We start from the raw sequence: 57,671 nt of genomic DNA on the forward strand, positions 1-57,671 counted from the left end.
ATTGGCAGCACTGGATGTTAATAACATATTGTTAGGGCCGGGTGTCACCGCCGCAATGAATAAAAACGTAAAAAGAGAAAAAATAAGCCCCAGTGTCATTTATAATCTAATCCTCAACTTAAACTTGCACACTTGCATCACAAAAAAATAACAGTATGTTATGTGCCTCACAAGAGTTCTAAGAAATTAAATAAGGCTATGTCAGAAAATTTCCGTCCTATCAATTGGGCTAAAAATCCACATCTCCAAACCTTATTGCCAAGGATTTTTCGTCGAACGCCGAAAATCAAACCGACTTGGCAACGACTAGAATTGCCCGATGGCGATTTTATCGATCTCGCTTGGAGTGAAAAACCTGAGCTGGCAAGCCATAAGCCCCGCTTAGTTATTTTTCACGGCCTAGAAGGGAATTTTAAAAGCCCTTATGCACACGGAATGCTTGAAAGTGCGCAAAAACAAGGCTGGCTTGGTGTTGTTATGCACTTTCGAGGTTGTAGTGGTGAACCTAATCGTCAAAGCCGAATTTATCATTCAGGTGAAACCAGTGATGCACGCTATTTCTTACATTGGTTAAAACAAACTTGGGGCAATGTGCCAACAGCGGCGGTCGGTTACTCGCTTGGGGGCAACATGCTAGCCTGTTATCTCGCTGAAAATGGTGAGAATGCTGACCTTGACGCCGCGGTAGTTGTCTCCGCACCATTAATGCTAGAAGCCTGCTCTTTACGTATGGAAAAAGGTCTCTCACAGTTTTATCAGCGCTATTTATTGAATGGTTTGAAACGCAATGCAACGCGTAAATTGGTGCGCTATCCGGGGTCTTTACCATTGAATTTATTGCAACTGAAACAACTCAAACGCATTCGTGAGTTCGATGATGTCATTACTGCACGCATTCATGGATTTGATGATGCAACGGATTACTATCAAAAATGCAGCGCATTACCAAAATTGTCGCAAATCACCAAACCAACGCTGATTATTCATGCTAAAGACGACCCATTTATGGCTCCCGAAGTTGTGCCTGACTTAAGTCATTTACCCCATAACATTGAATACCAAATGACAGAACACGGTGGCCATGTTGGTTTTGTTGGTGGTAGTTTTAGAAAGCCACAAATGTGGTTAGAAACACGAATTCCTCAGTGGTTAGCACCCTATTTAAATGAGCAAAAACAATGTTAATCCCTTGGCAAGAGTTAGCCCCCGAAACACTTGATAACCTAATAGAAAGCTATGTGTTACGCGAAGGCACTGATTACGGAAGCCATGAAAAAAGCTTGCAAGATAAGGTTGATGATGTGAAACGCCAGTTAGTTTCTGGCGAAATTGTGCTAGTCTGGTCTGAACTGCATGAATCAATTAACTTCATGCCTAACAACCAATTCCGCCCGTAAACCCGCTTCGTTCGCTGTTTATTAAAATAGTGGCCAAAAGCGCAACGCAGGGAGACCACTATGTCGAAAAAGCATCCAATTATTGCAGTTACCGGTTCAAGTGGTGCTGGAACAACATCAACCAGCCAAGCTTTTCGTAAAATCTTCCATCAATTAAACATTCAGCCCGCAACACTTGAAGGCGATAGCTTTCATCGCTATACCCGGCCTGAAATGGATATGGCAATCCGCAAGGCCAGAGAGCAAGGGCGTCACATTAGCTACTTTGGTCCAGAAGCCAATGACTTCGCACTCTTAGAGCAAACTTTAGTCGATTATAGTCAGACAGGACACGGACAATCGCGTAAATATCTCCACACTTACGATGAGGCGGTTCCTTATGGCCTACAACCGGGTATATTCACACCTTGGGAGCCTTTCACTGAGAATACAGATGTTTTATTCTACGAGGGATTACATGGTGGAATAGTCACGCCAGAGCACGATGTCGCCCAGCACGTCGATTTGCTTGTCGGTGTTGTGCCTATTGTGAATTTGGAATGGATTCAAAAATTAATCCGCGATACAACAGAACGTGGGCATTCTCGAGAAGCGGTCATGGACTCGGTTGTTCGCTCGATGGGAGACTATATTAATTATATTACGCCTCAATTTTCACGCACTCATATCAATTTCCAACGAGTCCCTACCGTCGATACCTCTAACCCATTTTCAGCCAAAGCGATTCCGTCACAAGATGAAAGTTTTATTGTGATCCGTTTTCGCGGACTCAAACAGATTGATTTCCCCTATTTATTATCAATGATAAGCGGCTCATTTATTTCGGCAATAAATACCATTGTCGTGCCCGGTGGCAAACTTGGGTTAGCCATGGAACTAATTATGACCCCATTAGTTGAAAAGTTAATTACACAAAAACAAGATTAACTTATCACTGTTCTAAATAACTGATGCTTACCAATAAATAAAACAAGCATCAGTTATTAAAATAAATAGGCAAAAATTAAACTTATTATTAGTTTTTAATTTCAAAGCTGTGTGTCACTTCAACCGCTTTTTCTAACATCAACGCCACTGAACAATATTTTTCCGCCGAAAGTTGAACTGCGCGCTCAACCGCTTTTTCTGTTAATTCATGACCTGTTACAATAAAGTGCAAGTTAATGTGAGTAAAATAACGAGGTGCTTCATCGCGGCGCTGCGAAGTTAATTTCACCTCACAATCCGTAATATCATTACGGCCTTTTTGTAAGATAGAAACGACATCAATTGCACTACAGCCTCCAGCGGCCATTAATACCATTTCCATTGGGCTAGGCGCTTTGTCACCTGCATTTCCATCCATCATCACTTGATGCCCAGATGCTGACTCACCTAAAAAAGAGAGTCCTTCAACCCATTTAACTCTTGCTTCCATTGTTATTCCCCTTGAAAAAATAATCTTCAGAAACACATTGTTCCATAGATATAGCCAATATTACATCAGCTTTATTTAGCTGAAGCGATACAGGCGAGACTTTCTGGATTGAATGTGCTACAAACAATACTTAGTTGATAGGATTAAGATCAAGACTCAACGTTTTAATTGATCATATTATAGTGTCGATATTAACTTACTTCATATCTGCTGCATGTATTAATTAGAGTAGATAAGGTAAACTAATATGCTAAGCTAGTGACTTTAAAGACAGCCCTTCTAGCACGCTTTTTTGAATGGCTGCAATAACATACAGAGGATAACGCTAATGGTTCTCGGCAAGCCACAAACAGACCCTACTCTTGAATGGTTTTTGTCACACTGCCATATTCATAAGTATCCATCAAAAAGCACACTGATCCATCAAGGTGAAAAAGCAGAAACCCTTTACTATATCGTGAAAGGTTCAGTGGCTGTTTTAATCAAAGATGAAGAAGGCAAAGAAATGATTCTCTCCTACCTAAATCAAGGAGATTTCATTGGTGAGCTTGGGTTATTCGAAGAAGGTCAAGAGCGTACAGCGTGGGTTCGTGCAAAAGTAGCCTGCGAAGTCGCTGAAATATCTTATAAAAAATTCCGCCAACTGATTCAGGTTAACCCTGATATTCTTATGCGCCTTTCTGCGCAAATGGCAAGTCGCCTACAAACGACTTCTGAAAAAGTGGGTAACCTCGCTTTTCTAGATGTCACCGGACGTATTGCTCAAACACTGTTAAATTTAGCCAAACAACCAGATGCTATGACTCACCCGGACGGAATGCAAATCAAAATTACACGTCAGGAAATTGGTCAAATAGTAGGTTGTTCACGTGAAACTGTCGGTCGTATCCTAAAAATGCTAGAAGATCAAAATCTGATATCTGCACATGGTAAAACGATAGTCGTCTACGGCACACGGTAATTAACCTTCCAGCCTCACTCTCTTCCTGAGGCATGCACTTTAAAATAGCTTTATATCAATGATATAAAGCTATTTAATTTAATCAGAACTAATTTATATACTTTCATTATTGAGTAGCGTTTCCTTATATTATTTCCGCCTATTGTCCCTATAGAATAATAAACATAAGATTATTAATTAGGGAAATATTTATGGGCATTACATTAAGCAATTTATCTAAGTATTCCAACATTTTTACCGAAATCATTGATTCAGATGATTTTGTAGAAAAGATTTTCACAGTAACCTCTTCTATTAAAAATAATCCACTTCACACAGATAACCTATCAAAACAAGTACATACTAATAGCCTAGAAAGTATTGATTCAGGTTATGAAAATGATTTCGAAGATATAAATCAAGCGAAGAGCTTAAGCCCTGATGAATTTAAAGATAGAGTAAATAAATTAAAAGGTCGTTTATATAAATACTATGCATCATTTTTCAGTAATGAACAAAGCACTGATGCTATAATAAAAAAAAATAGACCTGTACTTGAAAAATTTAAAGAGATGAATGAAGAACTATATGGATATGCAAATTTTTCATATCGATATGTTAAAATACCTGGATTAGATATTAATAATCAGCAAAAAAGGAATGAAATTATAGAAAATTTCACATTACCAAAATCGCTGACAAATACAAATAACTCTAAAATCCCCTTAAAAACTCAGCCAATTAAAGCGCCGCTTAATAAAAAAACATTTCCTTCAGAGTCAGTTAGATATAAAAAAAAGACTAATTTTCATAAAGAGTTAGTCTATATAAATTATAAAACTTCTGAAAAGAATCAAAAAGCAATACCTCTACCAAAAAGTAATTTTGAATTCAAGGGTAATGTTCAGCAAACAAAAGCCTCATTATTAAGGACACAACGTATCAAAGAACAGTATCATTTATCTAATCAATCTGATTCATTTGGGTATAACGTACAAAAGCATCCACCAAGAAAAAATAGAGTCTCAATTAAAAAAAATCATTTAATAAGTTTGAATAACAATATCAAAAAAGAACAAAAGCTGACTAAAAAAATGAATGAGTATTTAGATAGCATTAAAGCAATACAGTCTCAAATCGATAATAACAATCAACTTTTGACCATTCTAAAATCATGAACTAACTGACTACACTGACACGAATTAACGCCATTGTTATTCAACTTTAACTTATTAAATCAATCTACCTCGTAAAAAAATGAAACTAAAAAATTATTTTTTATACTGAAAAATTGATAATAAATTTAAATAGCATCTATACAATACATCGAATCTGGAGCACATATGAATATAAACACTCAAACTTTAATGAAAAACATAGATAATACGCTATCCAAAAAAAATATTTTTATAGCGATAATTAGAGAAAACTTCCCTATTATTAAAGCAATAAATAACGTTAATTTGAACAATTTCTTTTATATTTTTCATTCAAATAACAAAAAAACACATTTAGAAACCGTAAAAAAAAGCGAACAAACTTTAAACACCGAAGTAACTTTAAATATTACAAAAATAAAATCATTAAAGAATGAATCAACCAAAAGATCATTTGAAATTTCATCAACCGTAGAAAATTTAAAAGATGAAAAAAATAAAAATATCAATAATGCATTAAAAATAGACAAGCCTTATGCCAGAGATTTAGTTATAAATAAAACTTCAAAAAATCAAAATGATACAATAAACTGTTATGAATCAAGTTCAAACGAATTAGAAAAAAATGAAAGCTTAACAAATGAATCTGAAAAATTAAAAAATGAGATTATTGAATTAAAATCATCTATAAAGTGTGAATCAAAAATAAAAGGAATTTTATATTTAGAAAAAAAAAGCACATATTTATCTACATTAGAAAATGATGTTTCAGAAACAGATAATACAAATAAAAAAAACAAAAAACTCAATGAATTAATTAATATGCAAAAATCAGTAAAAAATTTACTAAGTATAGAACTAGATGATATAAAAAATAAAGTTCACAATATAACATCTAAAAATAATAACATAGAGAGAGAATCTCTAATGACCTATGATGAAGATAATAACCCTATTTATCATGATGAATCTCATGATTTTAATTATGATGATTTCTTTGAAAAGAAATCTGAATTTGAAAATATAAACAATAATGTTATCTTTAAAGAATTAACCAATGAAAATCTTCAACTACGTTGTTTACTTGTTGACTTAAAAAAAGATCTTCAAAATTATAAAACCATAGTACAAGACCTCAGAATAGTAAATAATGATAATAATAAAAAAATCAATGTATTAAATAAAGAACGAATCAATAACAAAAAATCGATGAATACCATTAGCTCAACCTCATTATCTTCAGGTAATCATTCAAGTAATGAAAAAATTAACCTTATAAAAAACATTAAGATTCACGAGAAAAAAATAGAAGTGATACACAAAAAGCCAAAGGTTAATTTACCTTTAGCTAAGAAAAAAATAACCAATAGTTATTCATATACACATAAAAACAACTGCCTGGCAGCCGGGATACCAACATCCAGCACACCAGAGCAACTACATAAAAAACAAGAAGAAATGAGAACAAGGAGAAGAAATACCCCCTTAAAATCATAATAAAAAATAATATTATTAGACAAGTTGCAGAGTGATTCTCTCTGCAACTTGTCAATAAATAACTAACTCAATAATTTTCCAATCGCTGCTTCTAGCTTTATCATACCGCTATTAATTTCTTCTTCTGAAATAATCAATGATGGGGTGAAACGTAATACGTTTGGCCCTGCATTTAACATCATCAAGCCTTCTACTGCACAAGCCTGCATGACATCTTTCGAACGATTGAACAATTGACCTTTAAGTTCAGCACCAATTAATAGCCCCATTCCTCTTATTTCAGCAAAAATATTATATTTGTCATTCAACTTATTTAGATGAGAAACAAACAAATCATGACGTTGTTGCACGCCATTTAACACTTCATCAGTATTAATAATATCAAAAGCTGCATTACCCACCGCACAGGCGAGCGGATTACCACCATAAGTTGTACCATGGGCACCGACTTCCATGGTTTGAGCAATGTCTTTCGTGGTGATCATCGCACTAATAGGGAAGCCACCACCCAGTGCTTTTGCAGTAGTTAAAATATCGGGAACTACATCATAGTGCATATAAGAAAATAACTTACCTGTACGCCCCATACCACTTTGCACTTCATCAAAAATAAGCAAAGCGTTATTTTCATCGCACAGTTTACGCACTCCTTGCATAAATTCCATTGTCGCCGCAGTAATGCCCCCCTCTCCTTGTATCGGTTCTAAAACCACAGCACAGGTATTTTCATCAATAACTGCTTTCACTGCCGCTAAGTCATTAAAAGGGACGTGAATAATATCAGCCGGCTTTGGACCAAAGCCATCTGCGTATTTAGCCTGTCCCCCTACGGAAACAGTAAATAACGTTCGACCATGAAAAGCCTGCTTAAAAGCAATAATTTTTGTTTTATACGGATTATATTGAGTAATTGCGTAACGACGCGCTAATTTGAAGGCAGCTTCATTGGCTTCAGAGCCAGAGTTAACAAAAAATGCACGATCGGCAAATGTCGCATTAATTAATTTTTGCGCCAATCTCAGAGTTTGTTCATTGGTGAAAATATTACTGACATGCCAAAGTTTTTCACTTTGTTCGCGAACCGCAGACACCAACGCAGGATGGCAATGGCCTAGTGCTAAGACTGCAATTCCACCTGCAAAATCAATGTATTCTTTGCCTTGCTGATCCCAAACGCGACTGCCCTCACCCTTTACAGGGATAAACTCAGCCGGAGAAAATATAGGCAATATGACTTGGTCGAAAGTCTGCCGATTCACTGCTTGTGGTTGTGTCATATTCCTCACCTGCTCTTTACCTAATGCCTAAATGAAAATATAAGCATTAAATATGAATAAAAAATCAAAAAAGAGCAATAGCAATAGGTGAAATATGCATAATTAATTTCTAAACGATAGCGGCAGCAGAGGTTAATACTTTAAAAAATTATTTAACAGCTCATGCCCTTGTTCACTAAGGATACTTTCAGGATGGAATTGAACGCCTTCAATTGGTAGCGTTTTATGGCGTATTCCCATAATTTCATCCACATCACCGTTATTTAGCGACCATGCGGAAACATCAAAAGAAACAGGTAATGTTTCAGCCGCAATCACTAAAGAATGGTAGCGAGTCACTGTTAAAGGACGATTTAACCCTTTAAATACACCTTGATGGTTATGGTGAATAGCAGAAGTTTTACCATGCATAATTTCTCGCGCCTTAACCACAGACGCACCAAATGCTTGGCCAATCGCTTGGTGTCCAAGGCAAATGCCCAAAATAGGCAGTTTACCCGCAAAATATTTGATGGCCTCAAGAGAGATCCCTGCTTCATCAGGCGTGCAAGGGCCTGGCGATATCACAAGATGTGTAGGTGAAAGCTGTTCAATTTCATCAATGGTAATTTCATCATTACGTTTCACTACAACTTCAGTACCCAATTCACGAAAATATTGGTATAGGTTGTAAGTAAATGAATCGTAATTATCAATAAGTAGAAGCATAGTAGCCTATCCGACTGATTTTTATCATTATATATTATATCCCAATGCATGAATCATCCATCTTAGCAATCAGAATGATGCTTAAAAAGCCATAATTTTTTGCAAGGGGCGGCTATCATAGCACAGCCTTAGCAAGAAAATAGCCCATTTTGGTCAACTAATTATTTTTAACTACAGAAATTTCCATATAAAAATCATGGAATTGTATTTACATAATGATAACAAATAATCATTATCAAAGGGGTGAGTTGGAAATTAATCAATAGAAAAGAGATATTCGTTTTAAAATATCGACCTTTATATTAGGTGAAATAAACATGAGGAGTAAAACAATAGTGGATAAATAAAAATGTAATTTATCCACTACTCTAAATTTATTTATGGTTTTTTAATGACTTCAGCTGAGAGGATCGTAATAGGTTCAACTGGAACATTTTGATAAGGACCGACATTCTCTGTTTTTACTTTAGAGATTTTATCTACAACGTCCATTCCTTTGACCACTTTACCAAAAACGGCATATCCAAAATCACGTTGACCATGATCTAAAAAGGCGTTATCTGCAATATTAATAAAGAACTGGCTTGTTGCACTATCTTTATTCGCTGTTCGTGCCATTGAGATAGTCCCACGTAAATTACGCAAGCCATTATCTGCTTCATTTTTAACCGGGGCACGAGTTTGCTTTTGCTGTAAATCTTTATCAAAACCGCCACCTTGGATCATAAACCCAGGAATTACACGGTGGAAGGTCGTTCCATTGTAATAACCTTCATTGATATATTGAACGAAATTTTCTGTCGTTGCAGGGGCTTTTTTACTATTCAGTTCTAACTCGATATTCCCTGCTGATGTCACTAATTTAACATAAGTTTCACCCGCAGATAATGCAAGAGTCGATGCGCTCATTGCACAGATAGCCAATAAAGGCACAAAAATTCGTTTTAACATTCAAGGTCCCTTTCTTTATTGCTCAATAACATATTAATAGCCCAATTCTAGAGCGAACCTAAAGAGATTGCTAAAGATTTACCTTTATTTACGCCAAATTATTGGAAATCACCAAATAAGTTAAACTGTAGACCAGTTTTAATAAAATACATATCGAATAATGTGTATTTAACGAAAATGAGCTGATCGACATAGTTGAGCGATACCATTCCCTTATAAGTTAGTAAAATATCCGCATCCCCCTAAATAATTCGGGCTGTAGTTCGGGTTGTAGTTAGGCGGCGAATGAAGATATATCGAGGAGCATACAATAGTACGTGACTCGAATAGCTGAATAATGCCAACATCTCCCTATAAGTTCTGAGCAAATATCAACATTCCCCCTAAATAATTCGGACTGTAGTTTCGGTTGTAGGTAGGCGGCGAATGAAGGTATATCGAGGAGCATACAATAGTACGTGACTCGAATAGCTGAATAATGCCAACATCTCCCTATAAGTTCTGAGCAAATATCAACATTCCCCCTAAGTAATTCGGACTGTAGTTCGGGTTGTAGTTAGGCGGCGAATGAAGATATATCGAGGAGCATACAATAGTATGTGACTCGAATAGCTGAATAATGCCAACATCTCCCTATAAGTTCTGAGCAAATATCAACATTCCCCCTAAATAATTCGGACTGTAGGTAGGCGGCGAATAAAGATATATCGAGGAGCATACAATAGTATGTGACTCGAATAGCTGAATGATGCCAACACCCCTACAGTTCGAAGTATGACGAAGAGATAGTTTGCGCTATAATCCTCCAGCCTTTTGAGGCTAACTCAGGGAGAATGACACATGGTCATTAAAAACCATAACTACCACATGGCAAAATTTGTCATCAGCGCACCCGATATTCGCCATCTTCCGAAAGATACGGGTATTGAAGTTGCCTTTGCAGGCCGCTCAAATGCGGGAAAATCGAGCGCTTTAAATGCGCTAACACAACAAAAAGGCTTGGCTCGTACCAGTAAAACGCCAGGAAGAACTCAGCTAATCAACCTTTTTGAGGTTGAGGAAGGTATTCGCCTTGTTGACCTTCCAGGCTATGGCTATGCCGAAGTTCCTGAAGAAATGAAACGCAAATGGCAGCATGCACTGGGTGAATATCTTCAAAAAAGAGAGTGTATTAAAGGATTAGTTGTATTGATGGATATCCGTCATCCACTTAAAGACCTTGATATGCAAATGATTCAATGGTCTGTCACGATGGAAGTGCCTGTTTTAGTATTATTAACTAAAGCGGATAAGCTGGCTTCTGGCGCAAGAAAAAAACAATTGATCGATGTTCGTCAAGCATTAGCGCCATTAGGTGGCGATATTGAAATCGAATATTTTTCTGCGTTGAAAAAAATTGGTATCGATAAACTTCGTATCAAACTTGATAGCTGGTATAGCACCCCCGTTTAATACTGACACCTACCTTGTGCGTCAATTTGGCGTGCAACGGTCAAATTAGCGAATCTACTGAATTTTAGATAAAAAAATGCTCCAGTCAAAAACTTTGACTGGAGCAGCTAATATTCAGCTAAATCCGATTACGTGAAGTAAAAGGTCTGAAAGATAGAACATCTTACCTCTGTACCCTACGTCAATTACTCTACTTTATTTTCAGCTCGAAAAAAAGCCTTTTTGTAATTTTTTTTCAATGCTGATTACGATTCAGCAAGAATTTAAACGAAAAAACATCGAAAAAATGTATTTTTATTACATATTTATGAGATTTACGTCGCATAAATATGTAATGTGATATTTTGATATTCATTGAAAAATCAAGTGTTTTATCTAAGCATTAAGACGAATAAGAAAGGAAAATACAGTGGAGAAAAAATAATTACATTCACTGGGATGAGAACTAAAAATTGAATAATTGAATAATTGTAAACATAACTTCCATTTACTCTAAATAATTCGAGTTGTATCAAGGCGGCAAACAAGGACAACTCGGGGAGCATACACAAGTATGTGACCCGAGTAGCCGCGCCGCTACAGCTCGAAATATGACGAGTAAATATCGAAGTATAACGAGCAAATAAAAACTAGTGAGCTTCGTCCCAATTATCGCCGACACCCACATCCACTCTTAACGGGACATCAAGCGTCATACTTGCTTCCATTAATGCCTTCACCTTCGCTTGTACTTGCTCAAGTTCAGATTCTTTCACCTCAAATACCAATTCATCGTGAACTTGCATTAGCATATCTACATCAGGTTTCTCTGTTTGCAACCAGGTATCAACCGCAATCATCGCTTTTTTGATGATATCTGCGGCAGTCCCTTGCATCGGAGCGTTAATCGCTTCGCGCTCTGCGGCCTTACGGCGCATACCGTTACTTGATTTAATATCTGCCAAATAGAGTCTACGGCCTTCAAGTGTTTCAACGTAGCCTTGCTCTGAAGCCTGCAAGCGGGTGTTTTCCATATAACGCAATACGCCTGGGTAACGTTCAAAGTAGAGATCCATATAGCGCTGCGCTTCACCACGAGCAATACCGAGTTGGCGAGCAAGGCCAAAAGCACTCATGCCGTAAATCAGGCCAAAGTTAATCGCTTTTGCACTACGACGTTGGTCACTGGTAACCTCGTCAAGAGGAACACCAAATACCTCAGCAGCAGTCGCCTTATGGATATCTTTACCCTCTGCAAATGCCGTTAACAACCCTTTATCTTGAGATAAATGCGCCATAATCCGTAATTCGATTTGCGAATAGTCCGCCGCCATCACTTTATAACCTTTACGAGCTATAAATGCTTGGCGAATACGACGACCTTCTTCGGTTCTAACGGGGATATTTTGCAAGTTAGGATCACGAGAAGATAAACGTCCCGTGGCCGTTACCGCTTGATGATAAGAAGTGTGAACACGCTGCGTTCTTGGGTTTATCATCAATGGTAGTTTATCTGTATACGTTGATTTCAGCTTCGCTAAGCTGCGATGCTCAAGTAACAATTTAGGTAATGCATGATTGACCGCTAACTCTTCAAGTACCTCTTCATTAGTTGAAGCGGCACCGCTTGGCGTTTTTTTAACTACTGGTAATTGCAGCTTTTCAAACAAAATAACTTGTAATTGCTTTGGTGATGCAAGGTTGAACTCTTCCCCTGCTAATTCGAATGCCTCTTTTTCTAATTCCGCTAAACGTGCGGTGATCACCTTCGATTGTGCCGCTAATACGTTAGCATCAATCAAAACACCTTTACGTTCCATTCTGACTAATACAGGTACAAGCGGCATTTCGATATTGTGAAATATATGAGAAAGCTTCGGCTCTGCTTCTAATTGAGGATACAGCGCTTGATGCAAAAGTAATGTCACATCAGCATCTTCCGCCGCATAATTTGCCGCTTCCTCTAATGCAATCTGATTAAATGTCAGTTGTTTTTTACCTTTACCGGCTATTTCTTCAAAACTCACCGTTTTGTGATTAAGATGACGATCTGCAAGGCTGTCCATATCATGACGTCCCATGCCAGCCACACTATTAAGCACATAAGATTCCAACATGGTATCAAAAGCTATTCCTTTGAGCTCAATACCATAGTTTTCCAACACTTCAGCGTCATATTTTAGGTTCTGACCCACTTTAAGAATAGTTTCACTCTCAAGAAGTGGTTTCATTGCCGCAAGCACATCTTCAAGTGGCAATTGCACTGGTGCATCAAGATAGTCATGACTTAACGGTAAATAGGCTGCATGTCCCACTTCAATTGCAAAAGACATCCCCACAAGGCGCGCCTCTTGGGTATCAAGGCTGTCAGTTTCGGTATCAAAAGCAAATAATGACGCGGAACTTAATTTTTCAATCCAACGGTCAAAATCGGCTTTTTCAAGAATAGTTTGATAATTTTCTGCACTGAGCGTTGGCATAACCGGCGTCGGCGTTGTGGTAGTTTTAATATCAGCCGGACTGCGAGCAGGCGGTTTCCCTCCCCCCCCTTTGCCATCCATCCAAGTGCCATTTTCTACATCTACTAACCAGCGTTTGAATTCATAGCGACCAAATAATTGGTGAAGTTTGTCTACATCAGGCGGGGTGACTTGTAATTCTTCACAACATTTATCCAGCTCAACATCTGTTTTGATAGTTGCCAATTGGTAAGATAAAAAAGCTAATTCACGATTTTCAGCCATTTTTGGCGCTAACGTCTTCGATCCTCTGAAACCCAAAGGCGCAATAGCATCAAGATCGTTATAAATAGATTCTAAATTGCCGATCCCTTGAAGGAGTGCGAGCGCTGTTTTCTCACCCACACCGGGAACGCCAGGAATGTTATCTGATGAATCCCCCATTAGCGCAAGGAAATCAATAATTAGCTCTGGTGGTACACCATATTTCTCTTTGACCTCATCAGGTCCTAAAATGGTGTTATTCATCGTATTGATAAGTGTGATGTTAGGCTCTACTAACTGCGCCATATCTTTATCGCCTGTACTTATCAGAACAGACATACCTTTTCGACTAGCTTCACGCGCTAAAGTACCGATCACATCATCCGCTTCAACCCCAGAAACAACTAATAGCGGCAATCCCATCGCTTCCACCATTTCATGAAGTGGTGCGATTTGCTCACGTAAATCATCGGGCATTGGAGGACGGTGTGATTTATAACTTTCAAACAACTCATCACGAAATGTTTTTCCCTTCGCATCAAAGACAACCGCAACATGGCTTGGTTTATATTGCATGATTAGGCTACGAAGCATATTGAGCACGCCATACATTGCGCCGGTAGGCTCGCCAGCACTATTTGTTAGTGGTGGAAATGCATGATAAGCACGGTATAGGTAAGAGGAGCCATCTACCAAAATAAGGGGATTTTCTGCAATCTGAGCCATAGTCTGTCATCATCTTTTTATCGGGAACGAATGACAATAGGATGCCACAATGTGGCTTCAGATACACTCAGAGAGTCAAAAAGAAACGCGAATTAGCGAATAAAAGTAAACTATCGAAACGACTAGTTGCCCCATTAGTCACTCTGCGTCACCTTTTCAGATGTGTATTAATCTGTGGATAAGTATGTGGGTAAATTTATGTTATTGATTAAATTCAACAACTAAAGAGTTTACAACAAGTTAAACAAGAAAATAAAATCAATGACTTAGATAAAGATTAATTGATTTAGCGCATATAAATGGGATCAGCGTTATTGTGGATATTGATATTGAATAGCAGAATAATGAAACGATGGCGGTATAAGCACCGCCATCTAAATTTAACTTACCACACTATTTTTGCACTATTTTTTATTCACTAAGAAGTTCACAACGCTTGAAAACTCTTTGCCATAATTAGCCGCGTCATCTACAGCAATACCGTTATTACGAACTTGGTATTTGCCATCAACAAAAATTGCAGGCACGCCGCGCAATTTTAAATCTTGTGCTGCATTTTGTTGCTTAGCAACAACAGATTTAACCACAAAGCTATTGAGTGCTGCGTCATACTCTTCACCAGAAATACCTGCTTTAATAAATGCATTACGAATATCCGCAGGACTGTTGATTGATTGTGTTTTTTGAATACCTTCAAACAGAATTGGAGTCACTTTATCTTCAGCTTTTAAAACAATAGCGACTGCCCATGCTTGAGTCAGCTCTGCACCTAGAGGACCTAGAAAATCAACGTGATAACGTTCCATTTTCACGCCTTCAGGTAAATTTTTTGCAACAGTTTGTGGCACTTTATAAACGCTTTCAAACTGGTAGCAATGTGGGCAATAGAAAGAGAAAAACTCAAGAACTTGAGGTAAATTTTGCACTGATGCTTTTACATCTGTGTATTCTTTACCTTCCGTGTAATTTGCAGCAGATACACCAAAAGACATGGCAATACCAATCAAAGCCAACATAATTTTTTTCATATACTACGCTCTCCAAAAATAAAACTTTTTAATTAAAATTGAGGGGTCAACTGCAAAGGGGCTTCCTGCAATCGCGCAATTTGCTGAACAAATTCGTTTGATTGCTTTTGCCAAAAATCATCAGCTTGTAGCCATGAAAACGCTCTTGGAAAGGCAGGATCTTGCCAACGACGAATGATCCATCCGAGATAATGCACCATGCGCATGGCTCTTAGCGGTTCAATAAGCTTTAGTTCTTTGACATCAAAATCACAAAACTCATTATAAGTTTCTAATAACGTATCTAACTGCATAATTTGATCTTGGCGTGAGCCATTTAACAACATCCATAAGTCCTGAACTGCTGGACCATTACGTGCATCATCAAAATCCACCAGCCAAGCTTCATCACGCCATAAAATATTACCCGGATGACAATCACCCTGTAAGCGCATAAATGAATGCGAGTTTGGCCATTGCAGTTTTACTTGTGCAATCAGCGCATCTAGCGATTCGATAAATTTATCCTTCCAGCGAGCTGTAATCAGCGGGCTAGCAACAATAATATCCCGAGGTTGGGAAAGATATTCATCAACACCCATAGTAGGTCGAAATGCAAAGTTTCTTTTCTTACCGATTTGATGAACTCGGCCTAACAGATGTCCAACACTTTCTAACTGATATAAATTATCCGTTTCATATTGGCGTCCTCCGATGCTCGGAAAAACAGCAAACATAAATCCACCAAATTCTAAAACGGTTTGTCCTGCAAATTCGAGAGGCGCCGCAACCGATAAATCCTCATCCCGTAATTCAAGCGTAAAATCATGTTCCTCTTGAATTTGAGAACGATTCCAACGTTCTGGGCGATAAAATTTCACCACAAATCGTTGTCGATTTTCGTCCTGAAACTGATAAACCCTATTTTCATAGCTATTGAGTTCTGTTAGCCCTGACTCTGGGTAAATCCCGACTTCCATTAGCGCATCTAAGATCAAGTCTGGTGATATTCCACTAAAGTGGAAGCTTGAATGTTCTACTGTCTCTTTCATGACTTAATCTTTAATAATGCCGCGAGCTCGTAACAGCGCAGTTTTAAAATCATCTTCATAATCTTTTTTCAGACCAGGGATCGCTTCGTTGCTATCTGTTCCACGCATTTTTAGATGATAAATTAATACATCATCGGTAAGATCAGATAAATCGCCTTTAAAACCTGCTTCATCCGCAAGTTTCTGCAATAATTCAACTAAGTTAAGATCCGAATTATCTTTCCAAACGGGTTGCAGAAGCTCAATCACTTCATTTAAGCGATGGCATTTCATGTTTATTCCTTTATCACGAATATTGGGTACAAGTTATCAATAATCATACAAGAGAAAAAGCGAACTGTTGTCAATCTAAGTAAAGTTTAGCTTTAATTCATGTGAATATTCATTGATTTTATAGGAAAATAGAATAAATTTTAGCAATTACTATAACTAAAAATGTTTTCTCGTATGTTGAAACATTTTATTGAAGATATTCAAGGATATTGAATATGTCATTTAGTGAGTCAATAACTGGCGTCATACTCGCTGGTGGGCGAGGCACCCGTATGGGGGGACAAGATAAAGGTCTAATTCCTTTACTTGGTAAGCCTTTGTATCAACACATAATTAATCGATTAGAATCACAAGTTGAACAAATAATTATTAATGCAAACCGTAATCAAGAATGCTACCGCCAAAGTCAGTTAACGGTTTTTTCAGATATTAATAATGATTTTTCAGGTCCTTTAGCAGGTATGCAAGCGGCGCTACATCAAGCGAAAACAGACTGGTTACTGTTTGTTCCTTGTGACGTACCCGATTTTCCGACTGATTTAGCTGCTAAAATGTTTGCTGAAAAAGAAGATAATTTAGCTTGTTATGCATGCGATAATGAACGCGAGCATCCTACATTTGCGTTACTTCACCGCTCGTTACAAAAACAACTGGATAGCTATCTCGCTAGAGGCGATCGTAAATTAATGCTGTTTATGCAAGAGGTGAAGGCTAAAAAGATCCTATTTTCTTCTGAAACTGGATCGTTTGCTAATTTAAATACACCGGAAGATAGCCGTCATTGGGAGTTACAACAAAAACAATTATGAACCAGAACACACTACCTCTTCTCGGTATTACGGCCTATAGTGGCACCGGTAAAACCACCTTATTAAAGCAAATTATTCCGTTATTGAAACAACGTCATGTTCGTGTCGGTTTAATCAAACACACTCATCACGATATGGAAGTGGATAAACCGGGTAAAGATAGTTACGAATTACGCAAAGCAGGCGCAAATCAGACCTTGGTTGCCAGTCAACAACGCTGGGCACTCATGACTGAAACCCCTGATAACAATGAAATGGATCTACGTTATTTAGCCAATCGATTTGATCCAGATTCATTAGATCTTATTTTAGTCGAAGGATTCAAACACGAAACGATCGATAAAATTGCCTTATTCCGATCGGAGGTAGGCAAACCACTCAATGGGTTGATTGACCAATATGTTGTTGCCGTCGCCAGTAATGAAATTATTGACACTCATGTACCTCAATTAGATATCAACAATCCAGAGCAAATCGCGGATTACATTGTTTCTTGGTGGCAAAAAAGCCAAAAATCCTAAGTTTTTTACATTGTCTATCAATCGCTTATAATCAGTTTCATTAAATAAGCGGTTGATTAGCTTTTACGTATTTTTAATTGTGGCATTAATTTAATTATATTTGGTACAGGCTCAGTACGACACCATATTATCTCTAACAAGTTAAGAACTTGCTCGGCGATGTCAATTACAGGTTGGGCAATAGTCGTTAGCTGATAACCTTGCCATGCCGCCATCGGAATATCATCACACCCAACGACTCTCAGTTTTTGTGGGACGTATAAATTGTCAATTTGACGACAATAATCCATTAAACCCATGGCTAAAGAATCTGACGCACAAAATACACCGTCTAGCTCGCGTAGCTGCGTACTTTGCTGTTGAGCAATATCAAATCCCGCCTGATAGCCATAGCGACCGGCTTCTAAACGGAGTGGTGTTGCAACTCCCGCATCCAATAATTGCCGTTTAAATCCAGTAAAACGCTCATTTGAAGCTTGCCCATCAATTCGCCCAGCAATAAAACCGAATTTTGTTAACCCTAACGAAAGTAGGTAATCAGCCGCTATTTTTCCTGCACTTATATTATCTGTTTGTATGGATGGGATAATTCCCTGCGCATCCGTTCGCCCTAATGTCACTAAAGGTAGGGATAATTTTAAACACTGCTTAAAATGTTCTACTGGTAATGAACCAACAACCGCGACCACAGCATCCACTTGATAGCCAGATAACTGCAAAATAGCACTATCTAAGTCTTCAGCTTGCTTCACATTGAGCAACATCGGCTGTTTGCCCCGACTTTGCAATGCCGTTGATAACGCTTCAAATAAATATGATTCATAAGGATTAGATAAATCGCTAATCAAAATAGCAACAAGGTTTGAACGTTGTTTTTGTGTTGGTGTACTTAGCGTTCTCGCAAAGAGATTTGGTTGATAACCCAATTGTTTCGCTGCATCTAAAATTTTTTGCTGTTTTTGTGGATTAATACTCGCGCCTTCCGTAAACGCGCGAGAAACCGCAGAGCGCGATACACCTGCATAAACAGCAACATCGGATGAAGTTACCTTTTTACTTGAAATCATAACCTTACCATTCGCCTAAATTGACTTGATTTTTAAAGATCGAATTGGTGCTATTAACTGCTCTCCGCGTTCAGCTAGTTGGATAAAATCATAGGGCCTAATAAGCTGACTCAACTCTTGACGATAGTTAGGATCTATATGATATAACCGCCACTGACAGTCCGACTTTGATAACTGATTTTTTTGGAGTAAATGTTGAATACTATGCCAAGAACCATGACTATAGTGAGATTCCAATGTTTCACACTCAATAAAAACCCAATCACTTTGCAAAGCAAGTTGCTCACCTTCAGATGAAATTTGTCCATCTCCCGAATAAAATAGACGATCCCCAGATTGAGAAATTAAATGTAAACTGAGATTTCTCACCGAATGCTGAGTCATTGCTGTCATGGCCTGCCATGGACCAATTTTCTGTAATTGCTCACTATCTTGTCGAATAATATCAAAGCCTAATCTTGCCTGTGGCCAATGTGAAAATGCAATTAATGGTTCAAGAATTACCCATTGCGCTTGTTGAGCAATAATAATGAGTGGACGCTTACGGCGATAAGAATCCATCCAATTCAGTAATGAAGTCAGTCCTAAACAATGATCGGGGTGGCAATGTGTTATATAGATAACGTCCAAATCATCAACCTGAATTTGGCTAAATAGCTGACTCGGCACTGTAGGGCCGCAATCTACCAATAACTGATAACCATTTTCTTGTACCAAAATACTCGCATTGGTCCTTTGGCTATCATAAGCATCCCCATTACCGATCACAGTTAATTGAAAATTAGGCAACATGGGCTTTCCCTGATAATAAAAGTTCAATACGCGCATCTTGCTCATCAAAAAAATGCATAACAGAGTGCGCTAAATTAATGGGTAAACCCTCTCCAACACGATAATTTTCATGACTTTCAACCACAAATTTTTTACCTTGTAGCTTACCGTAATATAAACGTGCATGACCTAGAGGCTCCACTACTGAGATAGGCATAACAACATCAGGACAATGACTATCAACCATAACTTGATTTGGTCGTATCCCAATTGTCTGTGTTTGTAGAGGTAATAAAATTTGAGGGCTAAGCGTCAAAATATCGTGCTGGGACATAAAATTCATCACCGGAGAGCCAATAAATGAGGCAACAAATTTATTCGCAGGTTGGTGATATAATGCTTCAGGAGAGCCAATTTGCTCAATTCGCCCTTGATTGAGTACCACAATACGATCCGCTAACGTCATTGCTTCGACTTGATCATGAGTTACATAAATCATAGTGGCATTTAGATTCTGATGAAGTTCTTTTAAATAAATTCGCATTTCTCCCCGTAACTTAGCATCAAGGTTAGAGAGTGGCTCATCAAATAAGAATAATTCAGGATCGCGCACCAATGCACGGCCAATGGCAACACGTTGACGTTGCCCACCCGATAACTCAGAAGGTAAGCGACCAAGTAGCGATGTTAGCTGCAAACTTTCCGCAGTTTGCTTCACTTTTATGGCAATATCGCCTTTACTGACACCCGCCATTTTAAGTGGGAATGCCATATTCTTTTCAATATTCATATGCGGATATAACGCATAAGATTGGAATACCATCGCAACTTGGCGTAATGAGGGGTGAACCCCATTTAAACTGCGCCCATTCAGGCGAATATCACCTTGAGAAATCGATTCTAATCCGGCAATCATTCTTAATAATGAAGACTTTCCACAGCCCGATGGTCCGACAAAAACCACAAACTCACCCTCATCTATACTCAAATCAACTTGGTGAATAACCGTTTGTGCGCCATAGCATTTGCCCACATTAACAAGTTCTAATTTTTGTTTGTTCTTTTGCATGATAAATACCTATTATTTCAATCCCATTGAAAAACCACGTAATAAATAGCGTTGCAAGTAACCCGCTAATATCAACATAGGCAATGAAGAGATAATCCCGATAGCCATTAACTCTCCCCATGCAGTGCCGTCTTCCGTCATAAAGTTAGAGATAAAAAGTGGAATAGTGAATTTGTCCGGTGTATGAAGAAATAACAAAGAGAATAGAAATTCATTCCAACCTAAAATCATTGAAAAAATGGCGGTAGCAACTAATCCAGGCGCACAAAGTGGAAATACAATATAGGCCAACCGATTCAATAAATGAGCGCCATCCATTGCACCAGCTTCTTCGATTTCGAGTGGAATATCACGAACAAAACCCAGCAACATCCAAATACAAAAAGGCAATGTATACACCTGATAAGCAAGAATTAAACCGATTCGAGTATTTAGTAAACCCACGTCATTCATAAAAGAATATAACGGAATAGCAATCACAATCGGCGGCATCATTTTAACTATCAAAACAGCGAGCAAAAATACGCTATCCAATTTTGCTGGGAAACGATAACGCACCAGTCCATAAGCTGAAAAAAAAGCCAAAATAACGGAAACAACAGTAGCACCAATAGAAATCAATAAGGTATTTCCAACCAAAATTAGTACGTTGCCATCTAATAACCGTTCAAACGATGAAAAACTTAACTGTTGCGGCAATAAGTTTGCCCCTGAACCCAGTATTTCTGTCGGTGATTTAAAGGCAGTACCGAACATCCAAATAATCGGTAGCATCACTAAAAAAACGGCAAACCAAACAGTTATTGTGTGAATTTTCACTTTCATGATTAACGTCCCTTCATCACATTTTTGGCATAAATTAGCGTCATTAATAATGAAATTGCCAACATCACCAAGGCCGCAGCACTTGCCATGCCTAAATCGAAAAAGCGAAAACCGTATTTATAAACAAACATTGAGAGAGTCTCAGTCGAATTTCCCGGCCCGCCTCCTGTCATCACATACACTTTGTCGAATAATTTAAAGGTGTCTATCGATCTTAATAAAAGCGCTAACATCAATTGTTTTTTGATCAGTGGCAACGTGATATAAAAAAAGGCTTTTCCCCCTTTTGCACCATCCACCATCGCCGCTTCTCCAATATCCTTAGGAATAGATTGCAATCCCGCTAAAATGATCAAAAAGGCCATAGGAGTCCATTGCCAAGTATCCACCAATGCAATGGCGTATAAGGCTAGGTCTGGATTAAACAGCCATTCTTGAGCAGGCAAACCGACGGAAACTAACAGACTATTCAAAAATCCAAAATCATAGTTATACCAAGAACGCCAAATCGACGAACACACAAGGGTCGAGAGCATCATGGGATAGATAACGATAGGTAATGCGAACTTGCGCCCTAAAAACTGACGGTTAAAGAGTAGTGCTAACCACAATCCCAACAATACTTGAGCAATTGAGGCAACTAACGTAAATACAAACGTATTTTTTATCGCGGCTAAAAAGAAGAAATCATCAAAGAGTTCATTGAAATTATCGAGCCCAATAAAATGGTAGCTATCATTAATGTAATCTATCTGCCCAAAGGCGTTGTAAATCACAGAAATTACTGGATATAGCGTTAATAAACCCAGAATGGTCAATGCCGGTAACAATAATAAAAACAAATGTTTACGGTTTTCAAATAACATACAGAGCCATCCATAAAGGCGCCACAATGTAGCGCCATTTACTCAAAAACAACTATTTCTTAGTTGCACGTTCAATCCGTTTTTGTGCTTGTTGCAAAGCTTGTTCCGGTGTCATTTGCCCCATCATCGCCATCTGCAAGAAATCCCCCAAAATACTTTCAACCTCTGCCCAATTTTGGATACGAGGGCGTGCCTTACCCATACGAAGCGCCTCCGCTTGCTGTGGATACCAACGATATTGGCTTACAACTTGTGGGTCGGCATAGACACTGTTGCGTGTTGGTGGAATACCAAAATTAAGTGCCAAAGCCTTTTGCATTTGAGCGCTACTTGCGAAGGATAAAAATTGCTCGGCTTGAAGTTTATTTTTCGCATCCGCAGGAATAGCCAGCTGCCAAATCCCTAACATTGGCGATGACTTACCCACTTCAGCTGGGGGCGCCATCATTTCCATTTTGCCGACCACTTTTGATATTTTAGGATTATCAAGATCAGGCACCCAAGCTGGCCATACTTCAATGGCCATCGCTGCGGTCCCTTTTTGCAAAGAATCACGGACTTCATCTGCGTTATAAACATCGACGCCTTTTGGCGCATACTGTTTCATTGCAATAAATGTTTCTAAGGCTTGTTTGGCTTGAGGGGTATTTAAAGTAGGTTTGCCATGTTGATCTACAACCTCACCGCCATAGCCCCATAAAATAGGTAGAAAACCAGTAACAATCGGATTTCCTTTGACGCCACGATAAACAACGCCATTAGTATTTCCACTTGAATTAATCGTTTTGGCTGCGTTCAATACATCAGACCAACTCTGGGGCTGCTTCAGCTTATACTGTTCGAATAAATCTTTATTCCAAGCGAACATGGCGACGTTACCTACCATTGGCACCGCATAAGCCGCACCTTTCACATCTGGATAACGGCCAATATCGAACGTAGTTTGAATAAAATCTTGGCTATCGAAATTTTTATTCAATGGCGTTAACCATTTATTGGCAAGAAATTCAGGCGCCCAAGTATCATCCATCAAGATAACATCATAGCTTCCTGTTTTTTCTCTCATTGAAAGCACAACGCTTTCATATAAGCCTTTGCTTGGACGTTTGACTAAAGTGACATTGGCTTCAGGATTAGCCTTTTTATATTCATCAACGACAAACTGCATGGCATCACCGTAACTGCTGTCACGTCCCGCAATCACTAACTCTGAGGCGCTTGCGCCAAATGTTGATGCTATCAAGGCAGATACCAATAATGTGCGTTTAACCATTTTCTTCCCCTAACCTCTATTGTATTTTTGCAATATTTTTCTTGTGATTGTTTTAAATGCGACTTTTATGAAATAGCCTGCACGCGCGTTCAAACCTAGCAATCGCAGGCTACTTTTAAAATATGACAATGGCATGACGGAGATATGAAGGTTTTATAGGAATAACTATTAATGTCTCTATTGCTATCAAAGTATGAATTGCTAACATGCTCAATAATTAGAAATTTAATAATCATAGTGGAAATTGCGGTTATTATTCCTTAACCTAATTTAGCTCATTCTATTTTAAGTAGAGACTTTAATGACTCGTACCCAACGCTTACTGACTTTATTACAAATTTTAAAAGAAAATCGTTATCCCATCACCGCGGAAGCGCTCGCATCGCAATTCCAAATTAGTGTGCGATCGATTTATCGAGATATTGAGTCTTTAAGAGACCAAGGCGCTGAAATTACGGGTGAAGCGGGAATAGGCTATCAATTAAAAGCAGGTTTATTGCTTCCACCGTTAATGTTTGATGAAAATGAGCTTGAAGCATTAGTTCTAGGTTTACGTTGGGTTAAAAGTAATGCTGATGACGAACTTAAAAAATCTGCTTTGCGTGCAATTGATAAAATAAATTCTATAGTGGTAAATAAATCACAAAAAATCCTAAGTCAAAATACCTTATTTGCTCCAACGACCCACTTTTCTAGCGTTGATAATGTTATCGCTAAAGATTTGCGTCTTAGCTTACGTAAAGAACTAAAAGCAAAAATCACCTATCTGGATGTGAAAACGGAACAAAGTGAGCGTATTATTTGGCCCATTGCAATTGGTTATATGAAAGATACCCAAGTACTAGCGGCTTGGTGTGAATTACGCCAAAGTTATCGACATTTTCGACTTGATAGAATTCAATCTTACGCAACTTTGGCCGATAAACTTCCTTATCCTAAAGGCTATTTATTAGCACAATGGCAAAAAGAAATTCTCTGTATCACTCCTGACAGTTTCTGACATCCCTCTCCCTTATAGTAAGCACTCAACTTCATCTATGGAAATCATCTAAGGGAATCATCATGAGCGAACTCGTTCTTTTCACAAATTCAATGTCACGTGGTAACACAGTCGAACTTTTATTAAAAATATTAGCCGTGCCTTACAAACGCATCGAATTAGCTTATGGCGAAGAGATGCATACAGCGGAATATCTTGCCATTAATCCGATGGCAAAAGTACCTGCCCTAGTGGATGGCGATGCTATCGTGACAGAAACTGCAGCCATTTGTATGTATCTTGCAGATAAATTCGTTGAAAAAGGATTTGCACCCGCATTGAATGACCCAAGACGTGCTGCTTATTACCGTTGGTTCCTATTCACTGCGGGGCCGATAGAGTCAGCTTTCACTGTCAAAAACTTAGGCATTGAGTTGAATGAAGAACAACAAAAATCATCAGGATTTGGTTCTTTTGAGCGTTCATTTGCTTGTTTAGAAACATGCTTGATCAACGCGAAACCGTTTATTTGCGGTGAAACGATGACCGCAGTCGATGTCTATGTTGGGGCTTTCGTAATGTTCCTAACCCGTTATAACATCGTTGAAGCTACACCCGCGATGAAGGCTTACCTTAAGAGCTTATCCGTGAATCCTGAAATAGCGGCGTTACTAGATAAGTAAAATACCTTAGCTTTCGCATCCTAAATGTGTTTATACGTTTAGGATACTAAAAAGGCTAGATCATCAATGACCTAGCCTTTATCTTTGAAACTAAAATTTGTCACTCACACTTAGCGCATTGTAACAAACTCTTCCGCACCTGTTGGGTGAATAGCCACAGTATCATCGAAATCTTTTTTCGTCGCACCCATTTTCAGAGCAACCGCAAAACCTTGTAAGATTTCATCCATACCAAAACCAATACCGTGGATACCAACGATTTTTTCGTCTTCCCCAACACAAATTAGCTTCATTCGGCAAGGTTGGCGATGAGAAGTCACCGCAGTATACATGGCCGTAAATGATGATTTATAGGATTTGACTTTATCAGTACCGTATTTTTCAATCGCTTCAGGTTCAGTTAATCCCACAGTGCCAATAGGTGGATGAGAGAAAACCACTGTTGGAATATTACTGTAATCTAAATGCTCATCAGGTTTATTATTAAACAAACGTTCAGATAGTCGACGTCCAGCAGCAACTGCAACAGGCGTTAGCTCAACTGCACCCGTATTGTCACCAACCGCATAAACACCTGCAACATTGGTATTTTGATACTTATCGACCTTAATGTAGCCTTTTGCATTCAGCTCAACACCTGCGGCTTCAATATTCAGATTATCCGTCATTGGCTCACGACCAATAGCCCAAATCAATACATCAACCGTTTGCTCTTGGCCATTTTCCAATTTTAAGGTTAACGAACCATCTGCATTCTTCACCACTTCTTTTGGTACTGATTCAGTGTGAAGTTTTGGCCCTTCTGTATTCATCACTTCAACCAGTGTTTCAACAATCAACGGGTCGAATGAACGCAGCGGTGCATGTTTACGTACAAATAAATGCGCTTCACTACCTAAACCATTTAGTACGCCCGCGAGTTCAACGGCAATATAACCCGCACCGACCACAGCAACACGTTTTGGTAAATCGTCTAGTTCAAAGAAACCATCTGATGTGATGCCATATTCTGCACCAGGGATTGTCGGCACAACGGGGCGGCCACCTGTCGCAATCAAAATATGATCAGCAGTATAAGTTTCACCATTAACTTCAACGGTATGTGCATCGACAAAACGAGCGAAACCACTGATCACGTCGACTTTATTGTTTCCAAGCACACGGTCATAAGACTGGTGAATACGATCAATATAAGCTGTACGGCTTTCAATCAGTGTTTTCCAATCAAATCGGTTAATGGTTGTATCGAAACCATAGTCGGGACCATAAGCGCGAATCGCTTCTGAAATTTGAGCTGCATGCCACATGACTTTTTTAGGTACACAGCCTACGTTAACACAGGTTCCACCTAATGCTTTCGCCTCGATTAGGGCACACTTTTGACCATACATAGCTGCACGGTTCATAGAAGCAATACCGCCACTACCACCACCAATTGCAATATAATCGTAATGTTTGCTCATAACTTGGTTATTCCCATTTTTAGAATGATTAATTGGTTAATCTTCTCTTATTATGCTATTTGTTGTCGCGATAAAAATAGCCATTTAAGATAGGTATTGCCTGTTAATACAATAGCCTTGACCTATCGAGTTAGTTATTCAGGTACTATCCAATCAACCAAAGTATGCCCTATTCCTTCTGGCACTAAGGTTTTATGCAACCACGGCAACACATTTTTCATCTGTTGCTCAAGCTTCCACGGTGGATTAATGACAATCATACCTGATGCCGTCATACCTCGTTGATCACTATCAGGACGCACAGCCAGTTCAATTTGTAGAATTCTACGAATACCCGTCGCTTCTAATTGATTAATCATACGCTTAATTTGTTGACGTAATACAACAGGATACCAAATTGCATAGGTACCGGTTGCAAAGCGTTTATAGCCTTCAACTACCCCTTTAACGACTGCCTCATAATCAGATTTCATTTCATAAGGCGGATCCATCAACATAAAGCCACGGCGGCTATATGGCGGTAATTTAGATTTTAATTGCTGATAACCATCACCACGAGAAACGGTAGCACGATTATCGCGTGAAAACTCGGCACGCAATAACGGATAATCACTTGAATGTAACTCCGTCAGTATCAATTGATCTTCTTCACGTAGTAGGTGTTTCGCCAGTAATGGGGAACCCGGATAATAACGCAGCTTTCCATTCTCATTTAAATGACGAACAATTCTCATATAAGGCAGCAATTCCTCGGGTAGGTCTGGTTGCGCCCAAATACGTGCAATTCCTTGTAGATACTCACCTGTTTTTTCTGCATGTTCACTAGTTAACTGATAACGACCCGCCCCTGCGTGCGTATCCAAATACAGAAATGGTTTTTCTTTCTCTTTCAGAGATTCGATGATCAAGCTTTGTACTGTGTGTTTTAGTACATCTGCATGGTTGCCTGCGTGAAAGCTATGACGATAACTTAACATGTAACGTTTATTTCCTGAGGAAATTCAACAGTAGCGCTAGAAACTAACCACTATTAAATGGATTCTTTAAAGATAGTCTTTGAGTGAAAAATAGACCGGATTAATACTTTAGCGTCATTATAGCTAAATTTAGGTAGTATTGTCATCGATAGGATAATTACAAAATTCACATGATCTAAATACGATAAAACGCTATCCTAAATACAAATTTCAAGATAACCCGAGGTGAATAATGAAAAAACTTATCATCATGAGTGCCGCTTCAATTTTTTGTTTAGCCAGTACATCTACATTCGCAGCCCAGCCACAAAATGGCTGTGACATTAAAAAGCAAAAAATCGAACAGCAATTAGAATATGCAAAAACTCACGGTAATCACAATCGCGTGAATGGGTTAGAGCGAGCTCTTGATAACGTGAATAGCTATTGTACACCTGAATCCCTGTACCGTGATAGCCAAAAAGACGTGGCAGAAAAAACAGAAAAAGTAAAAGAGCGTGAAGCTGAATTGCTTGAAGAAAAACAAAAAGGGGATGACCGTAAAAAAATTGCAAAACGTGAAGCTAAACTCACTGAAGCTCAAGACGAACTGAAAGAAGCACAAGCTGAACTTAAAGCGCATAAAGATGCACTTTAGCCTTGAATAGCAACTATTTTTTCTGATTAATTAATGAGTTATTATCACCTTAAATATGCCTATTTTTCATCTGAATATAGGCATTAAGGTAAAGTTATGGCTAATTTTAGGCTATAGTTAGATTATCGTTAGGTAACAGTTAGTAAATTTTAATCGACAGTAAAAAGGGGAATGAATGTCGAATATGCAGGATGAACAACAAAAAGACACCAACAAACTGAAAAAAACGCTCAATAAAAGTATTGATGGCAGTAAAAAAGCGCTGACTTTCTCTATGCGGGTTGTTAATTTTGTCTGTGCTATCCCCTTCATTGCACATCTGATCCGTACCGCACAACGTTTTACTGATCGTATGGGTAATCAGTTTGGTGCCGCCATTACTTATTTCTCCTTTCTTTCGCTCATTCCCGTTTTAATGTTCTCCTTTGCAGCCGCAGGTTTCGTTTTAGCTAGCAATCCTGAATTACTTGAAAAACTCATTCGAGGTATTTCTGCCAATATTACTGATCCAACCCTTGCTAATACCTTAGAAAGAACGATTGATACCGCAATCCGTCAACGAACAACTGTTGGATTAACCGGTTTAGTATTAGCGGTTTACTCTGGGGTAAATTGGGTAAATAACTTACGTTTGGCTATTTTGGCGCAGTCACGCCCCGTTTGGGAACGTAATGAAGATGAACAAGAAAACTTTATTTTCCGCTATATTCGTGATTTCTTTGCATTAATCGGCCTACTCATCGCCTTAGTTGTGACAATCACATTGACCTCCGTTGCAGGCTCCGCACAAGCAACCATTGTCAATATCATTGGGTTAGGCGGTATCGAATGGCTGAAACCTGTTTGGACATTAATCGGCTTAACAATTTCTATTGCTGCTAATTTTCTATTGTTCCTATGGATTTTTTGGATACTACCACGCATGCAGCATCGCCGTAATTCATTACTCAAAGGCACCTTGCTCGCCGCTATTGGCTTTGAAATTATCAAATCAGTTATGACGTGGATTTTACCGAGTTTAGCATCGTCGCCTTCTGGCGCGGCTTTCGGTTCTGTCATTGGTTTAATGGCGTTCTTCTACTTCTTTGCAAGACTGACACTATTTTGCGCCGCGTGGATAGCCACTGACGAGTCTAAAGATTCACAAGACGACATTCTCACGCCATAATTTTAATTGGGGATAATTTATTGGTTATCCCCAAAAAATCACCTCTAGCTATATTCGCCCCATTTCCTGCGCCAATATTTCCACTAATTCCTTTGCTGACATTTCTCTCGCTCTTGCAACGCTCTGCCCTGCCCAATGAGCAGCAAATTCATCACTACCTAATTGCATTGCTGCTGCGTTGAGTTGCTTGCCTACATCGTAAGCAATGGGATAATCAGGTAATTTATTAGCACCATATTCATGTCCAATCCGAATAAACTGATTGATAACACCCCTTGCGGGACGACCAGAGATCGCTGTAGTTAATACGGTATTGTCAGTTGTTTGGCTTTTAAGTTTAGCGCGATAATGTGCATTTGCCGCAGATTCAGGACATAAAATAAATGCCGTACCAAGCTGAGCTGCCATTGCACCATTTTGCAATGCAAGTTTGATATCATCACCATCCATGATACCGCCCGCCGCAATAATCGGTAACGTTGTATGTCGGTGAAGTAAAGAAACAAGCGTATTAGTTGTCAGGCTTTCATCCTTCGCTTGAACATCAAACATTCCCCGATGCCCCCCAGCCTCAATACCTTGTGCAATAATTGCCTCAATTCCACTTGATTCAATCAACCGCGCCTCTTGTAAATTAGTCGCCGTTGCCATGGTATAAATACCCTGTTGTTTAAACTGACGAATAACTTCCGCTGATGGTATATTGAAATGAAAACTAACTACCGCAGGTTTCATTTCAAGTAATAATTCAAGCATTTCAATGTTATCAATGAATGTCTGATAAACTTCATTAAGTTTCTTTGGAGGCGTTATCTTAAATTCAGAAAATTGTGGGAGCAGATAGTCAATCCAGGCCTGTTCATTTTCATGATTGCGTTGCGGGTGATGGTGACAAAATAAATTCACATTGAACGGTTTATTTGTCAGTGTTTGGGTTTCAGCAATCAGTTGCCGTGCTTGTTCAACAGAACTTGCTCCTAATCCAAGCGAACCTAACCCACCCGCTTCACAGACTGCTGCGGCTAACTTTGCTGTGGATACCCCTGCCATAGGTGCCTGAATAATTGGGTACCGTAAACCTAAGCGAGATAAAAATATATTTGTTTTTTTCATTTTATTTATTACCTTTATATTATGTCCTACGGCGACAAAGCACAATTAGTAGTCGAATAACAAGACTAGCACAACGATTGCGTAATAATAACTAAATTATCATGACTATATCTGAAAATTTAAATATATTAAAAAAAATTAATTAAAAACAACGCCGCAAACATTAAAACACAAATTATCATATTAAAAATAAATCTGAAATTAAAATTCATTCATTTCATCTACACTTGTATTGATATATTTTTTTATGTATAAAACAAGCTCATTTAAAAAGGAGAATTTAATATGAAAAAAATAATTTCAATTTTAGCAATAATGACATCTATAGGTTTTATTTCAGTAGCTCAAGCCACAGAACATTGCCCAAAACTTCATGAAATTAATGAAACTGGCAGTGGTGTTTTCAGTGCCGATGGGGAAAATGGCAAATGGTCAGGTGTGTTACAAGGAATTATTGGTGAAAAAAACCCAGTACAATCATTTAAAATGAGCATTGCTATTCAGGAAAGTGAATCAACACCTTTAAAGTTCCAATACTGTACTTATAATATTAATACAAATAAAACCCTAGATATGCGATTCACCCCTAAAAATGAAAAAGAGTTCACAATAAAAACCGAAGGAAACGGTTGGACAAAAGAGAGTGGCAATTTTGGGCTAACCTATAATGTATGTGAGAATACATTACCTGAAAATTGCATATTTAAAATCAGCCAATAAACATTGAAAACTAAAAAATAGTTAAAACCAACTAAAAATACATTTCAGAAAAACTGAAAAAATTAATAAATAATCTAAAAATTCATTATCATTTCAATTCATTTTTGTAAAATATTAAATTAATACCGAAAAATATAATAATTTTAATCAACGTGAAAATTTAATCTGAATATAATGATAAATAACAAACTTAAAATTATAGCCAACCACATAATCCCTTTATCATTAGATTTCTGTTACCCAAGTAGTTGATATGAAATTTTAATTTTTCAAATAACTTTCATAAAGAAGAAGAGCCTTTTTGACTATATGATTAACTAATTATTCAAGTATATTATAAGTGAATATGAAGCGATCACTATAACGACAAAGTATGAAAAATTTGGAATAAATAAAATGATAACAATGCTATCTCTTGAAAGTTTATCTTGTGGCGTCGCCCTATACTCTCACAACCAAACAAAAAACAGCATAGAAACTTTTTGTGCGCGAGGAAGCGACCTTGATGGCGCGCTTTTAACCGTAGATACCCCTCTGAGAATTGCAAGCAATACCAAAACATTCACCGCGGCAGCCATTCTAAGGCTAGCCGAAATGCAAAAACTCTCCATCGACGGTGCGATTTCTCATTACATCACCCCTAGATATAATGAACTTCTCAGCCCTCCCTATGATACTGATCGCATTACCATTCGACATTTATTGAATCACAGTAGTGGATTACTTGACCACGCAGATGCGGATTACCTCTCTAAGGTTCTCAAACATCCTGATCATGAATGGAGCCGTTTAGAACAAATCGAGTTATATGCCAATAAACAGGTGCCTTTTATCGCACCATCAGAATCGTTTATTTATTCTGATACTGGCTATATCTTACTTGGAGATATTATTGAAAGGGTCACGGGGCAATCGCTCGGCTTAGCCGTTAGAGAATTATTGAGTTTCGATAAAATTGGACTCAACAGCGCCTATTGGGAATATTTAGAGCAGCCAACCCACCAGGAACCTCGTGCACGGCAATATCTTGGTAAGCTGGATGGTACAGATATTCATGCATCAATGGATGCTTATGGTGGTGGTGGTTTAATCATGTCTTCAAAGCAAATGGCACTCTTTTTTGAAGCATTATTCAATGGGGCTATTTTCACCTCATCTGAGACACTAGAGACCATGTTAAGTACTGGTAATCATCAAGGAGCAGAGGAATATCGTTTAGGGATCATGGCTAGTGTCGTTAATGGCATTACCCTTTATTCACACCTCGGTTTTTGGGGGTCCGTTGCTTACTATGCGCCAGAAGCCAAAATCAGTGCTGCTGGATTCGTTGATAACAGAGAATCTCGAGATGTGCTGATTAAAACAATTGAGTCGTTACTGACTAGAGGATAAAAAAATAGCCTCTTAAACTTTAGAGGCTATTTTTCATTCAATTACTATTACTGATTATTAAGTAATTTATTATTTAGTCGTTGGTGCCGCAGGCGCTAACTGAATTGCTTGTTCTTGAGTCACAACGTCACCCACAGTAGGGGGAATTGGCTGTGACTGCGGCCACAATGCTTTGCTAAATTTTTGACGAATTTGTTCTGCATCCATGGTCTGTTTTTCTTTAGGCTGCGCCAACACAAAAGCCGCTTCCTGAGACAATAACCGTCGAACATCCATATTGACCTGTTCAAGATTCTGCGATGCCAAAAATACTTGTCTTAAACTTTGATACTGTTCTGGTGCAATATCAACCACCCCATTTTGCTGGGAAATTAAACGCTGGCTGATCAACACATCCGTGCTAGTACGTGCATAAGCGGCAAACAGTTGTGATAACTGAACTTGTTTTTCTTTGATCATCTCATCAAACAGTTCAGGTGCGATGCCATTTTGATTGATAGTGACCAATTCATTCAAGACCACGTCCGTAACCGCAGCCATTTTTTCTGGTGGCGCTGTTATAGTAAGCGTACAACTGGCTTTTTGGTATTGCACCCTGCAATCTAGCCCCGGTACGACTTCATCTTGACTAAATTTTTGGTTAAACGTTTTTTGCAATGAGCGGTATACCGCCTCACGAGCGAGATCACTACCCCAATAACGCAATAGCACTGAGGAATCATTGATTGGCAACCAATCAATATCCCAAATCAATGAAAGCGTATCTTTAGTTTGTCTATCTTGTAGCATATCGATTGATTGAGGCTTAACCGCAGAGAGCACAGCAACAGAAACAGGCTCTGAACGCCGACCTTCTAGAGAAGAAAAGGTCTGTGAAATACTGTCTGATAACATACGTGAATCAACATGGCCTGCGACATATAATGTCATCACATCTGGTGTATACCATTTCTTGTAAAATGAATTCACACTTGCTAAATCAATATTATCATTTACTTTTTGACCCGGATCATATCCCATCATTGCTGAACCTTTTAAGCGCGCACGCCAAACAGGATCACTCGCATCCAAAGGTAAGGTCGCAACAGGAAGATTAGGAATATTTAGACCATTATGTAACGAGGTTTCAGTATAAGTTGCCCCAGCCACTGAAGTTGCAAGCCAACTAAGCGCCTGCTTTACTAACTCAGGTTTGTTATTAGGTAAACTTAAACTATAAATAGTGTAATCATATGAAACAACCGCTGGCGGAATAGGCATATCAGGATCAGCGGCCTGACGCCAAAAATCTTGTAGTACGGCGGCTGGAAATGCATCTGTTTGATGATACAGTGCCATTTTAGGGATCAAATAACTGTAACCCTTTTCACTGGCTTTTTCAGTCAGTGAGCCTGTTTTGATTGCTAACCTAAGTTGAACACGATCATTTGGGCGCTGTGGTGTTTGTAATAATTGCCAGCTAAAGCCATTTTCTAGCTTTCCTTGCTGCCATGCTGGATCAGGTTGTAATGCCTCAGCACTGGCGAAACCAGTGACTGACAATAATACAACGCTGATGATATACCGAAAGTTCAAGCCCTGCATGTAGACCCCTATGTGTTTTTACTCTTACATTTAACCGTAAATTGTGGTGGATAAATTAACTAAAAACGCGAATTTATCAGGTTAAATGAGATAGCTTGGCTTCATCAGATTTTACCATTATCGACAATACCATTATTAACAATACCCTAGACGATTCAAGTTACATTTCAACGATAACAACTGTCACAATAGCGTTCAATAATTTTCAGCGACTAGCTTGGTTGGTCCCTAGCCTCTATGTTTATAATAAAACAACTATATGTATCATTAACGTCATGTGACAAAAAGAAAATGGGTATATAACGATATTAGACCATAAAGATTAGTGCATGTTCATGGCTTAGTCTGAATTTTGTTTTTTTATTTGACGGTTATAGCCTTTTGTTAATAACCCTAGCTCATCATCTTGATGATAATCAGATACATCCAAGCTTTTTACGTTATTACCCGTCTGTAACTCAATGGCTATTTTTCGTAGCGGCCTGATGATCATTCGACTTACACACCATGTCATTGCAATCGCAATAATCAGTACTAACAATAAGTATGTTGTTGTCATTAACGCAAGTGTATTAAGCGCAAATCGATATACTCGGTTTGAATCTACCTGCAAGGTCAAATACCCTTGTGGCTTAGCGTGAGGTGCTACATTACCATATGCATACAATGGTACGGTCATTTCAACAGGAAGACTGAGAAATGTAACAGCCCAATCAGGAATAGGCCGAGGGGTTGCGAAACTTAAATTCATTACAGTTGCATTATCAACCGTAATCATCGCTTTACCCATAATACCTGACGTTTTCAAACTGATGAGCAATCTTTTCGTTTCATTTAAGTCGGAACTCAGTAATGAATCCGTTAACGGTTTCTGAATTTGAACCACCGTATTACTTAATTGATTCAAGTAGTCTTGCTTACGTTGTTCTAATAAATAGCTAAATTGAATAGCTAAAAAAAGTGCGAGAAAAAGTAGCGTAATCACAAAGAATACAATCATACTTTTTAACGTTAGTGAGCGTTGGACTCGGGTGTTCATTTGGCCGCAACCTTTCTAATCAAGAGCATCTTTTTAAAGAAAACGAAATACGGCAGCCAGTATACTTGATTTTGTAAGCAAAGGAGCAATTTAAAAAGAAAGATTGAATATTTCAGATAAGATACATATTAATGGCTAACAATCACAAAAATCGAATAAACAAACGGCAGAAACATCGAATTTTCTGCCGTTTGTGCTTTCTAGGCCACACCTACTGTGTGTTTTCCATCAATATCGACAGCTTTTTCATCTTCATCAACAGCAAAGCAAGCTATCAATTGCCCATTATATTCCTTTAAAGTTGGCTGGAATTGAGTACATTGAGCAAAAGCTCTACGACAACGCGCAGCAAAAGCACATCCTGGTGGCGGGTTTAAAGGACTAGGCAATTCACCAGTCAGCTTGATCCTTTCTCGCCTTAGATCAGGGTTAAGCCTTGGTGTCGCCGATAAAAGTGCTTGAGTATAAGGGTGCAGCGGATTATTAAAAATCTGCTCTTTGGTCCCTTTTTCCACACAACGACCTAAATACATCACCATCACATCATCTGCAATATGCTCTACTACAGATAAATCATGTGAGATAAATACATATGAAAGTCCTAAGTCCTGTTGCAAATCCATCATTAAATTAAGAACTTGAGCACGAACAGAGACATCCAAAGCCGAAACTGGCTCATCTGCGACCACAATATCAGGATCTAACATTAAGCCACGTGCAATTGCAATACGCTGGCGTTGTCCTCCCGAAAACATATGTGGATAACGGTTATAATGTTCAGTCTTAAGCCCGACTTTCGCCATCATTGATAAAACTTTATCTTTACGCTGCTCTTTCGATAACGTTGTATTAATCGACAAAGGTTCTTCGAGTATTTGGCCCACTTTTTTCCGTGGATTCAAAGAGCCATAAGGATTTTGAAATACAATTTGTATTTTCTGGCGGCGTAACTTTTCCGCAGATTTATCTTTTATCAGTAGATTTTGACCTAGATAAGAGAGCTCACCTTCAGACGGGACTTCAATCATAGTCAGTAAACGGCCTAGAGTTGATTTTCCACAACCTGATTCACCGACAACCGCTAAAGTTTTACCTTTTTCTAATTCAAATGAAACGCCATCCAGTGCTTTAAGGGTTTTCTCATTTGAAAACAAGCCCCCTTTGACTGAATAATATTTCTTTAAATCAACCGCTTTTAACAAAGGCGTGTGTTGTTTTTCACTCATAGCGTTGGCCTCCCCATATCATCCAGTGGCATATGACATTTCACCTGACGATTACCGATAGTCTGTAACACCGGCTCTTCTTGGCGACAACGATCCGTTGCATAAGGGCAACGAGGATTTAATAAACAACCGAATGGCCTATCATATTTACCGGGAACGACGCCTGGTAATGAAGCCAATCGTGATTTATTCGTTGCAAACTCAGGTAACGCACGTAAAAGTGCTTGGGTATATGGATGACGAGGGTGTTTAAAGATATCAGTCGCTTTCGCGGATTCAACCACCTGACCTGCGTACATAACAATAATATGATGCGCCGCTTCGGACACTAATGCGAGGTCATGGGTAATCAGCACTAACGCCATATTTTCTTGCTGTTGTAGTTCAAGCAAGAGTTCAATAATTTGAGCCTGAATAGTCACATCTAACGCAGTCGTTGGTTCATCAGCTATCAACAATTTTGGTCGACAAGCAATTGCCATTGCAATCATGACTCGTTGGCTCATGCCGCCCGATAATTGATGCGGATAAACATCAAGACGTGATTGCGGATCAGGAATTCCCACCATATCAAGTAAATCTATAGTGCGCTGTTTACGTGTACTTTTGTTACCACCTTGATGTACCTTCAGCGCCTCCATGATTTGATAACCCACCGTAAAACAAGGGTTCAAACTCGTCATGGGGTCTTGGAAAATCATCGCAACATCCGCACCAACAATTTGTCTGCGTTCTTTTTCAGGAATAGAGAGTAAGTCGCGCCCATCAAACTGCAACGACTGCGCCATAACTTTTCCGGGATAATCAATTAGGCCCATAATCGCAAGAGAGCTAACCGATTTACCTGAACCTGACTCGCCAACAATACCAACAACTTGTCCTTTTTCAACGCTATAGCTGATGCGATCAACGGCGCGAAACGCTGAACCTTCATCACCGAAATGTACTGAGAGTTGTTCTACATTTAACAATGCCATTAGATTACCTCATCACTGCTTGAGTTTTGGATCAAATGCATCGCGTAAACCATCACCCATCAGGTTAAACGCTAATACAGTCAATAAAATTGCCACTCCTGGGAATGTCACTACCCACCAAGCGCTCTGTGCGAATTGCAATACATCAGAGAGCATCGTTCCCCATTCAGGAGTTGGTGGCTGTGCGCCCATACCCAAGAAACCCAAAGCAGCCATATCTAAAATGGCATTTGAAAAACCTAATGATGCTTGAACAATTAATGGTGCAAGACAGTTAGGTAAAATATTGATGAACATTTGACGCGTAGCGCTTGCTCCTGCTACACGGGAAGCCGTGACATAGTCTCGGGTGACCTCCACCAAAACGGCAGCACGGGTCAAGCGAATATAATGGGGCAATGCGACAAATGTCAGTGCAATGGAGGCGTTAACGATTGAGGGACCAAAAATAGCCACCAGCACCAATGCGAGCAATAAACTCGGTAGTGCTAGCATGATATCAACAATACGCATGATGATAGCATCAACAACGCCGCCAAAATAACCCGCTATAACACCGAAAGTAACTCCCATAATTAATGAGAGAACCACAACTAAACAGCCCACTAAGAGTGATAATCGCGCACCATACATTAAGCGTGACAACATATCGCGGCCAATATCATCAGTACCTAAAATAAATTGCCAGCTCCCACCATCTTGCCAAACCGGAGGAGTCAGTAAAAAATCACGGAATTGCTCATCTGGTGCATGAGGAGCCAAAACTCCAGCAAAAATGGCAATCAGTACCATTAGGATGATGTAAAACATCCCAACAACGGCACCTTTGTTACGTTTAAAATAATGCCAAAATTCATGTAATGGCGTCATCGGCTGTGGGGCGCTGACAACAGTAGGCTCGGTAGATTGAGACATTTTAGCGCTCCTTATTTTTTATGACGAATACGTGGGTTGACGATGCCATACAGTACATCAACCACTAAGTTAACAAGAATAATTAGTGTCGCGACAAGTAAAACACCGCCCTGAACAACAGGATAATCACGTCGCTGTAACCCTTCTATCAACCAACGCCCAAGTCCTGGCCATGAAAAAATTGTCTCAGTTAAGATAGCGCCGGCAAGCATCACGCCAACCTGCAATCCAATAACCGTAACGACAGGCAATAATGCATTGCGTAGTGCATGAATTAAAATGACTCGGGCACGACTAACGCCTTTCGCTCTCGCGGTGCGAATATAATCCTCTCCCAACACTTCCAACATAGCTGAACGAGTCATACGCACAATGACGGCTAACGGTATTGTCCCAAGCACAATCGCAGGCAAGATCAGATGCATAACCGCATCCATGAAGTCGCCATCTTCCCCCCAAATTAGGGTATCAATTAACATAAAGCCAGTGAGTGGATGTGAATCATCGAGGAAAACAGTATCACTAACCCTTCCCGCCACTGGCGTGAGGTCTAGCTGTACCGATACCAACATGATAAGCATAATCCCCCACCAGAAAATCGGCATTGAATAGCCCGTTAAGGAAATGCCAATCGCGGTATGATCAAAAATAGAACCACGTTTTACTGCCGCCAGTACCCCGACAGGGATCCCTACCGATACAGCAAAAATCATTGCGCAGGTGGCTAATTCCATAGTGGCAAGAAAGCGGGGTAAAAATTCTTCCCAAACACCAATGCGGCTTTTCAAGGAAATACCTAAATCGCCATGAAATATCCCATTAATATAATGGAGATATTGCTGCCATAGTGGTTGATCAAGCCCTAGCTCAGCCATTAGATAGGCGTGTCTTTCAGGGGATAGCCCCCTTTCACCTGCCATTATCATCACAGGATCGCCCGGGATCATGTGAACAAAAGCAAACGTCAATAATGTAATACCGATAAACGTGGGGATCACGAGCCCCAAGCGTCGAAGGATAAATTGCAACATATCCTGAATCTCTTTAATAATGCCGTTGACGGCTCTTAGTCCGTTTGGCTACTCAGAAAAAATGCTCTGAGTGCTCACAAATAACTGAACCTTCCTGTTTCTTCTAATATTTAGATTTTGCTAAATATTCTAGATTTTCTAAACATTAAAGAAGAAAACGCCCTTCGCCACGAGATCGCAGTGAAGGGCAGATACAGATTAGAAACGATTATTTCTCGATATCTACGTTTTCAAAGTGATGTTTACCCAGTGGATCAACCACATAGCCTTTCACTTCTTTACGCACTGGTTCAAACACGGTTGAGTGCGCGATGATGAGCGCTGGTGCTTGCTCATTCATAACCACTTGAGCCTGTTTGTACAGTTCAACACGTTTATCATGATCTGCGGTCATACGCGCAGGTTGAATCAAGTTTTCAAAACTTTGATTACACCATTTAGAATAGTTAGAGCCTTGTTCCTTAGCTGCGCAACTAAATAAGGTAGCAAAGAAATTATCAGGATCACCATTATCGCCCGTCCAGCCCATCATTACGGTTTGTGGTTCACCATCTTTAGCGCGCTTGAGGTATTCACCCCACTCATAACTCACAACTTTCGATTTAACACCAATTTTCGCCCAGTCAGCTTGGATCATTTCAGCCATTCTGCGCGCATTTGGGTTATATGGGCGTTGTACTGGCATTGCCCATAAATCAATCTCAAAACCTTCTGGGAAGCCTGCTTCTGCCAGTAATGCTTTTGCTTTTTCAGGATTATATTCATAATCCTTAACTGCGTCGTTGTAACCCCACATAGTTGGTGGAATTAGATTTTTCGCTTTTTGACCAGCACCTTGATAAACCGCATCAATAATGGCGTCTTTATTCACCGCCATAGACAATGCTTGGCGAACTTTTTGGTTATCCAACGGTTTCTTCTCAACGTTATAAGAGAGATAACCTACGTTCAAACCAGGCTGTTCCAACAAAGTAATATCTTTATCTTTTCTCATACGCTCCAAGTCTGCCGGATTTGGATATGGCATAACTTGGCACTCATTTTTCTGCAATTTTGCGTAACGAACCGAAGCATCAGGTGTAATTGAGAATACTAAACGATCAAGTTTAGGCTTAGTTCCCCAATATTCTTTGTTTGCTTTATAAAGAATACGCGAGTCTTTTTGATATTGTTGTAACTCAAAAGGACCTGTTCCAATTGGGTTAAGGTCGACTTTCTCTGGGGTTCCGGCTTTCAACATTTGGTCAGCATATTCAGCTGAAAGAATAGAAGCGAAATCCATTGCCATATCTGCTAAGAATGGCGATTCTGGGCGTGTCAGGGTAATACGAACCGTGTTATCATCAACTTTATCAACTTTATCAATGATTTTATCCATATCCATACCCATAAAATACTCATAGCTTCCGCCTGAAACTTTATGATACGGATGATTTGGATCTTTCTGACGCATGAATGTATAGATTATATCATCAGCATTCAAATCACGACTTGGTTTGAACTCTTTATTCGAGTGCCATTTAACCCCTTTGCGCAGATGGAAAGTATAAACTTTACCATCGTCACTCACATCCCAGCTTTCAGCTAAACCAGGTTCAATTTCCGTCGTTCCTAATTTAAATTCAACTAAGCGGTTATATAATGGAATTGAACTTGCATCATAAGTTGTACCAGAGGTAAATAATTGTGGATTAAAACCTTCTGGAGAACCTTCTGAACAATAAACCAATGTTTTAGCTTGTACTGATGCGGAAACTGCCAACGCAGCAAGCGTTAAACCAACGGTTAATAGACCTGTCTTTTTAAGAGAGCGCGTCATCTATATGCTCCTGTGGTGTTCATGTTGTTTTTGCTTGATGTTTACATCCATCATTCAAGAGACAGATATAACATCTGTATTTTTTGTTATTCACTGTGCAATTAATCAACTGTCATCCACTTCGTCAATAGCATCACATACTGCCTTAGTATATTTTTTGCAACATATTAGAAACAATCACATCCATAATTTAGGTTAATATATTAGTATTAATATTGATAGGTAGAGGTTATATCCACAAAATTGGCAATGATTAGTGTTTTATAGTGAGGTGATTTATTTTTATATTTGTGATTAAGTGCTGAATTACTGAACGAAAATAGCGTTTTATCCAAATAGCTACAATATAAAATTCTGAAGAGAAACTATATTGAAACTATTTTCCTATGTTAGTATTTAGTTTGTTTTTTATTCACATAGAAATGATATTGGTGCTAATAGCTAACAAAAATTTAACCAGTCGATAGCTTCATAAATAACGTCATTTCTATTGATTTATCTTACAGCCTAAAAGTTTATAAATGAGAACCTGCTTACTTAGCATAATCTTAATGATAATTTAGCAACGATAGAATATATAAAATATTATCAACTAGTAGCCAAAACTCAATTCTACACCTCCACTAAATTGGTTTTTTCTCATACTCTCAGTTTTCCAGACTGGCGATTCGACAAAGAAATGGTAAGCAACAGACTCTAGCCATCCCCGAGTACCAGCTCTAACACCAAGCAATAAATTCTCATGCCAAAATCCCGCTCTATCATTTGAAGTGGTACCCAAATCTAAGGATGTATAAAGCTGGGTGCCTTTCCAAGGTGTCACCCAACCCAATTCATTCTTTAGCATTAAATTATTATCTCCCATATTAAAATCATCCTCTGAATTACCAAAGCCACTCAGACCAAATTTTCCAATCAAAATCCCTTGCTCCAATAAGTTATCAAGTTTTGAACGGCTTAATTGAACTTCCATTTTATGTTGATGATAAATAGGTTGTTTAAACCACAACGCCGAACGTTGAGCAGCAATAGAAAGCTGATATATTTGAGGCTTATCTAACCCCGTAATTTGGTGTGCATTAGCACCAAACCAATCCGTACCCTGTTTATAATTTAACGACAATGTAAGATGGCCTTGAGAGAAGTCAATTTTATGATCCAACCCTACCATGACGTAACTTGCCAGACGTCTTTGTGTCTTTAAACGTTGATGAGATAAGAAGGTATCTAATGTCTGTACCTGAGAACCAAAGCTCAATGCTGTCAGTGTGTTTTGCATACGCCTTAATATATATTTTGCGTCTAACGATAAGATGCGGCTACGTTGCTCCAGCAATAACACAGTTTCATCGATTGAATCTTTACTTTGGCTTTCTTGATAACCACCATAAGTGGAAAACAACCAATATTGGTACGGTAATGAATAAAAAAATCCAACTGATATTGCGTTACTATTTATCCCTTTATTATTTGTCTCTTTAGTAAAATCATGGCTAATATCCGTATAAAAAAAATCATTTAACAACAATGGATTTGCCAACATGAAAGTGTTACCAACAGAATTATTCAATGAACCATCTAATTTCAATGACTCAATAGAAAACAACCCCTTAAATGCCCTTTCTTTAGTACGTTCAACAATTAACTGAGTTTCATTATCGTCTGGTACTAAATAAATATTATAAGGAATAAGAGACGTATTTTGTAAATTGTACAATCCTTGCTCTACAAGCCTTAAGTTAAATACTTGACCATTCGTAACGGGAAAAGCATTTGATAATGACCTATCACCATGAGCGGTATCTTGATAAGTAATATTTGCAACTCTCCCTGCCACTAACGTGGCTTTTAATACCCCGAATGAAAAGCTCTGTTCAGGATAAAATAAATAAGATGTAGCATAACCAGCCTGTTCTAGCTCTGAAGTGATCAACTCCGCGTAATCTATCAGAGCACTGTCATTCACACATTTACCTTCAATTAACCGTTTCCATTCATTTATACGCTTTGGCTCTATAAGGTTAAACAGGGCAACACCTTCTATATGAACCTGCCTAACAGTAATGCAGGGCTGTACATCGGATGGATTCAATGAGGAAGGAAGCTTTGATGCATAGCTATCACTATGAGCTTGGACTATAGGTGTTATGGACAAAAATAGCCCAAGAAACAACATAAGAGAAAGTGCAAATCCTACACTGTATTTTGGTTTCATTAACGAGTCCTTGTAATGAAAATCCTTTAATTTGCTTTGGTATAAACTCAAAGAAAAATAAGAATTTATAACAGCAAAAAGACCATGCAATACGATTAATGACATTAACGCCACAAACCGTTATCTCAACAGATCACAGCTATTATGTGCAAGGAAACTTACTCTGAAAAATGAGAAGGAGGAATAGAACAAAGTTAGAAAGGCTAAAACGAAAAAACCCACCTCAATGAGGTGGGCTTAGGAATTTGGTCGGCGAGAGAGGATTCGAACCTCCGACCCACTGGTCCCAAACCAGTTGCGCTACCAAGCTGCGCTACTCGCCGAAAACGGTGTGAATAATACTGCCGAGCGCTGAGTTCGTCAACCCATTTTTATCTAATTCAGTTCGTCTGCTGATAAAACCATCAAAACGGTAAGGTTTCTTAGCAAATTCGCCTATTTTGGCAAAAAAATAAGCGCTAACAATTGTTTAGCGCTTATTTTAAATAATCCTATTTGCACTTAAAAAAGAATCAAATAGTTAATTATTGCAATAAAGAGATGTCCGCAACTTTTAAGAATAGTTCTCGCAGTTGGCTCAGCAATGTTAAGCGGTTAATACGTACCGCTTGATCCTCATCCATAACCATCACACTTGCAAAAAACTCATCAACAACATCACGTAAAGAAGCCAACTCAGACAATGCTTCTTGATAATTTCTATCAGCAAACATTGGAGCTAATTTTTCTTGTAATACTACTACATGAGTCGCAAGCTTAACTTCTTCTGGCATTTTAAGAACAGATGCTAAAACGCTATCACCTAATTTTTCATCAGACTTGCTAAGAATATTAGATACACGCTTGTTAGCGGCCGCTAATGCTTGTGCTTCATCTAAAGAACGGAAGTGAGACACAGCCTTAACTCGAGCATCAAAATCGGCTGGTTGTGTTGGACGGCGAGCCAATACCGCTTGAATAGTATCGATACTAAAGCCAAGCTCTTGGTACCAAGATCGGAAACGACCAAGCATAAACTCAACAACATCGTTGACTACATTTTCATTGGTTAGCTTATCGCCATACAGACGAGCAGCTTCTTGTGTCATTTCAACAAGATCAAGCTGATAATCTTTTTCAACGATAATGCGCAGAACACCCAGTGCAGCTCGACGCAAAGCAAACGGGTCTTTATCCCCTTTAGGGTGCTGACCAATACCGAAAATACCGGCAAGCGTATCCATTTTTTCAGCGAGCGCAAGAGCAGCAGATACATCAGTAGAAGGCAGTTCATCACCAGCAAAACGCGGTTGGTATTGTTCTTTTAGCGCTAATGCAACATCTTCTGACTCACCGTCATGGCGTGCATAATGCATCCCCATAACACCTTGAGTATCAGTAAACTCAAAAACCATATTAGTCATCAAGTCACATTTAGCTAATAAACCCGCACGAGTAGCATGATTAACATCTGCACCTATTTTGCCTGCAATCCAGCCTGCTAATGCTTCTAAACGATTAGTTTTATCACGCAGCGTACCTAGTTGTTTTTGGAATAAAACAGTTTCTAAGCGCGGTAAATTATCTTCTAAGCGGTGTTTACGATCGGACTTAAAGAAAAACTCAGCATCTGCTAAACGCGGACGCACAACTTTTTCATTCCCCGAAATAATTTGCTGAGGATCAGAAGATTCAATATTAGTCACAAAGATAAAGTTAGGTATTAACTTGCCTGCATTATCATAAACGGGAAAATATTTTTGATCGCCTTTCATTGTATAAACTAAAGCTTCTGAAGGGACTTCTAAAAACTTCTCTTCGAATTTAGCGGTTAATACAACTGGCCATTCGACCAATGAAGCCACTTCTTCAAGCAGACTATTTGTTAAATCTGCTTTACCACCTAATGCTGCAGCCGCTTTTTCAGCACCTGCTTTAATGATTGCTTTGCGTTCTTCATAGTCAGCAATGACTTTACCGCGCTCACGCAGTATCGTAGGGTATTGCTCGGCGTTATCAATAGTAAATTCAGCTTCACCCATAAAACGGTGACCGCGGATTGTACGGCCGCTCTTAATACCAAGAATTTCGCCTTCAACGACATCACTACCAAGAAGCAACGTGACCGTATGAACAGGGCGCACGAATTGGGTTTCTTTATCTCCCCAACGCATTAATTTTGGAATAGGCAGTTTCGCAAGAGAGCGGCTCACCATATCAATCAATAATTCACTGACTGATTGGCCTTTCATTTGAGCACGATAAAGCAACCATTCGCCTTTATCTGTCGTCAAACGTTCTGCTTGATCAACTGTAATTCCACAACCACGCGCCCAACCTTCGGCGGCTTTAGTCGGTTGACCATCAGCCCCAAAAGCCTGCGAAATTGCAGGTCCGCGTTTTTCAACTTCGCGATCCGGTTGAGAAGATGCTAAATCAGCCACTTTTAATGCTAAACGGCGAGGAGCGGCAAACCAGCTGACTGAACCGTGGGCAATATCAGCGCTATCAAGTTCAGATGTAAAATTTACGGCAAATGATTCGGCTAATGAACGAAGAGCCTTCGGCGGTAACTCTTCTGTGCCGATTTCCACAAGGAAAGTCTGTTGAGTCATGACAGCCTCTTAATTCTTATGACACATAGGGAATCCAAGCGCTTCGCGAGAAGCATAATAAGCTTCAGCAACCCCTTTAGTAAGGGTACGAATGCGTAAAATATAGCGCTGGCGTTCTGTGACTGAAATAGCCTTACGGGCATCCAGTAAGTTAAAAGTATGAGCGGCTTTCAATATGCGTTCATAGGCAGGAAGTGGCAAAGGCGACTCCAAGGCCAGCAGATATTGTGCTTCTTTTTCATACTCATCAAAGCATGTAAATAAGAAATCTACATTAGCATATTCAAAGTTATAGGTGGATTGCTCAACTTCGTTTTGATGATAGATATCACCATACGTTGTTTTACCCAATGGGCCATCGCACCAAACAAGGTCATATACACTGTCAACGCCTTGGATATACATCGCCAAACGCTCAAGACCATAAGTGATTTCGCCCGTGACAGGCTTACATTCAAGGCCACCGACTTGTTGGAAATACGTAAATTGAGTGACTTCCATACCATTTAGCCACACTTCCCAACCCAATCCCCAAGCACCTAGCGTTGGATTTTCCCAGTTATCCTCAACAAAACGGATATCATGTACGGTTGGGTCAACACCGAGCTCTTTTAGCGAGCCAAGATAGAGCTCTTGGATGTTGTCTGGAGATGGCTTGATGATCACCTGAAATTGATAATAATGCTGTAGGCGATTTGGATTTTCACCGTAGCGACCATCAGTAGGTCGGCGAGAAGGCTGAACATAAGCCGCAGCAATAGGCTCAGGGCCTAGTGCACGTAAACATGTCATTGGGTGAGAAGTGCCTGCGCCGACTTCCATGTCCAGTGGTTGAACAATGGTACAGCCTTGACGCGCCCAATAGTCCTGTAATGTCAGGATAAGACCTTGGAAGGTTTTGGTATCAAACTTTTGCATGTTAGATCCGCACGCGATACGTTAAATTATAGGAAGTACGCCAGTATACCCTTTGACCGCTAGATATACAGCACCCAATCTGTCTGTATTTATTCTAAAAATAAAAAAAAATTCTATTCTCTCTTTTAAACTGGTTATTTATACAGTATAAATATTCTAAATATTGAAGCAAACATACCAGATAAAAAAAAGGATGAAAAATGGATACGTCACTCACTCGCTGCCAATGGGTAAACCAAGACCCTGATTATATCGCCTATCATGATAAAGAATGGGGAAAGCCCAATAGAGATAACCAACATTTATTTGAAATGATCTGCTTAGAAGGCCAACAAGCGGGGTTATCTTGGTACACAATTTTAAAAAAACGCCAAGGCTATCGTGAGCTATTTTATCACTTTGATCCTGAACGCATTTCAACTATGAATGAAACTGATGTTGAACGCCTTATGCAAGACCCACGGATCATTCGACACAGACCAAAAATTAATGCAATCATCGCAAATGCTAAAGCTTATCTAAACATGGCTGAAAATGGTGAAGACTTCGCAACTTTTATCTGGAGTTTCGTTAATCATCAACCCATCATTAACAATTGGACAGAATCTTCTCAAATTCCGGCTGAAACAGATCTTTCTAAAGACTTATCTAAAGCACTCAAAAAACGGGGGTTCAAATTTGTAGGATCAATCACTTGTTACGCATTTATGCAGGCAACTGGTCTGATAAATGACCATTTGGTTAATTGTTGTCAATTTAAATAAATCAGTATTTATGGATGAACCAATACTCATAATAAGAGAAACACTCTACTATTAATTAAAATATCAATCCAAAAAACCAATTCATAAAGATTAGCTGGTCATTTGTTTCATATAGGCACATAAATGAGCTATTGAACTCTGGTGCCCGGCAGGGTATGTTTAAAATTCCATTAACAATCTAATAAACATATGTGAATAAATGAGATGATATTTTCTAAATTTGGTAATAAATTCGCTAAAAATTCAGGGATTTCACTGTTGATGAAAGACTTGAATGAAGGCATAAGAACTCCTGGCGCTATTATGCTTGGTGGTGGTAATCCTGCTCACATTCCTGAAATGGATAAATACTTCCAGACTTTGTTAGCTGAGATGTGTGAAAATGGTCAATTAACAGACACTCTATGTAACTATGATGGTCCACAGGGCAAAGATGCCATGTTGAAAGCGCTAGCGGCAACTCTAAACGCAAAACTAGGCTGGAATATCAGTGCGAAAAATATCGCACTAACCAACGGTAGCCAAAGTGCGTTTTTCTATCTATTTAACTTGCTTGCTGGTCGCTTTGAAGATGGTATCACCCGTAAAGTTCTATTTCCTCTAGCCCCTGAATATGTTGGCTACGCTGACTCAGGGCTAGATGGCGACCTTTTTGTCGCTAACAAGCCGCAAATTGAATTTTTACCTAATGGCCAATTTAAATATCGCGTCGATTTTAATACATTAGAAGTTACTGATGATATTGGCGTTATTTGTGTCTCTCGCCCAACGAATCCAACAGGTAATGTCATCACAGATGAAGAGGTTGAACACTTAGATCAACTCGCTAAACAGCACAATATTCCTTTACTGCTTGATAATGCTTACGGTGTCCCTTTCCCTGGTATTATTTTTAGCGATGCGACACCCTTTTGGAATGAAAACGTTATTCTATGCATGAGCTTATCAAAGCTTGGCCTACCTGGCACTCGTTGCGGAATAATTATTGCTAACGAAGAAATTATTGAAGCGGTGAGTAATATAAATGGAATTATCAGCCTCGCACCCGGTGGTATCGGCCCTGCATTAGCACTTGAAATGCTTAAGCGAGATGACTTATTTGCGCTCTCCAAAAATGTAATTGGACCGTTTTATAAACAACGCGTTGAAGAAGCAATTCAAATTATTCGTCGTTATATACCTGAAGATAAATGCCTTATTCACAAACCTGAAGGCGCTATCTTCTTGTGGTTATGGTTTAAAGATTTGCCAATTAGTTGCCTAGAACTTTATCAGCGCTTGAAAAAACGTGGCGTTTTGATGGTGCCAGGGCATTATTTTTTCCCTGGAATCGAAGAAGATTGGCCACATGCACACCAATGTATGCGCATGAATTATGTACCTGAACCCGAAAAAATTGAGCAGGGCATTAAAATACTGGCAGAAGAACTTGAAAAGGCATATCAAACAGTTCCCTGCTAATTTGCTGTTTTAAATGCCATTATTTATTATCGCTTTTAAGTAATAAATTTTAAATAATGGCGACTAAGTAATAGGCCTTAAACAATAGGTTCTAAACAAAATACCTGAATAACAAACAAAAAAAGCCCTTTCATAAAGAAAGGGCAAAAATTAGCGAGAACTCCGTAATTGAAATCAAATGTTTCTTTCAATACGAATATCATTCAGGTCTATTAAAACACTATTTTCATATCGTCATTGCTTGAACAAGCGTGCTTTTTAGCGCTATATGTCCTAATACTATTCGAACAACGCTGATGAAATTGAATACAGAAGCACATATATTTTCAATATTTATGTTTTAAATACGAAAAATTTTAAATTATTGAAATAATATAAGTTAGTAAAATCCAAAAAAATCATATAAAACAATAAGCTCCCTGTTTTTAACAGAGAGCTTTTATTTTTATTTCTAGATTATCATATGGTCCAAAATAATATGGCAAGCAATTGAGGGGAGATTATTCGCAAGAACATCGCTAGAGGATAAACGGTTGCATAAGACAATGCAGGGGCACCACTTGTTGGATGTATATTATTAGCGAATGCAAGAGCAGGAGGGTCTGTCATTGAACCCGCGAGTACACCACATAAGCTCAAGTAATTCATTTTGCCAAACACTCGTGCCACAACACCCGTAATAAACAACGGAATAAATGTGATAAGCAAACCATAGCCAATCCAAGTTAACCCATCACCTTTTATTAAGGTATCAATAAAATCACCACCAGAGTTTAATCCAACCACAGCAAGGAACATCACAATACCGAGCTCTCTCAAAGCAAGGTTAGCACTTGGTGGCATAAACCAATAAAGTCGTCCAATAGTACCAATACGTCCTAAAATCAGCGCAATAACAAGTGGACCTCCTGCAAGCCCAAGCTTTAACGCTGCGGGGAAACCGGGTACAAATACTGGAATTGACCCTAAAACAACCCCCAACCCAATACCAATAAAAACTGGCAACATTTGGACTTGTTGTAGTTTTTGTTTTGCGTTTCCAAGCAAAGCTGTAACCGCTTCGATAGATTCAGGACGACCGACAATATTGAGAATGTCCCCAAATTGCAAAATAGAATTATTATTTGCAACTAGATCAATACCTGTACGATTTAAGCGAGTGACAACCACATCATATTTTTGTTTAAGATTAAGATCCTTTAGCCGCTTACTTAAGACTTTATCATTAGTCACAACAACGCGTACCGAATGCAGCACAGGGCTAGAGGTCGATAATGATGCATCAACTTCTTCACCTAAGATCAAACGTACTTTATTCAAATCTTCTTTTTGCCCAACAACATGGAGTAAATCACCTAAATGAATTTCAGAAGTAGGCTGTGGCACCATCAATGTCTCACCACGTTTTAATCTTGAACAAACAATTTCCTCACTACCTAATAGAGGAATGTCCTGCATCATCAATCCGTCTAAATTTGCATTTCGAACAGCAATATTCATTGTTTGCAACGTATCCCGCTGCTGAAAATTAGCACTGTTAAATGTCGAGGCTTCCTTATCGACTGCAATCCTAAAAATAACACGGACAAGCCACATCACCAGTAGAATCCCACAGATACCCATCGGATAAGCCATGGCATAGCCCATCCCCATTTGGCCTACGAGGTTAGGATCAGAACCTAAATCAGTTAAAATTTGCTGACCAGCACCTAAAGATGGCGTATTAGTTACAGCTCCAGAGAAAATACCTAAAATAATCGGAAGTGGAATATTTGAAATTTTATAGATAATCGCAGTAACAACAGCGCCTAACACGACAATCATCAACGCAAAACCATTAAGCTTTAAGCCAGATACGCGTAGAGACGAGAAAAAGCCGGGGCCAACCTGAATACCAATAGTGTAAACAAATAGTATCAGGCCAAATTCTTGAATAAAATGCAGCATATCTTTATTAAGCTGCAAACCATAACTTTGAGAGAAGTGGCCAACAATGATCCCGCCAAATAAAACGCCTCCAATCCCCAGTCCGACATTACGGATCTTCCAGTTACCAATCCATAAACCCAGTGCGGCAGCCAACGCCAACAAACTCACAGTAAGAGCCAATTCACTCATAGACCGCTATCCTTTTGACGACAAGTTACCCAAAAAACAAAAATAAAATCGATGACAAAACATACAACTGAATCGATTATGCCAAATAGGAATAGAGTAATATGTGCAATAGAGCACAGTTCAAGACTAATTAATGAGTTAATACTGTCGAACTTTCTGATTGATAACAAATAACGACCTAATTAACCTCTATTCATTAACTTTATTCACAACTATCTGGATTTAATACAGCAAATGAACAATTAGCAATATTCTATGTTCAAATAATAGTACAACACTGTGATTGTGAATTTTTTGTTTTTCGTTATGATAAACAACTGTTAGAAATCACAATCTAAATACAGGCTGAAAAATGATATGCCGAATTTAATTTTTGTAAAATTATTCGCTCTTATGACTCCATTTATATTATGTGGATGCTCAAGCATTATGACACATGCGGGACCAACAGAAGGTTATTATCCTGGATCTAAAAACAGTATTAAAATGATTAAAGATGAAGAAACCGGCTGGGTTGTTAAACCGTTGCTAGCTATCGATTTACCATTTTCTATGGTCATGGATACGCTTTTAATTCCCCTCGATTATGCAAAATCAGATAATAACTCAAGCGCTGACTCACCCAAAAAACGAATTGAAGAGCTTGATAAAAAAGAAAAAAGTCATGAACATGTCACAACGAATATTACAGAACAATAACTAAAATATATAATCTAGCTCATTCATATATTTTCATACACTATTTTGTATTGAGTTTTAATTAATACTAATAAATAAAATTTTAATAATTGATGTTTCATATAATTCACGCAGTATATAACCATCATTTATAGGTGGCTTTCATCTACTCATTATCAAATTTAACTCAATAAAATTACTTTTCTTAAGATATAAATTCAATAAAACAATACACTTAGTTTATAGTCGACTTTAGTCGTTACAAACCCATTCAATGCATTTATTTATAATTTATAAAAATTTTATAGTCATTTGATTAAATCTTTCGAGATAAAATATAACGAATAGAAAAATGAAGCATATTCATCTCTCTATTCATAATAATTACAAATATAAAATGATGCCCCAATTACCCAAGCCCAGTCTCAACCATATATAATTGCCTAAAACCATCAACGTCACGCATAAAAGCAATTAAACGGTCATTAGGGGAAAATACTATCGCATCAGCGACAGGTGCTAGCTCTGTTCGCGCTGTTAACACCTGTAATTCACCAGTACTGATCTGACAACGCACAACACAATTATCATAAACAAAACAAATATACTCACCTCTACTATCCCAATTAAAAGCCGATTGTATGGATAATGCCCCATATGTAATTTGAAAAAGTTCACCCGTGATTGTACAAACTAACCACAACTGGACGATTTCATTATCATCAAGCATTAAGCAAGCAATAAACTTTCCATCTGGTGATGACCTAAGCCAATGCCTCGGCTGTTTAGCTAACCCTGGATATGTTCTTTTATGTGTAAAAGTCAGCCGCCTTTGATAAACATTTTTAGGGGGCGACGGCAAACTAAACTCAGTTCCCTGAATTGGCTGATCCCCTGCTATTTTAAAATTTTCAGCATCATTAGGAAGGTCAACAATATAAATTTCAGGGATAACATCACCATTATTCGCATGGGTATCACCCATAAACGCTAAAGCCCTTTCCTGCCACTGCCCAGAAGCGTTTAAATAGCCATGCTGCCCTATCCACCCTTCTTCATAGGCTCGGCTAATTTCATTACTATCTGGTTTAGGCATCTGTGTTGTGACACTCACTACACTGCAAAAATAATCGCCGCTGTATTCTCTTGCATGTCGTTTGGGCTCGACACTCACCCTACCGGCAGGCACTGCCACAGCGACATTGCGTTGGTCATACTGCACGCCAAGCTCATGCATAACATGGTCATTATAGGTAAAACTCAACCATTTTCCGTCAGGGCTAAACACATGTACATGAGTCCCCCCTCTCAGGGCGCCTACAATATAGGGAGGCGTGATACACATAGCATCAATACCATGAGTCACATTAAGCTCGCCATCATTAACATATACCCCCCTTCTATGATGAAAATCATATTGCCAGTGCTCATCAGGGTGTTCAGGACCATGAATAAATGCATATCGCGGTGGGTTTTCAGCACTGACCGTCACCACGCCAACATGTGAACCATACTTTGCACGATAAATTTCGACTTGCTGCTTTGTCTTCACATGAATTTTTTCTATTGATAACCCCGTAAATGAACTGCCACTAGGGCGAACATCATACGCTAACCACTGACTATCAGGCGTCCAAACATTAATGTTAGTAAGTTGATGACTTCTTTTGTCATCGGTTATACGTGTTTCTTTATAAGGTAATTGACTATTCAATCTGTTATCCTTTAACATCATTTAACACAGACTATCGGATTACTTTAACTAATCTGTCATGCGAGATACTAGAAAATCTCAGTCGAGAATTTACGCAAGGCATATTACCCTTTAGCAATAACTTTAGTATTGAATAAAACCATTATGTTATTAAGTGTTCTCTATATAATAGGTATTACCGCAGAAGCCATGACCGGTGCTCTTGCCGCGGGTCGTCGCAAAATGGATGTCTTCGGTGTCATTATTATCGCCTCAGCAACCGCTATTGGCGGTGGCTCTGTACGTGACATTCTTCTTGGTCACTATCCTTTGGGTTGGGTTAAACACCCTGAGTATATCCTCACTGTAGCAGGCGCTGCTGTCGTCACTATGTGGATAGCGCCGATGATGAAGCATTTACGACGACTCTTTCTTATCCTTGATGCAATTGGCTTAATTGTTTTTTCTATTCTTGGTGCTCAAATAGCACTAGATATGAATTATAGCCCTATTATTGCAGCAATTGCGGCGGTAATAACGGGTGTATTTGGCGGCGTACTCAGAGATATGCTGTGTAATACTATTCCGCTTGTTTTCCAAAAAGAAGTCTATGCTGGCGTTTCATTTGCTGCGGCATGGATTTATATTGGATTACTTTATACCCCTCTCCCACAAGATATTGTGGTGATTATTACATTAGTGACAGGTTTGAGTGCTAGGTTAATCGCAATACGTTACCGCTTAGGATTACCTATTTTCAATTACGAAAATCAAGATTAAACCTAAAAAAACATACATAATCCATCACTATAAGCCATTAATTCATTATATAATTAATGGCTTGTTTGTTTTACTTCTTGCAGTATCTTCAATAGTTTTTGTATCTCAGGCTCTCCTAACCACTGGTTTAGTTTTTTCTTTTGGTTCTTAGATACATTTATATCTTTTAAAAAAGTAGAATTAAAAATCATATCTAAACTTTTTATTTTCATAATTTGTTGTTGCTTCAATGGAATGCCAAAGCCTTTTAACCATAGACCTAATGGTTGCGACATGGCGACTTGCAATTGATTGATAAATTGAGCTGTTTTTCTCGTATTTGGTAACTGTTGCTGCCAATGAGGAGATAACCAAGTTGTAAGCTGCGTGATGCCATAATTTTCAACCCATAACCGCCAAGTTGCCTCACTCACCCCTTTAATTTTAATTTGCTTGCCAAGCCACGTTAACCTTGCAGTAAACTGCTGAAAACAATCAGGCGAATACCTCAAACAACTTAAAAAATGAAACTGTTCAAGTTTGGTAGTATCAGGATATTGACGCTTTTTTAAACGCCAAACAACATTCTCAATTTTAGGTGCACCATGACCCGCTAAAGAAACTTGCACCTGATCGCCAACCAATAAATCCTTCTTCTTCCATGTATTTAGAGATCCCACATTTACTTTACGCACTATTTTACTGTCTATTTCGATAGGTTCTATGATTGAAACTACACTAACAAGTCCCGTTCGTCCGACACGAAACTGCAAGTCTTTAATTTCTGAAACAACACTCTGCAATGGATATTTCCATGCGATCGCCCAACTATTTTGACTTGGCTGCCATGCAGTAATTTTTGGTGGGGGAAAGCTTTTTAATACAATACCATCTGTTGCAAAAGGCATTTGGCTACGATAGTAATGCTCACGCCATTGTTTTACTTGCGCTATGTTCTCAATTTTATGGCTATATTTTTCCGCCGATGCAAAACCTAATTCAGTTAGTCGCCCAAGTTGTATTTCATATTTTGGATGCCCTTCTGGCCAAGCCCATATAAATATATCGATATCATTTTCTATTTGAATAGGTGAAATTTTTCGCATTAGCCAACCTGCAATCTTGTTTCTTGCATTCATTCCCCCATACTTTTCTTGTACATGATTAGCCAGCTTCCAATAAATTTCTCCTTGTAAGACTAATAATGGTTCCTGCGTAGTAATTTTTTTCGGGATAGCTGGAATAAAATTCGCTTTCTCACGCCAATTTAGCCCTTCAATACCATTTCCTCGGCTAATAACAGAAACAAGTCGCCCTCTTTCATACACTAAACTAACGGCAACACCGTCAATTTTCGGTTGTAACCAAATCTCGTTACGAGAACTTATCCAAGTATTTATCTCAGTTTCATTAAGCTTTTTTAAACCAGTATGAGGAATAGGATGCTTAATCAAATCAGATTGTTGCGAGATATTCACTTCAGAGAGAACATCTGATAAATTTTGGCAACGTTGCCGACGCTGCCACTTATCAAAAAGTTGATCATAAATTTCATCGTTCACCGGACTATTCCCCGCTAAACGATACGCTTCATTCCACTGTTGTAATTGTTCACCCAATTTATAATTTTCTTTAGCGAATAGAGTCATATTTCGCGTATGGCAATCACTATTAATTTCTTTTGATTCAACTTTTGAGGCTTGAGCCAATTTAATTCCACTACCGAATGTGATTATCAATACGCTTATATAATAAATTACAATTAAAATACGTTTCCTTGTGGCACAAGCCATAACTATTCCTTGTTATCATTTATTGCCCTAAAAATTTATCCTCGGCCTTAATCATGAAGTGCTTTTTCGTTACCATCCGCTATAAATACAACGAATTGCAAAACGCTTCGCAAAACAAATGTTAATTTCATGGGAATAAAATTAATTTTTGGAACCTGTTCACAATTCGGCTATGAATTAAATTTTATTTTCAGCTATCCATGATTTATTGATAACGCTGCATGTTAGGTTAAGTACGTGTATACTATGTGAGGTTTATCACTATCTTTTATGTTTAACCCTCGATTATTCAAGAAACCATCATGATACAAGGCACGTTATATATAATTTCCGCCCCTAGCGGTGCAGGTAAATCAAGTCTGATCCAGGCTCTGTTGAAGACGCAACCATTGTATGACACTCAAGTTTCTGTTTCTCATACAACAAGAGCAGCGCGCCCAGGAGAAGTTCATGGTGAGCACTACTTTTTTGTTTCTGAAGCTGATTTCATACAGATGGCCGAAAATAATGAGTTTTTAGAACACGCTTGTGTTTTTGGAAACTACTATGGAACATCTAAACCTATCATTGAAGATGTACTCAAAAGTGGTGTTGATGTTTTTCTTGATATTGATTGGCAGGGAGCGCAACAAATTCGGGATAAAATGCCCGCAGCGCGTAGTATTTTTATACTCCCTCCGTCAAAAGATGAGCTTTATCGTCGACTTCGTGGCCGAGGCCAAGATAGTGATGAAGTCATTGAAAAACGTATGTCGCAAGCTGTTGGTGAAATTGAACATTATAATGAGTATGATTACCTCATTGTTAATGATGATTTCAATACGGCATTAAGCGATCTACAATCAATTATACGTACTGAGCGTTTAAAATTGGAGCGTCAAATTCAGAGACATGATGCTTTAATCAGCAAATTACTAGCAGACTGAGAATAGTTTCAGTATCATATCAGGTCATTTTTTATTTCTTTGGAGTAGCACACTTATGGCACGCGTAACTGTTCAAGATGCAGTAGAGAAAATTGGTAACCGTTTTGACCTCGTATTGGTCGCAGCACGTAGAGCTCGTCAGTTACAAACTGGTGGTAAAGACGCTCTCGTTCCTGAAGAAAATGATAAATATACGGTTATCGCGCTACGTGAAATAGAAGAAGGTTTAATTAACGGTCACATTTTAGATGTCCGTGAGCGTCAAGAGCAGC

The 57,671-nt window shown here is 38.7% G+C and carries 52 protein-coding genes and 1 tRNA gene (2 of these 53 cut by a window edge); 21 read left to right on the forward strand and 32 right to left on the reverse strand.

The window, feature by feature from the left end:
• Window positions 1-99: the 5' end (the start) of a LysE family translocator gene (locus AAZR93_RS14935; RefSeq protein ID WP_294111012.1), read on the reverse strand. It extends 507 nt beyond the left edge of the window; 99 of the gene's 606 nt are visible here — the first part of the coding sequence; the start codon lies at window positions 97-99; its stop codon lies beyond the left edge, outside the window.
• A gap of 99 nt (window positions 100-198) precedes the next feature.
• Between AAZR93_RS14935 and AAZR93_RS14940 the strand changes: the two genes are divergently transcribed.
• From AAZR93_RS14940 to AAZR93_RS14950, 3 genes are read left to right on the forward strand one after another with little or no spacing between them, the layout of a single operon-like run.
• A complete protein-coding gene (locus tag AAZR93_RS14940; RefSeq protein ID WP_294111010.1) occupies window positions 199-1,185 on the forward strand; it encodes a hydrolase in 987 nt (328 codons plus the stop codon).
• Window positions 1,179-1,397, forward strand: a complete 219-nt coding sequence (locus AAZR93_RS14945) for a YheU family protein (protein ID WP_294111007.1) — start codon at window positions 1,179-1,181, stop codon at window positions 1,395-1,397. The genes AAZR93_RS14940 and AAZR93_RS14945 overlap by 7 nt, the downstream gene beginning before the upstream one ends.
• 60 nt (window positions 1,398-1,457) lie before the next feature.
• Window positions 1,458-2,324: a phosphoribulokinase gene (locus AAZR93_RS14950; protein WP_294111004.1), complete on the forward strand. Its 867-nt coding sequence runs from the start codon at window positions 1,458-1,460 to the stop codon at window positions 2,322-2,324.
• 88 nt (window positions 2,325-2,412) lie between these two features.
• Here the strand turns inward: AAZR93_RS14950 and AAZR93_RS14955 are convergent, their stop codons facing one another.
• Window positions 2,413-2,814 carry an OsmC family protein gene (locus tag AAZR93_RS14955; protein WP_294111000.1) on the reverse strand — a complete coding sequence of 134 codons (402 nt, stop codon included), beginning with the start codon at window positions 2,812-2,814 and terminating at the stop codon, window positions 2,413-2,415.
• 328 nt (window positions 2,815-3,142) lie between these two features.
• Here AAZR93_RS14955 and crp point away from each other — a divergent pair, with 328 nt between their 5' ends.
• From crp to AAZR93_RS14970, 3 genes are all read left to right on the forward strand, one after another.
• On the forward strand, window positions 3,143-3,775 hold the full coding sequence (crp, locus tag AAZR93_RS14960; protein ID WP_006813718.1) for a cAMP-activated global transcriptional regulator CRP: 633 nt from the start codon (window positions 3,143-3,145) through the stop codon (window positions 3,773-3,775).
• A gap of 191 nt (window positions 3,776-3,966) precedes the next feature.
• Entirely contained in the window at window positions 3,967-4,932 is a 966-nt protein-coding gene (locus AAZR93_RS14965; protein ID WP_434720268.1) for a hypothetical protein, read from the forward strand.
• A gap of 165 nt (window positions 4,933-5,097) precedes the next feature.
• Entirely contained in the window at window positions 5,098-6,408 is a 1,311-nt protein-coding gene (locus AAZR93_RS14970; protein ID WP_434720269.1) for a hypothetical protein, read from the forward strand.
• Window positions 6,409-6,470: 62 nt separating this feature from the next.
• Here the strand turns inward: AAZR93_RS14970 and AAZR93_RS14975 are convergent, their stop codons facing one another.
• The 3 genes from AAZR93_RS14975 to ppiA form a co-directional block, all read right to left on the reverse strand.
• Window positions 6,471-7,685 (reverse strand): aspartate aminotransferase family protein, encoded by a 1,215-nt coding sequence (locus tag AAZR93_RS14975; protein WP_434720270.1) that lies wholly within the window; start codon window positions 7,683-7,685, stop codon window positions 6,471-6,473.
• Between the two features lie 132 nt (window positions 7,686-7,817).
• On the reverse strand, window positions 7,818-8,393 hold the full coding sequence (locus tag AAZR93_RS14980; RefSeq protein ID WP_294110952.1) for an aminodeoxychorismate synthase component II: 576 nt from the start codon (window positions 8,391-8,393) through the stop codon (window positions 7,818-7,820).
• Window positions 8,394-8,771: 378 nt separating this feature from the next.
• Window positions 8,772-9,344 (reverse strand): peptidylprolyl isomerase A, encoded by a 573-nt coding sequence (gene ppiA, locus AAZR93_RS14985; protein ID WP_294110950.1) that lies wholly within the window; start codon window positions 9,342-9,344, stop codon window positions 8,772-8,774.
• An 840-nt stretch (window positions 9,345-10,184) separates the two neighbouring features.
• Here ppiA and yihA point away from each other — a divergent pair.
• Window positions 10,185-10,796 carry a ribosome biogenesis GTP-binding protein YihA/YsxC gene (gene yihA, locus AAZR93_RS14990; protein ID WP_294107178.1) on the forward strand — a complete coding sequence of 204 codons (612 nt, stop codon included), beginning with the start codon at window positions 10,185-10,187 and terminating at the stop codon, window positions 10,794-10,796.
• 629 nt (window positions 10,797-11,425) lie between these two features.
• Here yihA and polA read toward each other — a convergent pair.
• From polA to AAZR93_RS15010, 4 genes are all read right to left on the reverse strand, one after another.
• The gene (gene polA / locus AAZR93_RS14995) at window positions 11,426-14,224 is read right to left on the reverse strand and encodes a DNA polymerase I (protein ID WP_294107177.1); all 2,799 of its coding nucleotides are present in this window, start codon (window positions 14,222-14,224) and stop codon (window positions 11,426-11,428) included.
• A gap of 404 nt (window positions 14,225-14,628) precedes the next feature.
• Window positions 14,629-15,252, reverse strand: coding sequence for a thiol:disulfide interchange protein DsbA (gene dsbA / locus AAZR93_RS15000; RefSeq protein ID WP_294107176.1), 624 nt, complete (start codon window positions 15,250-15,252; stop codon window positions 14,629-14,631).
• A 32-nt stretch (window positions 15,253-15,284) separates the two neighbouring features.
• Window positions 15,285-16,283, reverse strand: coding sequence for a serine/threonine protein kinase (locus AAZR93_RS15005; protein ID WP_434720271.1), 999 nt, complete (start codon window positions 16,281-16,283; stop codon window positions 15,285-15,287).
• 3 nt (window positions 16,284-16,286) lie between these two features.
• Window positions 16,287-16,556 carry a YihD family protein gene (locus tag AAZR93_RS15010; RefSeq protein ID WP_294107174.1) on the reverse strand — a complete coding sequence of 90 codons (270 nt, stop codon included), beginning with the start codon at window positions 16,554-16,556 and terminating at the stop codon, window positions 16,287-16,289.
• Window positions 16,557-16,771: 215 nt separating this feature from the next.
• Here AAZR93_RS15010 and mobA point away from each other — a divergent pair, with 215 nt between their 5' ends.
• Together mobA and mobB are read left to right on the forward strand one after the other, a co-directional pair.
• Window positions 16,772-17,365, forward strand: a complete 594-nt coding sequence (mobA, locus tag AAZR93_RS15015; RefSeq protein ID WP_434720272.1) for a molybdenum cofactor guanylyltransferase MobA — start codon at window positions 16,772-16,774, stop codon at window positions 17,363-17,365.
• On the forward strand, window positions 17,362-17,886 hold the full coding sequence (gene mobB / locus AAZR93_RS15020) for a molybdopterin-guanine dinucleotide biosynthesis protein MobB (RefSeq protein ID WP_294107172.1): 525 nt from the start codon (window positions 17,362-17,364) through the stop codon (window positions 17,884-17,886). Before mobA ends, mobB begins: the two co-directional genes overlap by 4 nt.
• A 56-nt stretch (window positions 17,887-17,942) precedes the next feature.
• On the opposite strand, the gene AAZR93_RS15025 is transcribed toward mobB, so the two are convergent.
• The 6 genes from AAZR93_RS15025 to AAZR93_RS15050 are packed head-to-tail and all read right to left on the reverse strand — an operon-like array spanning window position 17,943 to window position 23,757.
• Window positions 17,943-18,953 (reverse strand): LacI family DNA-binding transcriptional regulator, encoded by a 1,011-nt coding sequence (locus tag AAZR93_RS15025; protein WP_294107171.1) that lies wholly within the window; start codon window positions 18,951-18,953, stop codon window positions 17,943-17,945.
• Window positions 18,954-18,968: 15 nt separating this feature from the next.
• On the reverse strand, window positions 18,969-19,745 hold the full coding sequence (locus AAZR93_RS15030; RefSeq protein WP_294107170.1) for an MBL fold metallo-hydrolase: 777 nt from the start codon (window positions 19,743-19,745) through the stop codon (window positions 18,969-18,971).
• Window positions 19,735-20,793 (reverse strand): ABC transporter ATP-binding protein, encoded by a 1,059-nt coding sequence (locus tag AAZR93_RS15035; RefSeq protein WP_434720273.1) that lies wholly within the window; start codon window positions 20,791-20,793, stop codon window positions 19,735-19,737. Before AAZR93_RS15035 ends, AAZR93_RS15030 begins: the two co-directional genes overlap by 11 nt.
• Before the next feature lie 12 nt (window positions 20,794-20,805).
• Window positions 20,806-21,618 carry a carbohydrate ABC transporter permease gene (locus AAZR93_RS15040; RefSeq protein ID WP_294107168.1) on the reverse strand — a complete coding sequence of 271 codons (813 nt, stop codon included), beginning with the start codon at window positions 21,616-21,618 and terminating at the stop codon, window positions 20,806-20,808.
• A gap of 2 nt (window positions 21,619-21,620) precedes the next feature.
• A complete protein-coding gene (locus AAZR93_RS15045) occupies window positions 21,621-22,484 on the reverse strand; it encodes a carbohydrate ABC transporter permease (protein ID WP_294107167.1) in 864 nt (287 codons plus the stop codon).
• 52 nt (window positions 22,485-22,536) lie between these two features.
• Window positions 22,537-23,757, reverse strand: a complete 1,221-nt coding sequence (locus tag AAZR93_RS15050) for an ABC transporter substrate-binding protein (protein WP_294107166.1) — start codon at window positions 23,755-23,757, stop codon at window positions 22,537-22,539.
• A gap of 301 nt (window positions 23,758-24,058) precedes the next feature.
• Between AAZR93_RS15050 and AAZR93_RS15055 the strand changes: the two genes are divergently transcribed.
• Together AAZR93_RS15055 and AAZR93_RS15060 are read left to right on the forward strand one after the other, a co-directional pair.
• Window positions 24,059-24,757: a helix-turn-helix transcriptional regulator gene (locus AAZR93_RS15055; protein ID WP_336430759.1), complete on the forward strand. Its 699-nt coding sequence runs from the start codon at window positions 24,059-24,061 to the stop codon at window positions 24,755-24,757.
• A gap of 62 nt (window positions 24,758-24,819) precedes the next feature.
• Window positions 24,820-25,419, forward strand: a complete 600-nt coding sequence (locus AAZR93_RS15060) for a glutathione S-transferase family protein (protein WP_434720274.1) — start codon at window positions 24,820-24,822, stop codon at window positions 25,417-25,419.
• Between the two features lie 110 nt (window positions 25,420-25,529).
• On the opposite strand, the gene gorA is transcribed toward AAZR93_RS15060, so the two are convergent.
• Complete coding sequence (gene gorA, locus AAZR93_RS15065) at window positions 25,530-26,882, reverse strand: glutathione-disulfide reductase (RefSeq protein ID WP_434720275.1); 1,353 nt, start codon at window positions 26,880-26,882, stop codon at window positions 25,530-25,532.
• A 134-nt stretch (window positions 26,883-27,016) separates the two neighbouring features.
• Window positions 27,017-27,859, reverse strand: a complete 843-nt coding sequence (locus tag AAZR93_RS15070) for a 23S rRNA (adenine(2030)-N(6))-methyltransferase RlmJ (protein WP_434720276.1) — start codon at window positions 27,857-27,859, stop codon at window positions 27,017-27,019.
• 232 nt (window positions 27,860-28,091) lie between these two features.
• Here AAZR93_RS15070 and AAZR93_RS15075 point away from each other — a divergent pair, with 232 nt between their 5' ends.
• On the forward strand, window positions 28,092-28,496 hold the full coding sequence (locus AAZR93_RS15075; RefSeq protein WP_294107161.1) for a DUF1090 domain-containing protein: 405 nt from the start codon (window positions 28,092-28,094) through the stop codon (window positions 28,494-28,496).
• A gap of 175 nt (window positions 28,497-28,671) precedes the next feature.
• Window positions 28,672-29,664, forward strand: coding sequence for an inner membrane protein YhjD (yhjD, locus tag AAZR93_RS15080; RefSeq protein WP_294107160.1), 993 nt, complete (start codon window positions 28,672-28,674; stop codon window positions 29,662-29,664).
• Window positions 29,665-29,712: 48 nt separating this feature from the next.
• On the opposite strand, the gene AAZR93_RS15085 is transcribed toward yhjD, so the two are convergent.
• On the reverse strand, window positions 29,713-30,777 hold the full coding sequence (locus AAZR93_RS15085) for an NAD(P)H-dependent flavin oxidoreductase (RefSeq protein WP_434720277.1): 1,065 nt from the start codon (window positions 30,775-30,777) through the stop codon (window positions 29,713-29,715).
• Between the two features lie 285 nt (window positions 30,778-31,062).
• Between AAZR93_RS15085 and AAZR93_RS15090 the strand changes: the two genes are divergently transcribed.
• Together AAZR93_RS15090 and AAZR93_RS15095 are read left to right on the forward strand one after the other, a co-directional pair.
• Window positions 31,063-31,497, forward strand: coding sequence for a DUF3757 domain-containing protein (locus AAZR93_RS15090; RefSeq protein ID WP_434720278.1), 435 nt, complete (start codon window positions 31,063-31,065; stop codon window positions 31,495-31,497).
• A 396-nt stretch (window positions 31,498-31,893) separates the two neighbouring features.
• Entirely contained in the window at window positions 31,894-32,889 is a 996-nt protein-coding gene (locus AAZR93_RS15095; protein ID WP_434720279.1) for a serine hydrolase domain-containing protein, read from the forward strand.
• Window positions 32,890-32,958: 69 nt separating this feature from the next.
• Here AAZR93_RS15095 and AAZR93_RS15100 read toward each other — a convergent pair whose 3' ends face one another.
• The 11 genes from AAZR93_RS15100 to glyQ form a co-directional block, all read right to left on the reverse strand.
• Window positions 32,959-34,473, reverse strand: a complete 1,515-nt coding sequence (locus tag AAZR93_RS15100) for an insulinase family protein (RefSeq protein WP_434720280.1) — start codon at window positions 34,471-34,473, stop codon at window positions 32,959-32,961.
• A gap of 340 nt (window positions 34,474-34,813) precedes the next feature.
• Entirely contained in the window at window positions 34,814-35,512 is a 699-nt protein-coding gene (locus AAZR93_RS15105) for a HAMP domain-containing protein (RefSeq protein WP_294107155.1), read from the reverse strand.
• Between the two features lie 200 nt (window positions 35,513-35,712).
• On the reverse strand, window positions 35,713-36,738 hold the full coding sequence (gene dppF / locus AAZR93_RS15110; protein WP_434720281.1) for a dipeptide ABC transporter ATP-binding subunit DppF: 1,026 nt from the start codon (window positions 36,736-36,738) through the stop codon (window positions 35,713-35,715).
• A complete protein-coding gene (gene dppD / locus AAZR93_RS15115) occupies window positions 36,735-37,715 on the reverse strand; it encodes a dipeptide ABC transporter ATP-binding protein (protein ID WP_434720282.1) in 981 nt (326 codons plus the stop codon). The genes dppF and dppD overlap by 4 nt, the downstream gene beginning before the upstream one ends.
• A 12-nt stretch (window positions 37,716-37,727) precedes the next feature.
• On the reverse strand, window positions 37,728-38,630 hold the full coding sequence (gene dppC, locus AAZR93_RS15120) for a dipeptide ABC transporter permease DppC (protein WP_336430748.1): 903 nt from the start codon (window positions 38,628-38,630) through the stop codon (window positions 37,728-37,730).
• Window positions 38,631-38,641: 11 nt separating this feature from the next.
• A complete protein-coding gene (dppB, locus tag AAZR93_RS15125; RefSeq protein WP_434720283.1) occupies window positions 38,642-39,661 on the reverse strand; it encodes a dipeptide ABC transporter permease DppB in 1,020 nt (339 codons plus the stop codon).
• Between the two features lie 208 nt (window positions 39,662-39,869).
• Entirely contained in the window at window positions 39,870-41,480 is a 1,611-nt protein-coding gene (gene dppA, locus AAZR93_RS15130; RefSeq protein WP_434720284.1) for a dipeptide ABC transporter periplasmic-binding protein DppA, read from the reverse strand.
• 592 nt (window positions 41,481-42,072) lie between these two features.
• Window positions 42,073-43,695 (reverse strand): ShlB/FhaC/HecB family hemolysin secretion/activation protein, encoded by a 1,623-nt coding sequence (locus tag AAZR93_RS15135; protein ID WP_434720285.1) that lies wholly within the window; start codon window positions 43,693-43,695, stop codon window positions 42,073-42,075.
• A 246-nt stretch (window positions 43,696-43,941) separates the two neighbouring features.
• Window positions 43,942-44,018 (reverse strand) — tRNA-Pro (locus AAZR93_RS15140).
• 201 nt (window positions 44,019-44,219) lie between these two features.
• On the reverse strand, window positions 44,220-46,289 hold the full coding sequence (gene glyS / locus AAZR93_RS15145) for a glycine--tRNA ligase subunit beta (RefSeq protein ID WP_434720286.1): 2,070 nt from the start codon (window positions 46,287-46,289) through the stop codon (window positions 44,220-44,222).
• Window positions 46,290-46,298: 9 nt separating this feature from the next.
• Window positions 46,299-47,207, reverse strand: coding sequence for a glycine--tRNA ligase subunit alpha (gene glyQ / locus AAZR93_RS15150; RefSeq protein WP_434720287.1), 909 nt, complete (start codon window positions 47,205-47,207; stop codon window positions 46,299-46,301).
• A 200-nt stretch (window positions 47,208-47,407) separates the two neighbouring features.
• Here glyQ and AAZR93_RS15155 point away from each other — a divergent pair, with 200 nt between their 5' ends.
• Both AAZR93_RS15155 and AAZR93_RS15160 read left to right on the forward strand, forming a co-directional pair.
• Window positions 47,408-47,971, forward strand: coding sequence for a DNA-3-methyladenine glycosylase I (locus AAZR93_RS15155; RefSeq protein ID WP_434720288.1), 564 nt, complete (start codon window positions 47,408-47,410; stop codon window positions 47,969-47,971).
• A 204-nt stretch (window positions 47,972-48,175) separates the two neighbouring features.
• Entirely contained in the window at window positions 48,176-49,432 is a 1,257-nt protein-coding gene (locus AAZR93_RS15160) for a valine--pyruvate transaminase (protein ID WP_294107147.1), read from the forward strand.
• 459 nt (window positions 49,433-49,891) lie between these two features.
• Here AAZR93_RS15160 and AAZR93_RS15165 read toward each other — a convergent pair whose 3' ends face one another.
• The gene (locus AAZR93_RS15165) at window positions 49,892-51,550 is read right to left on the reverse strand and encodes a putative transporter (protein WP_336430737.1); all 1,659 of its coding nucleotides are present in this window, start codon (window positions 51,548-51,550) and stop codon (window positions 49,892-49,894) included.
• Between the two features lie 429 nt (window positions 51,551-51,979).
• Here AAZR93_RS15165 and AAZR93_RS15170 point away from each other — a divergent pair, with 429 nt between their 5' ends.
• The gene (locus tag AAZR93_RS15170; protein ID WP_434720289.1) at window positions 51,980-52,249 is read left to right on the forward strand and encodes a YceK/YidQ family lipoprotein; all 270 of its coding nucleotides are present in this window, start codon (window positions 51,980-51,982) and stop codon (window positions 52,247-52,249) included.
• Between the two features lie 388 nt (window positions 52,250-52,637).
• Here the strand turns inward: AAZR93_RS15170 and AAZR93_RS15175 are convergent, their stop codons facing one another.
• Window positions 52,638-53,963, reverse strand: coding sequence for a DUF3748 domain-containing protein (locus tag AAZR93_RS15175; protein WP_434720290.1), 1,326 nt, complete (start codon window positions 53,961-53,963; stop codon window positions 52,638-52,640).
• 123 nt (window positions 53,964-54,086) lie between these two features.
• On the opposite strand from AAZR93_RS15175, the gene AAZR93_RS15180 reads away from it, so the two are divergent.
• The gene (locus AAZR93_RS15180) at window positions 54,087-54,701 is read left to right on the forward strand and encodes a trimeric intracellular cation channel family protein (protein WP_294107143.1); all 615 of its coding nucleotides are present in this window, start codon (window positions 54,087-54,089) and stop codon (window positions 54,699-54,701) included.
• A 53-nt stretch (window positions 54,702-54,754) separates the two neighbouring features.
• On the opposite strand, the gene ligB is transcribed toward AAZR93_RS15180, so the two are convergent.
• Complete coding sequence (ligB, locus tag AAZR93_RS15185) at window positions 54,755-56,473, reverse strand: NAD-dependent DNA ligase LigB (RefSeq protein WP_434720291.1); 1,719 nt, start codon at window positions 56,471-56,473, stop codon at window positions 54,755-54,757.
• 302 nt (window positions 56,474-56,775) lie between these two features.
• Here ligB and gmk point away from each other — a divergent pair, with 302 nt between their 5' ends.
• Both gmk and rpoZ read left to right on the forward strand, forming a co-directional pair.
• On the forward strand, window positions 56,776-57,399 hold the full coding sequence (gene gmk, locus AAZR93_RS15190; protein ID WP_336430733.1) for a guanylate kinase: 624 nt from the start codon (window positions 56,776-56,778) through the stop codon (window positions 57,397-57,399).
• Window positions 57,400-57,454: 55 nt separating this feature from the next.
• Window positions 57,455-57,671 carry the 5' portion of a DNA-directed RNA polymerase subunit omega gene (gene rpoZ / locus AAZR93_RS15195; protein WP_294107140.1) on the forward strand. The gene runs 59 nt beyond the window's last position, so only the first 217 of its 276 coding nucleotides appear in the window; its start codon is at window positions 57,455-57,457; its stop codon lies beyond the right edge, outside the window.

It is taken from the genome of Providencia sp. Je.9.19 (assembly GCF_051129765.1).
In the GTDB taxonomy this organism is placed as follows: Bacteria; Pseudomonadota; Gammaproteobacteria; order Enterobacterales; family Enterobacteriaceae; genus Providencia.

Bases quoted from the DNA above. Each gene is read 5' to 3' on its own strand.
- AAZR93_RS15055 (WP_336430759.1), top strand. From the start codon at position 24,059: ATGACTCGTACCCAACGCTTACTGACTTTATTACAAATTTTAAAAGAA.
- AAZR93_RS15030 (WP_294107170.1), bottom strand. From the start codon at position 19,745: ATGTTGCCTAATTTTCAATTAACTGTGATCGGTAATGGGGATGCTTAT.
- gorA (WP_434720275.1), bottom strand. From the start codon at position 26,882: ATGAGCAAACATTACGATTATATTGCAATTGGTGGTGGTAGTGGCGGT.
- AAZR93_RS15045 (WP_294107167.1), bottom strand. From the start codon at position 22,484: ATGTTATTTGAAAACCGTAAACATTTGTTTTTATTATTGTTACCGGCA.
- mobA (WP_434720272.1), top strand. From the start codon at position 16,772: ATGTCATTTAGTGAGTCAATAACTGGCGTCATACTCGCTGGTGGGCGA.
- AAZR93_RS15175 (WP_434720290.1), bottom strand. From the start codon at position 53,963: ATGATGTTAAAGGATAACAGATTGAATAGTCAATTACCTTATAAAGAA.
- AAZR93_RS14955 (WP_294111000.1), bottom strand. From the start codon at position 2,814: ATGGAAGCAAGAGTTAAATGGGTTGAAGGACTCTCTTTTTTAGGTGAG.
- AAZR93_RS15075 (WP_294107161.1), top strand. From the start codon at position 28,092: ATGAAAAAACTTATCATCATGAGTGCCGCTTCAATTTTTTGTTTAGCC.
- AAZR93_RS15060 (WP_434720274.1), top strand. From the start codon at position 24,820: ATGAGCGAACTCGTTCTTTTCACAAATTCAATGTCACGTGGTAACACA.
- yihA (WP_294107178.1), top strand. From the start codon at position 10,185: ATGGTCATTAAAAACCATAACTACCACATGGCAAAATTTGTCATCAGC.
- AAZR93_RS15105 (WP_294107155.1), bottom strand. From the start codon at position 35,512: ATGAACACCCGAGTCCAACGCTCACTAACGTTAAAAAGTATGATTGTA.
- AAZR93_RS14975 (WP_434720270.1), bottom strand. From the start codon at position 7,685: ATGACACAACCACAAGCAGTGAATCGGCAGACTTTCGACCAAGTCATA.
- AAZR93_RS15010 (WP_294107174.1), bottom strand. From the start codon at position 16,556: ATGAAATGCCATCGCTTAAATGAAGTGATTGAGCTTCTGCAACCCGTT.
- AAZR93_RS15135 (WP_434720285.1), bottom strand. From the start codon at position 43,695: ATGAAACCAAAATACAGTGTAGGATTTGCACTTTCTCTTATGTTGTTT.
- AAZR93_RS15155 (WP_434720288.1), top strand. From the start codon at position 47,408: ATGGATACGTCACTCACTCGCTGCCAATGGGTAAACCAAGACCCTGAT.
- AAZR93_RS15095 (WP_434720279.1), top strand. From the start codon at position 31,894: ATGATAACAATGCTATCTCTTGAAAGTTTATCTTGTGGCGTCGCCCTA.
- AAZR93_RS15160 (WP_294107147.1), top strand. From the start codon at position 48,176: ATGATATTTTCTAAATTTGGTAATAAATTCGCTAAAAATTCAGGGATT.
- ppiA (WP_294110950.1), bottom strand. From the start codon at position 9,344: ATGTTAAAACGAATTTTTGTGCCTTTATTGGCTATCTGTGCAATGAGC.
- dppC (WP_336430748.1), bottom strand. From the start codon at position 38,630: ATGTCTCAATCTACCGAGCCTACTGTTGTCAGCGCCCCACAGCCGATG.
- AAZR93_RS15085 (WP_434720277.1), bottom strand. From the start codon at position 30,777: ATGAAAAAAACAAATATATTTTTATCTCGCTTAGGTTTACGGTACCCA.
- AAZR93_RS14980 (WP_294110952.1), bottom strand. From the start codon at position 8,393: ATGCTTCTACTTATTGATAATTACGATTCATTTACTTACAACCTATAC.
- AAZR93_RS15100 (WP_434720280.1), bottom strand. From the start codon at position 34,473: ATGCAGGGCTTGAACTTTCGGTATATCATCAGCGTTGTATTATTGTCA.
- AAZR93_RS14950 (WP_294111004.1), top strand. From the start codon at position 1,458: ATGTCGAAAAAGCATCCAATTATTGCAGTTACCGGTTCAAGTGGTGCT.
- AAZR93_RS15040 (WP_294107168.1), bottom strand. From the start codon at position 21,618: ATGAAAGTGAAAATTCACACAATAACTGTTTGGTTTGCCGTTTTTTTA.
- ligB (WP_434720291.1), bottom strand. From the start codon at position 56,473: ATGGCTTGTGCCACAAGGAAACGTATTTTAATTGTAATTTATTATATA.
- AAZR93_RS14965 (WP_434720268.1), top strand. From the start codon at position 3,967: ATGGGCATTACATTAAGCAATTTATCTAAGTATTCCAACATTTTTACC.
- mobB (WP_294107172.1), top strand. From the start codon at position 17,362: ATGAACCAGAACACACTACCTCTTCTCGGTATTACGGCCTATAGTGGC.
- crp (WP_006813718.1), top strand. From the start codon at position 3,143: ATGGTTCTCGGCAAGCCACAAACAGACCCTACTCTTGAATGGTTTTTG.
- dppD (WP_434720282.1), bottom strand. From the start codon at position 37,715: ATGGCATTGTTAAATGTAGAACAACTCTCAGTACATTTCGGTGATGAA.
- AAZR93_RS14940 (WP_294111010.1), top strand. From the start codon at position 199: ATGTCAGAAAATTTCCGTCCTATCAATTGGGCTAAAAATCCACATCTC.
- AAZR93_RS15035 (WP_434720273.1), bottom strand. From the start codon at position 20,793: ATGCAAAAGAACAAACAAAAATTAGAACTTGTTAATGTGGGCAAATGC.
- AAZR93_RS14970 (WP_434720269.1), top strand. From the start codon at position 5,098: ATGAATATAAACACTCAAACTTTAATGAAAAACATAGATAATACGCTA.
- AAZR93_RS15070 (WP_434720276.1), bottom strand. From the start codon at position 27,859: ATGTTAAGTTATCGTCATAGCTTTCACGCAGGCAACCATGCAGATGTA.
- AAZR93_RS15050 (WP_294107166.1), bottom strand. From the start codon at position 23,757: ATGGTTAAACGCACATTATTGGTATCTGCCTTGATAGCATCAACATTT.
- AAZR93_RS14945 (WP_294111007.1), top strand. From the start codon at position 1,179: ATGTTAATCCCTTGGCAAGAGTTAGCCCCCGAAACACTTGATAACCTA.
- AAZR93_RS15005 (WP_434720271.1), bottom strand. From the start codon at position 16,283: ATGAAAGAGACAGTAGAACATTCAAGCTTCCACTTTAGTGGAATATCA.
- AAZR93_RS15165 (WP_336430737.1), bottom strand. From the start codon at position 51,550: ATGAGTGAATTGGCTCTTACTGTGAGTTTGTTGGCGTTGGCTGCCGCA.
- dppB (WP_434720283.1), bottom strand. From the start codon at position 39,661: ATGTTGCAATTTATCCTTCGACGCTTGGGGCTCGTGATCCCCACGTTT.
- AAZR93_RS15025 (WP_294107171.1), bottom strand. From the start codon at position 18,953: ATGATTTCAAGTAAAAAGGTAACTTCATCCGATGTTGCTGTTTATGCA.
- AAZR93_RS15170 (WP_434720289.1), top strand. From the start codon at position 51,980: ATGACACATGCGGGACCAACAGAAGGTTATTATCCTGGATCTAAAAAC.
- dsbA (WP_294107176.1), bottom strand. From the start codon at position 15,252: ATGAAAAAAATTATGTTGGCTTTGATTGGTATTGCCATGTCTTTTGGT.
- glyQ (WP_434720287.1), bottom strand. From the start codon at position 47,207: ATGCAAAAGTTTGATACCAAAACCTTCCAAGGTCTTATCCTGACATTA.
- gmk (WP_336430733.1), top strand. From the start codon at position 56,776: ATGATACAAGGCACGTTATATATAATTTCCGCCCCTAGCGGTGCAGGT.
- AAZR93_RS15090 (WP_434720278.1), top strand. From the start codon at position 31,063: ATGAAAAAAATAATTTCAATTTTAGCAATAATGACATCTATAGGTTTT.
- glyS (WP_434720286.1), bottom strand. From the start codon at position 46,289: ATGACTCAACAGACTTTCCTTGTGGAAATCGGCACAGAAGAGTTACCG.
- polA (WP_294107177.1), bottom strand. From the start codon at position 14,224: ATGGCTCAGATTGCAGAAAATCCCCTTATTTTGGTAGATGGCTCCTCT.
- dppF (WP_434720281.1), bottom strand. From the start codon at position 36,738: ATGAGTGAAAAACAACACACGCCTTTGTTAAAAGCGGTTGATTTAAAG.
- dppA (WP_434720284.1), bottom strand. From the start codon at position 41,480: ATGACGCGCTCTCTTAAAAAGACAGGTCTATTAACCGTTGGTTTAACG.
- AAZR93_RS15180 (WP_294107143.1), top strand. From the start codon at position 54,087: ATGTTATTAAGTGTTCTCTATATAATAGGTATTACCGCAGAAGCCATG.
- yhjD (WP_294107160.1), top strand. From the start codon at position 28,672: ATGTCGAATATGCAGGATGAACAACAAAAAGACACCAACAAACTGAAA.